At 69.6% G+C, this 55,682-nt stretch carries 56 protein-coding genes, 1 other RNA gene and 1 pseudogene (2 of these 58 only partly in view); 28 read left to right on the forward strand and 30 right to left on the reverse strand.

Annotated elements, in window-relative coordinates:
- Positions 1-765 carry the 3' portion of an AAA family ATPase gene (locus tag NJE57_RS10995; RefSeq protein WP_319028451.1) on the forward strand. Its footprint begins 1,707 nt before the window's first position, so 765 of the gene's 2,472 nt are visible here — the last part of the coding sequence; its start codon lies off the left edge, out of view; its stop codon occupies positions 763-765.
- On the opposite strand, the gene NJE57_RS11000 is transcribed toward NJE57_RS10995, so the two are convergent.
- Positions 741-2,309, reverse strand: a complete 1,569-nt coding sequence (locus NJE57_RS11000; RefSeq protein WP_319028452.1) for an FAD-binding protein — start codon at positions 2,307-2,309, stop codon at positions 741-743. The genes NJE57_RS10995 and NJE57_RS11000 overlap by 25 nt on opposite strands.
- Before the next feature lie 164 nt (positions 2,310-2,473).
- Here NJE57_RS11000 and NJE57_RS11005 point away from each other — a divergent pair, with 164 nt between their 5' ends.
- Together NJE57_RS11005 and NJE57_RS11010 are read left to right on the forward strand one after the other, a co-directional pair.
- Positions 2,474-2,980, forward strand: coding sequence for a DUF3253 domain-containing protein (locus NJE57_RS11005; RefSeq protein WP_319028453.1), 507 nt, complete (start codon positions 2,474-2,476; stop codon positions 2,978-2,980).
- A gap of 153 nt (positions 2,981-3,133) precedes the next feature.
- A complete protein-coding gene (locus tag NJE57_RS11010; protein WP_319028454.1) occupies positions 3,134-4,291 on the forward strand; it encodes an acyl-CoA dehydrogenase family protein in 1,158 nt (385 codons plus the stop codon).
- A 79-nt stretch (positions 4,292-4,370) separates the two neighbouring features.
- Here NJE57_RS11010 and NJE57_RS11015 read toward each other — a convergent pair whose 3' ends face one another.
- On the reverse strand, positions 4,371-4,787 hold the full coding sequence (locus NJE57_RS11015; protein ID WP_319028455.1) for a cytochrome c oxidase subunit 4: 417 nt from the start codon (positions 4,785-4,787) through the stop codon (positions 4,371-4,373).
- Positions 4,788-4,821: 34 nt separating this feature from the next.
- The gene (locus tag NJE57_RS11020) at positions 4,822-5,940 is read right to left on the reverse strand and encodes a cytochrome c oxidase subunit II (RefSeq protein WP_319028456.1); all 1,119 of its coding nucleotides are present in this window, start codon (positions 5,938-5,940) and stop codon (positions 4,822-4,824) included.
- A gap of 225 nt (positions 5,941-6,165) precedes the next feature.
- On the opposite strand from NJE57_RS11020, the gene asnB reads away from it, so the two are divergent.
- On the forward strand, positions 6,166-8,091 hold the full coding sequence (gene asnB / locus NJE57_RS11025) for an asparagine synthase (glutamine-hydrolyzing) (RefSeq protein WP_319028457.1): 1,926 nt from the start codon (positions 6,166-6,168) through the stop codon (positions 8,089-8,091).
- Positions 8,092-8,118: 27 nt separating this feature from the next.
- On the opposite strand, the gene NJE57_RS11030 is transcribed toward asnB, so the two are convergent.
- Both NJE57_RS11030 and NJE57_RS11035 read right to left on the reverse strand, forming a co-directional pair.
- Positions 8,119-9,096: a carbohydrate kinase family protein gene (locus NJE57_RS11030; protein ID WP_319028458.1), complete on the reverse strand. Its 978-nt coding sequence runs from the start codon at positions 9,094-9,096 to the stop codon at positions 8,119-8,121.
- A 64-nt stretch (positions 9,097-9,160) separates the two neighbouring features.
- Positions 9,161-9,523 carry an iron-sulfur cluster assembly accessory protein gene (locus NJE57_RS11035; protein ID WP_319028459.1) on the reverse strand — a complete coding sequence of 121 codons (363 nt, stop codon included), beginning with the start codon at positions 9,521-9,523 and terminating at the stop codon, positions 9,161-9,163.
- 166 nt (positions 9,524-9,689) lie between these two features.
- On the opposite strand from NJE57_RS11035, the gene NJE57_RS11040 reads away from it, so the two are divergent.
- The 3 genes from NJE57_RS11040 to NJE57_RS11050 are packed head-to-tail and all read left to right on the forward strand — an operon-like array spanning position 9,690 to position 12,978.
- Positions 9,690-10,385: a DUF3043 domain-containing protein gene (locus NJE57_RS11040; protein WP_319028460.1), complete on the forward strand. Its 696-nt coding sequence runs from the start codon at positions 9,690-9,692 to the stop codon at positions 10,383-10,385.
- A 34-nt stretch (positions 10,386-10,419) separates the two neighbouring features.
- Positions 10,420-12,186 carry a nicotinate-nucleotide--dimethylbenzimidazole phosphoribosyltransferase gene (gene cobT / locus NJE57_RS11045; protein ID WP_319028461.1) on the forward strand — a complete coding sequence of 589 codons (1,767 nt, stop codon included), beginning with the start codon at positions 10,420-10,422 and terminating at the stop codon, positions 12,184-12,186.
- 6 nt (positions 12,187-12,192) lie between these two features.
- On the forward strand, positions 12,193-12,978 hold the full coding sequence (locus NJE57_RS11050) for an adenosylcobinamide-GDP ribazoletransferase (RefSeq protein WP_319028462.1): 786 nt from the start codon (positions 12,193-12,195) through the stop codon (positions 12,976-12,978).
- A gap of 22 nt (positions 12,979-13,000) precedes the next feature.
- Here NJE57_RS11050 and NJE57_RS11055 read toward each other — a convergent pair whose 3' ends face one another.
- Both NJE57_RS11055 and gcvT read right to left on the reverse strand, forming a co-directional pair.
- Entirely contained in the window at positions 13,001-14,092 is a 1,092-nt protein-coding gene (locus NJE57_RS11055) for a branched-chain amino acid aminotransferase (protein ID WP_319028463.1), read from the reverse strand.
- A 29-nt stretch (positions 14,093-14,121) separates the two neighbouring features.
- Entirely contained in the window at positions 14,122-15,234 is a 1,113-nt protein-coding gene (gene gcvT / locus NJE57_RS11060) for a glycine cleavage system aminomethyltransferase GcvT (RefSeq protein ID WP_319028464.1), read from the reverse strand.
- Between the two features lie 143 nt (positions 15,235-15,377).
- Here gcvT and NJE57_RS11065 point away from each other — a divergent pair, with 143 nt between their 5' ends.
- Positions 15,378-16,886 (forward strand): leucyl aminopeptidase, encoded by a 1,509-nt coding sequence (locus NJE57_RS11065; RefSeq protein ID WP_319028465.1) that lies wholly within the window; start codon positions 15,378-15,380, stop codon positions 16,884-16,886.
- A 17-nt stretch (positions 16,887-16,903) separates the two neighbouring features.
- Here NJE57_RS11065 and NJE57_RS11070 read toward each other — a convergent pair whose 3' ends face one another.
- Positions 16,904-17,284 carry an oxidoreductase gene (locus NJE57_RS11070; RefSeq protein WP_319028466.1) on the reverse strand — a complete coding sequence of 127 codons (381 nt, stop codon included), beginning with the start codon at positions 17,282-17,284 and terminating at the stop codon, positions 16,904-16,906.
- 312 nt (positions 17,285-17,596) lie between these two features.
- Here NJE57_RS11070 and sucB point away from each other — a divergent pair, with 312 nt between their 5' ends.
- From sucB to NJE57_RS11090, 4 genes are all read left to right on the forward strand, one after another.
- A complete protein-coding gene (sucB, locus tag NJE57_RS11075) occupies positions 17,597-19,906 on the forward strand; it encodes a 2-oxoglutarate dehydrogenase, E2 component, dihydrolipoamide succinyltransferase (RefSeq protein WP_319028467.1) in 2,310 nt (769 codons plus the stop codon).
- 87 nt (positions 19,907-19,993) lie between these two features.
- Positions 19,994-20,671 carry a lipoyl(octanoyl) transferase LipB gene (gene lipB / locus NJE57_RS11080; RefSeq protein WP_319028468.1) on the forward strand — a complete coding sequence of 226 codons (678 nt, stop codon included), beginning with the start codon at positions 19,994-19,996 and terminating at the stop codon, positions 20,669-20,671.
- A 21-nt stretch (positions 20,672-20,692) separates the two neighbouring features.
- Positions 20,693-21,703: a lipoyl synthase gene (gene lipA / locus NJE57_RS11085; protein WP_319028469.1), complete on the forward strand. Its 1,011-nt coding sequence runs from the start codon at positions 20,693-20,695 to the stop codon at positions 21,701-21,703.
- A 102-nt stretch (positions 21,704-21,805) separates the two neighbouring features.
- Complete coding sequence (locus tag NJE57_RS11090; RefSeq protein WP_319028470.1) at positions 21,806-22,561, forward strand: DUF4191 domain-containing protein; 756 nt, start codon at positions 21,806-21,808, stop codon at positions 22,559-22,561.
- Positions 22,562-22,582: 21 nt separating this feature from the next.
- Here the strand turns inward: NJE57_RS11090 and NJE57_RS11095 are convergent, their stop codons facing one another.
- A complete protein-coding gene (locus NJE57_RS11095; protein ID WP_319028471.1) occupies positions 22,583-23,071 on the reverse strand; it encodes an RDD family protein in 489 nt (162 codons plus the stop codon).
- 219 nt (positions 23,072-23,290) lie between these two features.
- Between NJE57_RS11095 and glnA (NJE57_RS11100) the strand changes: the two genes are divergently transcribed.
- From glnA (NJE57_RS11100) to NJE57_RS11110, 3 genes are all read left to right on the forward strand, one after another.
- Positions 23,291-24,727: a type I glutamate--ammonia ligase gene (gene glnA / locus NJE57_RS11100; RefSeq protein ID WP_319028472.1), complete on the forward strand. Its 1,437-nt coding sequence runs from the start codon at positions 23,291-23,293 to the stop codon at positions 24,725-24,727.
- Positions 24,728-24,840: 113 nt separating this feature from the next.
- On the forward strand, positions 24,841-25,251 hold the full coding sequence (locus NJE57_RS11105) for a hypothetical protein (RefSeq protein ID WP_319028473.1): 411 nt from the start codon (positions 24,841-24,843) through the stop codon (positions 25,249-25,251).
- A gap of 28 nt (positions 25,252-25,279) precedes the next feature.
- Positions 25,280-26,089 (forward strand): DUF1206 domain-containing protein, encoded by an 810-nt coding sequence (locus tag NJE57_RS11110; protein WP_319028474.1) that lies wholly within the window; start codon positions 25,280-25,282, stop codon positions 26,087-26,089.
- 46 nt (positions 26,090-26,135) lie between these two features.
- Here the strand turns inward: NJE57_RS11110 and NJE57_RS11115 are convergent, their stop codons facing one another.
- The 5 genes from NJE57_RS11115 to glnA (NJE57_RS11135) form a co-directional block, all read right to left on the reverse strand.
- On the reverse strand, positions 26,136-26,666 hold the full coding sequence (locus NJE57_RS11115) for a DUF732 domain-containing protein (protein WP_319028475.1): 531 nt from the start codon (positions 26,664-26,666) through the stop codon (positions 26,136-26,138).
- Between the two features lie 15 nt (positions 26,667-26,681).
- Positions 26,682-27,647: an endonuclease/exonuclease/phosphatase family protein gene (locus tag NJE57_RS11120; protein ID WP_319028476.1), complete on the reverse strand. Its 966-nt coding sequence runs from the start codon at positions 27,645-27,647 to the stop codon at positions 26,682-26,684.
- Complete coding sequence (locus tag NJE57_RS11125) at positions 27,644-28,009, reverse strand: hypothetical protein (protein ID WP_319028477.1); 366 nt, start codon at positions 28,007-28,009, stop codon at positions 27,644-27,646. The genes NJE57_RS11120 and NJE57_RS11125 overlap by 4 nt, the downstream gene beginning before the upstream one ends.
- 70 nt (positions 28,010-28,079) lie before the next feature.
- Positions 28,080-31,166, reverse strand: a complete 3,087-nt coding sequence (locus NJE57_RS11130) for a bifunctional [glutamine synthetase] adenylyltransferase/[glutamine synthetase]-adenylyl-L-tyrosine phosphorylase (RefSeq protein ID WP_319028478.1) — start codon at positions 31,164-31,166, stop codon at positions 28,080-28,082.
- 10 nt (positions 31,167-31,176) lie between these two features.
- Entirely contained in the window at positions 31,177-32,517 is a 1,341-nt protein-coding gene (gene glnA, locus NJE57_RS11135) for a type I glutamate--ammonia ligase (protein WP_319028479.1), read from the reverse strand.
- Between the two features lie 223 nt (positions 32,518-32,740).
- On the opposite strand from glnA (NJE57_RS11135), the gene panB reads away from it, so the two are divergent.
- Both panB and pip read left to right on the forward strand, forming a co-directional pair.
- Positions 32,741-33,604 (forward strand): 3-methyl-2-oxobutanoate hydroxymethyltransferase, encoded by an 864-nt coding sequence (panB, locus tag NJE57_RS11140; protein WP_319028480.1) that lies wholly within the window; start codon positions 32,741-32,743, stop codon positions 33,602-33,604.
- Between the two features lie 17 nt (positions 33,605-33,621).
- Positions 33,622-34,620, forward strand: a complete 999-nt coding sequence (gene pip / locus NJE57_RS11145) for a prolyl aminopeptidase (protein ID WP_319028481.1) — start codon at positions 33,622-33,624, stop codon at positions 34,618-34,620.
- 102 nt (positions 34,621-34,722) lie between these two features.
- Here the strand turns inward: pip and NJE57_RS11150 are convergent, their stop codons facing one another.
- Complete coding sequence (locus NJE57_RS11150; RefSeq protein WP_319028527.1) at positions 34,723-35,541, reverse strand: SDR family NAD(P)-dependent oxidoreductase; 819 nt, start codon at positions 35,539-35,541, stop codon at positions 34,723-34,725.
- 65 nt (positions 35,542-35,606) lie between these two features.
- Positions 35,607-37,142 (reverse strand): NAD(P)/FAD-dependent oxidoreductase, encoded by a 1,536-nt coding sequence (locus tag NJE57_RS11155; protein WP_319028482.1) that lies wholly within the window; start codon positions 37,140-37,142, stop codon positions 35,607-35,609.
- A 113-nt stretch (positions 37,143-37,255) separates the two neighbouring features.
- Between NJE57_RS11155 and NJE57_RS11160 the strand changes: the two genes are divergently transcribed.
- Positions 37,256-38,953 carry a CYTH and CHAD domain-containing protein gene (locus tag NJE57_RS11160; protein ID WP_319028483.1) on the forward strand — a complete coding sequence of 566 codons (1,698 nt, stop codon included), beginning with the start codon at positions 37,256-37,258 and terminating at the stop codon, positions 38,951-38,953.
- A gap of 61 nt (positions 38,954-39,014) precedes the next feature.
- On the opposite strand, the gene NJE57_RS11165 is transcribed toward NJE57_RS11160, so the two are convergent.
- The 6 genes from NJE57_RS11165 to NJE57_RS11190 form a co-directional block, all read right to left on the reverse strand.
- Complete coding sequence (locus tag NJE57_RS11165; RefSeq protein ID WP_319028485.1) at positions 39,015-39,179, reverse strand: SPOR domain-containing protein; 165 nt, start codon at positions 39,177-39,179, stop codon at positions 39,015-39,017.
- 242 nt (positions 39,180-39,421) lie between these two features.
- Positions 39,422-40,195, reverse strand: coding sequence for a site-specific integrase (locus tag NJE57_RS11170; RefSeq protein WP_319028486.1), 774 nt, complete (start codon positions 40,193-40,195; stop codon positions 39,422-39,424).
- Positions 40,196-40,243: 48 nt separating this feature from the next.
- Positions 40,244-40,612, reverse strand: coding sequence for a hypothetical protein (locus tag NJE57_RS11175; RefSeq protein WP_319028487.1), 369 nt, complete (start codon positions 40,610-40,612; stop codon positions 40,244-40,246).
- Positions 40,613-40,622: 10 nt separating this feature from the next.
- The gene (locus tag NJE57_RS11180; protein WP_319028488.1) at positions 40,623-41,507 is read right to left on the reverse strand and encodes a hypothetical protein; all 885 of its coding nucleotides are present in this window, start codon (positions 41,505-41,507) and stop codon (positions 40,623-40,625) included.
- On the reverse strand, positions 41,504-42,013 hold the full coding sequence (locus NJE57_RS11185) for a DUF6932 family protein (RefSeq protein WP_319028489.1): 510 nt from the start codon (positions 42,011-42,013) through the stop codon (positions 41,504-41,506). Before NJE57_RS11185 ends, NJE57_RS11180 begins: the two co-directional genes overlap by 4 nt.
- The gene (locus NJE57_RS11190; protein ID WP_319028490.1) at positions 42,010-43,077 is read right to left on the reverse strand and encodes a helix-turn-helix transcriptional regulator; all 1,068 of its coding nucleotides are present in this window, start codon (positions 43,075-43,077) and stop codon (positions 42,010-42,012) included. The genes NJE57_RS11185 and NJE57_RS11190 overlap by 4 nt, the downstream gene beginning before the upstream one ends.
- Positions 43,078-43,234: 157 nt before the next feature.
- Between NJE57_RS11190 and NJE57_RS11195 the strand changes: the two genes are divergently transcribed.
- Together NJE57_RS11195 and NJE57_RS11200 are read left to right on the forward strand one after the other, a co-directional pair.
- The gene (locus tag NJE57_RS11195) at positions 43,235-43,537 is read left to right on the forward strand and encodes a helix-turn-helix transcriptional regulator (RefSeq protein WP_319028491.1); all 303 of its coding nucleotides are present in this window, start codon (positions 43,235-43,237) and stop codon (positions 43,535-43,537) included.
- Positions 43,538-43,595: 58 nt separating this feature from the next.
- Positions 43,596-44,387 carry a phage antirepressor gene (locus tag NJE57_RS11200; protein WP_319028492.1) on the forward strand — a complete coding sequence of 264 codons (792 nt, stop codon included), beginning with the start codon at positions 43,596-43,598 and terminating at the stop codon, positions 44,385-44,387.
- A gap of 71 nt (positions 44,388-44,458) precedes the next feature.
- Here NJE57_RS11200 and NJE57_RS11205 read toward each other — a convergent pair whose 3' ends face one another.
- Positions 44,459-44,875: a hypothetical protein gene (locus NJE57_RS11205; protein ID WP_319028494.1), complete on the reverse strand. Its 417-nt coding sequence runs from the start codon at positions 44,873-44,875 to the stop codon at positions 44,459-44,461.
- 1,049 nt (positions 44,876-45,924) lie between these two features.
- Between NJE57_RS11205 and NJE57_RS11210 the strand changes: the two genes are divergently transcribed.
- Positions 45,925-46,116, forward strand: coding sequence for a hypothetical protein (locus NJE57_RS11210; RefSeq protein ID WP_319028495.1), 192 nt, complete (start codon positions 45,925-45,927; stop codon positions 46,114-46,116).
- 262 nt (positions 46,117-46,378) lie between these two features.
- Here NJE57_RS11210 and NJE57_RS11215 read toward each other — a convergent pair whose 3' ends face one another.
- Entirely contained in the window at positions 46,379-46,624 is a 246-nt protein-coding gene (locus NJE57_RS11215) for a hypothetical protein (RefSeq protein ID WP_319028496.1), read from the reverse strand.
- A 103-nt stretch (positions 46,625-46,727) separates the two neighbouring features.
- Between NJE57_RS11215 and NJE57_RS11220 the strand changes: the two genes are divergently transcribed.
- The 6 genes from NJE57_RS11220 to NJE57_RS11245 all read left to right on the forward strand — a co-directional run bounded on the left by NJE57_RS11220 (position 46,728) and on the right by NJE57_RS11245 (position 50,354).
- Complete coding sequence (locus tag NJE57_RS11220) at positions 46,728-46,988, forward strand: hypothetical protein (RefSeq protein WP_319028497.1); 261 nt, start codon at positions 46,728-46,730, stop codon at positions 46,986-46,988.
- Between the two features lie 67 nt (positions 46,989-47,055).
- Positions 47,056-47,877 carry a hypothetical protein gene (locus tag NJE57_RS11225; protein ID WP_319028498.1) on the forward strand — a complete coding sequence of 274 codons (822 nt, stop codon included), beginning with the start codon at positions 47,056-47,058 and terminating at the stop codon, positions 47,875-47,877.
- 134 nt (positions 47,878-48,011) lie between these two features.
- Positions 48,012-49,160: a M23 family metallopeptidase gene (locus NJE57_RS11230; RefSeq protein ID WP_319028499.1), complete on the forward strand. Its 1,149-nt coding sequence runs from the start codon at positions 48,012-48,014 to the stop codon at positions 49,158-49,160.
- Positions 49,161-49,297: 137 nt separating this feature from the next.
- Positions 49,298-49,537 carry a holin gene (locus tag NJE57_RS11235; protein WP_319028500.1) on the forward strand — a complete coding sequence of 80 codons (240 nt, stop codon included), beginning with the start codon at positions 49,298-49,300 and terminating at the stop codon, positions 49,535-49,537.
- Positions 49,537-49,965 carry a hypothetical protein gene (locus tag NJE57_RS11240; RefSeq protein WP_319028501.1) on the forward strand — a complete coding sequence of 143 codons (429 nt, stop codon included), beginning with the start codon at positions 49,537-49,539 and terminating at the stop codon, positions 49,963-49,965. Before NJE57_RS11235 ends, NJE57_RS11240 begins: the two co-directional genes overlap by 1 nt.
- Positions 49,966-49,982: 17 nt before the next feature.
- Positions 49,983-50,354, forward strand: coding sequence for a hypothetical protein (locus NJE57_RS11245; protein ID WP_319028502.1), 372 nt, complete (start codon positions 49,983-49,985; stop codon positions 50,352-50,354).
- 69 nt (positions 50,355-50,423) lie between these two features.
- Here NJE57_RS11245 and NJE57_RS11250 read toward each other — a convergent pair whose 3' ends face one another.
- The 6 genes and pseudogenes from NJE57_RS11250 to cobC all read right to left on the reverse strand — a co-directional run bounded on the left by NJE57_RS11250 (position 50,424) and on the right by cobC (position 55,098).
- Entirely contained in the window at positions 50,424-50,582 is a 159-nt protein-coding gene (locus NJE57_RS11250; protein WP_319028503.1) for a hypothetical protein, read from the reverse strand.
- Positions 50,583-50,988: 406 nt separating this feature from the next.
- Positions 50,989-51,418, reverse strand: an RNA gene (gene rnpB / locus NJE57_RS11255) — RNase P RNA component class A.
- A gap of 14 nt (positions 51,419-51,432) precedes the next feature.
- Positions 51,433-52,068: pseudogene (locus NJE57_RS11260) on the reverse strand (histidine phosphatase family protein); the annotation flags it as partial.
- A gap of 8 nt (positions 52,069-52,076) precedes the next feature.
- The gene (locus tag NJE57_RS11265) at positions 52,077-52,808 is read right to left on the reverse strand and encodes a zinc ribbon domain-containing protein (RefSeq protein WP_319028504.1); all 732 of its coding nucleotides are present in this window, start codon (positions 52,806-52,808) and stop codon (positions 52,077-52,079) included.
- 11 nt (positions 52,809-52,819) lie between these two features.
- Positions 52,820-53,977 carry a Nif3-like dinuclear metal center hexameric protein gene (locus NJE57_RS11270; protein ID WP_319028505.1) on the reverse strand — a complete coding sequence of 386 codons (1,158 nt, stop codon included), beginning with the start codon at positions 53,975-53,977 and terminating at the stop codon, positions 52,820-52,822.
- Positions 53,974-55,098, reverse strand: coding sequence for an Rv2231c family pyridoxal phosphate-dependent protein CobC (gene cobC, locus NJE57_RS11275; protein ID WP_319028506.1), 1,125 nt, complete (start codon positions 55,096-55,098; stop codon positions 53,974-53,976). The genes NJE57_RS11270 and cobC overlap by 4 nt, the downstream gene beginning before the upstream one ends.
- Positions 55,099-55,180: 82 nt before the next feature.
- Between cobC and NJE57_RS11280 the strand changes: the two genes are divergently transcribed.
- Positions 55,181-55,682: the 5' portion of an HAD hydrolase-like protein gene (locus tag NJE57_RS11280; RefSeq protein ID WP_319028507.1), read on the forward strand. It continues 167 nt past the right edge of the window; the window shows 502 of its 669 coding nt (coding positions 1-502); its start codon is at positions 55,181-55,183; the stop codon falls past the right edge of the window.

Raw genomic sequence — 55,682 nt, forward strand, 5'->3', positions numbered from 1 at the left:
CCGAAGGAGAGGGCGCGGACCAGATCCGGTTCTGCGATCGAGCGTGCACGTGTAGCCCTCGAGGCGCGCGATCACCTGGGGACAGACGATCCCGCGGCCGGCGTGTTCGACGCGGTGCCGGGCGAGGACGCCGGGATCTGCTACCTCCTCGGCCGGGACACCGATCTCCACCCACCGACCTCCGAGGTCCTCCCCCAGCTCTCCGTGATGCTGGAGGTCAGTCGCGAGGTGGGCGCGGCGCTACTGGACCTGCCGGTCGACCCCCCGCGAACTGCTGGGGGCAGCCGAGGGATCCTCTTCCCCGGCGACCGCGATCTGCGACTCGGAGCACGGGCGCTGGTCGCCGAGCAGATCAGGGGTGCGGCGGAGCGGGTCAGCCTCGACTCCGGGACGATGGCGCGGCTCCGGAGAGTCGGGGATCTCCTGGGCGTCGACCTCACAGACGGACTGGAGGCCACCGACCCGGCGCTCACCCACGACGTGCTGGTCCCGGGGACCCGGGTGTGCTTCACCGGTAGCGCGCTCGACGGGTGCGGGAACCTGCTCTCCCGCGACGAGATGGAGGCGATGGCCACCAGACGTGGTCTCGTCCCCGTCGGGAACGTGACCAAGACCCGCTGCGACGCGGTGGTCGTGGCCGAGATCGGCAGTCAGTCGGCGAAGGCCCGGAGTGCCCGCAAATGGGGCACACCGCTCATCTCGGTCGCCGACTTCCTCGAATGGGTCGGCGACCCCGGCGGTCACGGGGTGATCGGGAGCGGTTGACCGGTCATGTCGGCGACCGCACGGAACGCCATCGTCATCCCGGACCCCAGCGGAACACCGGGACCCGGATACGCCTCTCCGGACACCGAAGCCGACGAGTTGCCGGCCGCGTAGAGGCCCGGGATCGGCGCGCCGTCGGTGTCGAGCACGGAACCGTTCGGATCGATCACGGCTCCGCCCTTGGTGCCCAGGTCCCCCAGGACCACACGGACGGCGTGCAGCCGCTCGCCGGCCAGCGGGCGCAGGCACTCCTCCGGTGTGGAGGCGCCGAGGAAGAACCGCCCGTACGGATCCACTCCTCTGCCGAAATCGCTGTCCCTGCCCTGCCCGGCGAGGGTGTTGAAGCGTGCGACGCTCTCTCCGAGGGTCTGCGGATCAAGCCCGATAGCCTCCGCGAGATCCGCGATCGATCCAGCGGTGTGCCACAGACCGGCCTCGCGCAGTTCTCCGGCATCCGGGGCGGGGACGCAGATGGCCGGGTACCCGCCCGCCTCGGCGTCGTCGAAGACGAACCAGAACTCCTCGCCGACCCCGGCGTCCATCCGCGCGTGCATCTTCCTACCCATCTGGTCGTACGGCAGGAGCTCGTTGGCGAATCGCCGGCCGGTGCCGTCGACGATGATTCCCGAACGGAAGCCGAGGGTGAACGCCGCGTGTCCGTTCGGGAAGAGGGTCGCGGGGCACCACCACGACTGGTCCAGCAGGTCGAGTCGTGCTCCGACCCGCTCGAACATGCGGACGGCATCGCCGGAACCGGTATCCGGGTGGGACGCCGACCAGTCGGCGGTCGGCATCCCCTGCCAGAGCCCGCGCAACTCGGTCGAGCGCTCGAAGCCACCGGCGGCGACGAGAACCCCACGCCGGGCGCCGAGGAGTCGCGAGCCCGCATCGTCTCGTACCCGTACCCCCACGACACGTCCGTCGTCGTCGCGCACGAGTTCCTCCGCCGCCGTCGAGAGCCGGAGCTCGGCGGTTTCCATCCCGTCCAACGCGAGGACGAGCCGGGCCACCCAGGCACGGCCACCCTCCAGCTTCGTCGTATCCTCGGGCGCCCCGAACTGGTCGACCGGCACGGACGAGCGGATGTCGCCGGTCCGCTCGCCGACCTCTTCTCCCCTGATCGGCTTCGGGTAGATGCTGCGACCCGCCTCCTGGCGACCCGGTGCGTCGAAGTAGTCGGGGAACGCCTGGAACCGGGTGGGGATGCCCAACTCGTCCTGGAGGAAGTCGACGACACCCGGCCCGGTGTTCAGGTAGGCGTCCTGCAGATCGTGGTCGGTCCGGTCGCCCACCACGGCACGGAAGTAGGTGCGACCCTTTTCCACGGAGTCCTCCAGCCCGTCGCGGGCGAGGACCGCGTTCCCCGGCAGCCACACCGCGCCGCCCGAATACGCGGAGGTGCCACCGAAACGCTCCGTCTTCTCGATGAGACACGTGGTGAGGCCCCGCGATGCCGCCACGGCCGCGCCGAAGAGCGCCGCGACGCCCGATCCCACGACGACCACATCGAACTCGGCGTCGAACGTGCTGCTCGCCTCAGTCACGGGCACTCTCCTCGTCTCATCTTCACCGGTGGATCCGGCAGGTGATACCGGCTGCCGGCCGGCGCGCACTAGAACACGTTCTACGATAGCTGCTGCCGGGGCACTCTCCGCCCGGGACGTCAGGATCACCCACACCCGAGCGCCGACGCGGGCATGATCACGGTGTGACGGGCAACGATGTCGAACGCACCGAGGACGGCCGCTACATCGTGGTCAGAGGAAGGCGTTGGCGGGCGAGCGATCCGTCGATACCCGAGAAACTCCGCTCCGAGCTCGTCTCCGCGCTCATGACAGGCCGACGACTGGTCAAGACGGAGGGCGACCCCGCACGCGTGATGGTGCACGACGCCAAGGTCGCACTGGGCGAGCGCGGCGACCCGTGGTGGCAGCCCACCGAGGAGGGCATCCGGGCGCGCCTGGCCGCGACGATCCGGACGCTCCTACGGTCCCGCGGCCGGGGTTCCATCTGCCCCTCGGATGCGGCACGGGTCGCAGGCGGGGAGCGGTGGCGCGACCTCATGGTCACCGCACGGTCGGTCGCCTTCGATCTCCGCGACGACGGCGTGGTGTCGGTGACGCAGCGCGGTGAGCGGGTCACGGGTCGCGAGGTCGCCGGACCGATCAGGCTGATCGCGGACGACGGTCTGGAGTTCACTCCAACGGAGGGGTGACCCCACACCCTCGGAGGAGATGGTGAGCGGATGAGAGGAAACGCATTCTTGTACGCTACTCACCAGTAGGAGTACACCCACCTGACGTCCCGCTCCCCCTCAGGCACGGTGTGCCCACCACCGGAGCGGGTCGACCAATGGAAAGGCACGCACTTGCGCCGCACTGTTTTCAACGAAGACCATGAGGCCTTCCGTCAGACCCTCCGCGACTTCATCGAGTCCGAGGTGACCCCACACTTCCAGGACTGGTTCGATGCCGGCATCGTGCCCCGCGAGTTCTACTACAAGCTCGCCGAACTCGGCGTGTTCGGCATCAACGTCGACGAGGAGTACGGCGGCGCGGGGATCGACTCGCACAAGTTCGAGGCCATCCAGTCCGAGGAGACCGCACGCGCCGGCGTGAACTTCGGTGGCTCCGGTGTCCACGTACTGCTCGGCCTGCCTTACATCAAGGCACTCGCCACCGAGGAGCAGAAGCAGCGCTACCTACCCAAGTTCGTCGCGGGTGAGGAGATGTGGGCGCTGGCCATGACAGAGCCCGGCACCGGGTCCGACCTGGCCGGAATGAAGAGCACGGCCAAGCTGTCCGAGGACGGCACCCACTACATCCTCAACGGAGCCAAGACCTTCATCACCGGCGGCGTCCACGCCGACCGGGTGATCGTGTGCGCCCGAACCGCTGCCCCGCGTGAAGACGACCGCCGCTTCGGGATCTCGTTGCTCGCGGTCGACACCAAGCTCGAGGGCTACGCGGTGGGCCGTAAGCTCGACAAGGTCGGACTCAAGACCTCCGACACCGCCGAGTTGTCCTTCACCGACGTCAAGGTTCCGGTCGAGGATCTGCTGGGCGAGGAGAACCGCGGCTTCTACTACCTCGGTCAGAACCTGCCGTCCGAGCGCTGGGGAATCGCCTACGGCGCCTACGCACAGGCCGCGGCCGCGGTGCGCTTCGCCAAGGAGTACACCCAGCAGCGCACCGTGTTCGGCAAGGAGGTCGCCTCCTTCCAGAACACCAAGTTCGAACTCGCCGCATGCCAGGCCAAGGTCGACGCCGCCCAGGCCGTCGCCGATCGCGCCCTCGAGGCGTTGGACGCAGGCGAGCTGACCGCGGCCGAGGCGGCCTCCGCCAAGCTCTTCTGCACAGAGGTCGCCGCCGAGGTCATCGATCGCTGCCTGCAGCTACACGGCGGCTACGGTTTCATGAACGAGTACCCGATCGCACGTCTGTACTCGGACAACCGGGTGAACCGCATCTACGGCGGCACCAACGAGGTCATGAAGACGATCATCGCCAAGAACATGGGGCTGTAGACCACTCACCCCGCGAACGAGACGAGGCCCCCACCGCCGATCGCGGTGGGGGCCTCGTCGTCGAGGGGGTTGCCGGGTGTCAGTGCTTCTCCCGGCCCCAGTGGTACTCGAACACCAGCGCGCAGGAGGTGATCACCAGAGCGACCGCGCCACCGAGCAGCACCCACCAGTTCCAGAACGCGGCACCGTAGGCGATGACGAAGATCGAGAAGGCCATGAAGAACGGCCAGTAGCTGTGCGGGCTGAAGAAGCCGAGCTCGCCGGCGCCGTCGGAGATCTCCGCCTCTTCGTAGTCCTCCGGAAGCGTGTGGATCCGTCGCGCCACGAACCGGAGGTAGCCACCGATCAGCAGACAGAGGCCGGCGGAGAGGACCAGGGAGGTGGCACCGACCCACTCGACGCCGGTACGCGACGTGCCTGTGAGGTAGGAGTACGCGATAGCCAGGACCGCGAGGAAGATCACCAGTCCGTCGAAGATTCTTACTGTTGCGTTCATCGTGCAGGAGCCCTTCGCGTGATACCGGGAGACGTCAGTTAGCGGATGCGTTCTCGATGATGTTGTTCTGGTCGCGGGTATCGCTGCGACCCGTCTTGAACGGTGCCGTGGACGTGGAGTAGGGCTCCTCGCCGATCGACTCCAGCGCCTCCGCGTTGGACGCGGTCGGGTTGTCCTCCCGGAACTGGATGTACTGCGCGAAGGCCTCGGGCGAGACCGCGCGGAGCTCGAAGTTCATCATCGCGTGGTAGGCACCGCACATCTCGGCACACCGCCCGACGAACGCACCCTCGCGCTCGATCTCCGCGATCTGGAACATGCTCAGCTGCTGGTTCTGGCCGGGGTGCGGCATGACGTCCAGCTTGTAGATGAACTCGGGGATCCAGAAGGAGTGGACCACGTCGGCCGCCGCGAGCCGGAACTCGATGCGGGTGTTGGTGGGCAGCACCAGTACCGGGACCTCCTCGGAGGTGCCCACCGTCTCGATGTCGTTGTAGTAGAGGTACGACTTGTCCTCGGCGAGACGGCCATGGATCGGACCGCCGGCGGCCGGCTCACCGTGATGTCCGAGCGCCTCCCGCTGCTCGTCCGAGAGCACGCCGGCCTCCTCGGCCGCACGCGTGGCCTCCTCGTTGGTGCCGTCCTCGATGGAGACGCCGGCCACGTCGACCTTGTTGTAGCCGAACTTCCAGTTCCACTGGAAGGCGGTGACGTCGACCTTGACGCCGACCTCCTCCTCCGGACGGAGATCGAGGACCTTGTTCTGGGTGATGACGGTGAAGTAGAAGAGCACCGAGATGATCACGAAGGGAACGGCCGTGTAGACCAGTTCCAGCGGCACGTTGTACGCCGTCTGACGCGGGAATTCCCCGTCGTCGTTCTTCCGCTTGCGGTGGAAGGCCATCGTCCAGAAGATCAGGCCCCACACGAAGAAGCCGACGATGAGCGAGGTGACCACGGTGAGCGTCCAGAACTCGCGGATGGCGATGCCCTCGGGGGTGATCCCGTTGGGGAACCCGAAGTTCATGGTCTGGTTCCACCATTTGTTGTCGGTGTGGAGGCTACAACCCGACAAAAGCAAGCCCAATGTGCCGAGCGACACCGCGAGTGCAGCCCTGCGCGTCCGACGACGCCCGTCACGCTGTTCCACCATCACGCCTTCCTGATCAGCGGCTCCGGCCACGTGGCCGGGACACTTAAGAAGAGTAGACCACGCCTCTCAGTTTGGACGTCGCGGGTCCCGCCATTTCGCCGATCTCACCCCTTCGCCGTCTGCTACGGCGGGCGCGACACCCGGGACCAGTAGTATTCGGTCCCATCGCGACCCGCGCACGCGGGTTCCCCCACCCCCGACGACGATCGACGAGGTACCCGACGCATGTGTGGCCTGCTTGGTCTGCTCACCACCGACGGCTCCGCCCGTTCCCACGAGTCGAGGGTCCTGGGCGCGATGGGGTGCCAGCGTCACCGCGGTCCGGACGAGGTGGGGACCTGGGTCGACGGCGACCTGGCGTTCGGCTTCAACCGCCTGTCGATCATCGACATCGCCCATTCCCATCAGCCGCTGCGCTGGGGCCCTCCCGAGCAGCCCGACCGCTACGCGTTGGTGTTCAACGGGGAGATCTACAACTACCTGGAGCTCCGTGCTGAGCTCACCGAGGAGTTCGGGGCGCGGTTCGCCACCGAGGGCGACGGCGAGCCGATCCTCGTCGCCTTTCACCACTGGGGCCCGACCGCGGTCCGCCGGCTCCGCGGCATGTTCGCCTTCGCGATCTGGGACACCGTCGAGCGGACCCTGTTCGTGGCCCGTGACCCGTTCGGCATCAAGCCGCTCTACATGGCCACCGGTCCCGGGGGCACCGCGTTCGCGAGCGAGAAGAAGTCGATCACGGAACTACTGGATCTCCTCGTCGTCGACACCTCTCTGGACACCCGTGCACTGCAGCACTACGTCACCCTCCAGTACGTCCCGGAGGACGAGACGCTGACCCGCGGTGTCCGCCGCCTCGAGTCCGGCTGCCACGCGACCCTCTCCCCCGGTACTCCCCCGGTGATCGAGCGCTACTTCGAACCGACCTTCCCGGTGGTCCCGGTGGCCGACGGCGAGTCCCAGCGCCGCTACGACGAGATCGCCGCCGCTCTCGAGGACTCCGTCGCCAAGCACATGCGCGCCGACGTGACCGTGGGTTCCTTCCTGTCCGGCGGGATCGACTCCACGGCGATCGCCGCGTTGGCCCGGCGGCACAACGAGAACCTGCTCACCTTCACCACCGGGTTCGAGCGGGAGGGTTACTCGGAGGTCGACGTGGCCGCCGAGTCGGCCGCCGCGATCGGTGTGGAGCACATCGTCAAGGTGGTCTCCCCGGAGGAGTTCGCCGCCGCCATCCCGGAGATCATCTGGCACCTCGACGAGCCCGTCGCGGACCCGGCGCTGGTCCCGCTGTACTTCGTGGCCCGGGAGGCCCGCAAGCACGTGAAGGTGGTGCTCTCCGGCGAGGGCGCGGACGAACTGTTCGGCGGATACACCATCTACAAGGAGCCGCTGTCGCTCGCGCCCTTCGAGAGGATCCCCGGGGGGATCCGACGCGCACTCGGTCGGGTCAGCACCCGGATCCCCGAGGGCACCCGCGGCAAGAGTCTGCTGCACCGCGGGTCCATGAGCCTGGAGGACCGCTACTACGGCAACGCCCGTTCGTTCTCCGAGGACCAGGTTCGTGCGGTCCTGCGCGACTACCGCCCCGAGTGGAGCCATCGGGACGTCACCGCGCCGATCTACGAGCGCTCGCGCGGATGGGATCCCGTCGCCCGCATGCAGCATCTCGATCTGTTCACCTGGTTGCGCGGGGACATCCTGGTCAAGGCGGACAAGGTCACCATGGCCAACTCGCTCGAACTGCGCGTCCCGTTCCTCGACCGCGAGGTCTACGAGGTCGCCTCCCGCCTGCCCCACACGGAGAAGATCGCACACGGCACCACCAAGTACGCGCTGCGCAGGGCGCTGGAGCAGATCGTCCCCGCACATGTCCTGCATCGGAAGAAGCTCGGCTTCCCCGTCCCGACCCGTCACTGGCTGGCGGGCCCGGAACTGCACGACTGGGCGCGCGAGAACGTCCTGGCCTCGGGTACCGACGAGTTCGTGGACAAGGCCGCCGTGCTCCGGATGCTCGACGAGCACCGTCGGGGCGAGTCCGACCACAGCCGCCGGATCTGGACGATGCTGTGCTTCATGATCTGGCACGGCATCTTCGTGGAGGGGCGCATCACCCCCGAGATCGAGCAGCGGGACTACCCGGTCCGCCTCTGAGCAGGCCGTGAGAGCCCCGGGTGTGACTCAGGCGGGCAGCAGCGCCGAGAGTTCCTCGGCGACCTCGTCCCCGTAGGCGTCTGCCAGGCGTCGACGCGCCGCGCCGGGATCGATGCTCCACTCCTGCGTGCCGGTGGTCTCGAGCACGTGGGTGGCGATGAGCGCGCCGAACTGGGCGGATCGCTCCAGGGAGAGGCCGTCGATGACGCCGGTGAGGAAGCCGGCGCGGAACGCGTCCCCGACGCCCGTGGGGTCGAGCAGGTTGTCCGACGGCACGATGCCCACCTCCAGGGGCTCGGCACCCTTCTCCACGATCACGACGCCCTTGCCGCCCCGGGTGGTGACGCGGGTGCCGACCCTGGCGTCCAGCTCCTCGGCCGTCCACCCGGTCTTGTTGAGCAGCAGCTCGTACTCGTACTCGTTGGTGAACAGGTATCGGGCACCGTCGACGATCGCCGCGACCGCCTCGCCGTCGAGGAACGCCAGCTGCTGGGACGGGTCTGCGGCGAAGTCCAGTCCGAGCTCTCGACACTCGGCGGTGTGGGAGTTCATCGCGGTGGGGTCGTTGGCGCCGATGAGGACGATCTCGGGCCGGCCGATGCGCTCGGTGAGGCGGGCCAGCGAGATGGTCGAGGCCTCCCCCATCGCGCCCGGGTAGAAGGAGGCGAGCTGGGCCATGTCCGAGTCGGTGGTGCACACGAACCGCGCCGTGTGCAGGGCGGAGCTGATGTGGACGGCGGAGCAGTCGACGCCGTGCTCCTCGAGCCACCGGCGGTACTCGGCGAAGTCCTCGCCGGCCGCGCCGACCAGGTGGGGCCGGCGGCCCAGCACACCCAGCGCGAACGCGATGTTCCCACCGACCCCGCCGCGCCGGATCTGGAGGGAGTCCACCAGGAAACTCAACGACACGTGGGCGAGCTGGTCCGGCAGGAGCTGCTCGGAGAACCGACCCGAGAAGGTCATGAGGTGGTCGGTGGCGATGGAACCTGTGATGACTACGGACATGCTCCAGACAGTAGACGACCCGGACTGATCAGTGATCAGCCCGGGTCGTCAGTGTGTGCGTGGCTCAGTTGAACGAGTCGCCACAGGCGCACGAGCCGGTGGCCTGGGGGTTGTCGATGGTGAACCCCTGCTTCTCGATGGTGTCGACGAAGTCGATCGATGCGCCCGTGAGGTACGGGACGCTCATGCGATCGACGGCGAGCTTGATGCCGCCGAAGTCGTCGACGACGTCGCCGTCGAGCGAGCGGTCGTCGAAGAAGAGCTGGTACCGCAGTCCGGCGCACCCACCGGGCTGGACGGCGATGCGGAGGGCGAGGTCGTCGCGTCCCTCCTGGTCGAGGAGGGCCTTGGCCTTCGCGGCGGCGGTGTCGGTGAGGAGCACGCCGGTGGCGGTGCTCTCCGTGGCGGTGTTCTCCGCAGTGGTCATGTCGGTTCTCCTTGCGATCCGAGAGGTCTTCGCTGGCGTCCTACAGGGGTCCAACGCCCACCGGGGCGCTCTCTATTCCCCGGACGCCCCTTCGCCTGACACGATACGCCTGGATCGACGTACGGGTGAATGTTCGCCGCGGGCATCGATCGCCTAGCCTGTGTGTGTGAAGTTGCGTGCATTCGGCTCCAGAAAAGGTGAACCCGACAACGGTTCCGCAGGTCCCGACACCGGGTCGGAGTCCGTGCCGGGCACCGGACCGGGGACGGCAGGCGACGCCCGCCGTCCCGCGGGCAAGGGCAAGCCCACCCCCAGGCGGCGGGACCAGGAGCGTGCCAGGGGGATGCGGACGGGCCCCGTGACCGCGCCGGTCACCCGCAAGGAGGCCAAGGAGCGTCGGAAGGCCGCCGAGGCCAGCATGAGCAAGGGCGAGCGCAAGGCCGCCCGGGCGGAGCAGCGTGCCGCCCGGGAGGAACGCCGTCAGCTCATGATGGACGGAGACGACCGCTACGTGCTCTCCCGCGACCGCGGTGAGGTCCGTCGCTTCGCCCGCGACTGGGTCGACACCCACCGGCGCCTGATCAACTTCTTCATGCCGCTCGCGCTGTTCGTGATCATCTTCCAGCTGATCCCCAACCCGGAACTGATGTTCTACAGCCAGAACCTGTTCCTGATCCTGATCGTCGTGGTGGTGGTCGACGGCATCCTCCTCGGGCGCACGGTCAACCGTGTCGTCCGCGAGCGCTTCCCGGACACCGAGGACACCGGCTTCGGTATGGGGTGGTACGCGGTGATGCGCGCCACGCAGCCGCGGATGCTCCGCACCCCGCGCCCCCGGGTCCGCCCCGGCGACGCCATCTGACCTCATCGACGATCCCCGGAAGGCCTTCAACGCCATGCGCCTGCTCGTCCTCGGCGGCACCCGCTCGGGCAAATCCGCCCACGCCGAGTCGGTGGCCGCGGCCAGCGGCGTCGACGTGGTGTACGTGGCCACCGCCAGGCGGGATCCCGACGACGACGAGATGGCCGTCCGGATCGCCGCGCACCGGGACCGCAGGCCCGAGGAGTGGGCGACGGAGGAGACAGACGAGATCGCGCGGGTGCTGGGAGAGCACCCGCGGTCGACCGTGCTCGTCGACGACCTCGGGGGATGGCTCACCCGTCGGATGGACGCCACCCTCGGGTGGACGGACGGCGGCGCGACCGTGGCAGGGGAGGTCGACGAGCTGGTCTCTGCGGTCGCCGACCACCCCGGTCCGCTCGTCCTGGTCTCCCCCGAGGTCGGTCTGGGGGTCGTGCCGGACACCCTGTCGGGGCGGCTGTTCTCGGATCTGATGGGCTCGCTGAACCGGCGGGTGGCCGAGGTGTGTGACTCGGCGGTCCTCGTCGTCGCCGGCCGGGCGCTGCCCCTGTCCTCCCCCGGCGACTCCGCCGCGACGGTCCCGCTCCCCGGAGAAACGGCCGTGCCCTCGCCGGCCCGGCCCGAGGACGCGACGTCCGCGCCCGCCGGGGGGGACACCCCCGTCGCCACGCCCGAGGGCTCGGAGGCGCCCACTCCGGGAACCACACCGTCGCCCCCGCACGAGTTCCCCGGTCTGGGCGACGTCGACCACTACGACGACCCGGTGGTGTTCCCCCCGGTCCACCCGCCCTCGCACGCCGTCGCGGACGAGGCGCGCGCCCGCCAACTCGTCCTGACCAAGCCGGCCGGGTCGCTCGGGCGTCTCGAGGAGCTCGGCGTGTGGATCTCGTCGTGTCAGGGGGCGTGCCCGCCGCGTCCGCTCGAGCGTGCCCGGGTCGTGGTGTTCGCGGGCGACCACGGCATCGCCGAGAACGGGGTCTCCGCCTACCCGCGCGAGGTCACCCTGCAGATGGCGGACAACATCGTGGGCGGCGGTGCGGCCGTGTCCGTGCTCGCCCGCGCCGCACGGGCGACGGTCCGCGTGGCGGACATGTCCATGTCGGCGGAACGACCCGGCGGGCTGGACGACCACAAGATCCGTCGATCCAGTGGGTCGATCGACCGCGAGGACGCGTTGACCCCCGACGAGGTCCGGGCGGCGATCGCCGCCGGCAGGCGGATCGCCGACGACGAGGTCGACTCGGGCGCGGATCTGCTCATCGCGGGCGACCTCGGCATCGGCAACACCACCCCGTCGACCGTGATCACCTGCCTCGTGACCGGCCGGGAGCCGGTCGAGTTGGTCGGACGGGGAACCGGGATCGACGACGAGGGATGGATGCGCAAGACCGCCGCGATCCGGGACGCCATGTTCCGGGCCTCCGGCGACCTACGGGACCCCGTGGCGATGCTGCGCAGGGTCGCGGGCGCCGATCTCGCGGCGATGGCCGGCTTCCTCGCACAGGCGGCGGTCCGCAGGACCCCCTGCATCCTCGACGGCGCGGTGGTCACCGCCGCGGCGCTCCTGGCCGAGTCCCTGGCACCCGGGGCCCGCCAGTGGTGGGTGGCCGGTCACCGCAGCGCCGAACCCGCCCATTCCGCGGCACTGACCTATCTCTCGCTCGAGCCGATCCTCGAACACTCCATGCGTCTGGGCGAGGGCAGCGGCGCGGTGGCCGCGCTGCCGACGGTCCACGCCGCCATCGCGATCCTCACGGAGATGGCGACCTTCGCCGACGCCGGGGTCAGCGGCAAGGACTGACCTCAGGTGCTCGATGCGGTCCGGCTGTCCCTGTCCTGGATGACGGTTCTGCCCGTGGGCCGACCCGGGATCCCCGACGCGGCCACGGCGGGCCGGGCGATGACGGCGTTGCCGGTCGTCGGGTTGGTCTGTGGCGCCGTCGCCACCACCACCGCCCACGGGGCGCACGCACTCGGGGCGGGGCCCGTCATCTCCGGTGTCGTGGGGATCGCGGCGGTCCTGGCGCTGACCCGCGCGATGCACGTGGACGCACTGGCCGACACGGCCGACGGACTGGGGTCGTACGCCGGCCCCGATCGTGCGCTGGAGATCATGCGTTCCGGGTCCGTGGGCCCGATGGGCGCGGCGGTCCTGGTCCTCGTGCTGCTCACCGAGGTCGCCGCGCTCGGCGCGCTGGTCGCCTCAGGCGCGTGGCTCGCCCCTGTCGCCGCCTTCGTCCTGTCACGTTGTCTACCGGTGGTCCAGTTGCGACGGGGATTGCCTCCGGCGTCCGCGACGGGCTTCGGCGCATCGGTCGCCGGATCGCAGTCCCGCCTCGCCGTCGCCGCCGTGGGTCTCGTCTGCGCGGCGGCGGGCGCGGGCCTGGCAGGGTTCGGATGGGCAGGGCTCGGATGGGAGCCCTGGTGGCCGCCCGCGGTCGGGGCGGTCGTCGGCCTCGCCTCCTACGCGGCCGCCGCGGGCTTCGCACGGCACGCCGTGCGCCGCCTGGGAGGTATCAACGGAGACGTCCTGGGGGCGGGAATCGAGGTGGGCACGGCCGTCGCCCTGGTCGCCGCAGTCCTCCTGCTCTGACCTGCCGCCGGAGGGCGCCCGGTCAGCCCAGCGTGGTCATCCAGCCGAACGTGTCCTCCACGGACCCGCGCTGGATCCCGGTGAGCGTCTCCCGCAGGCGCATGGTGATCTCGCCGGGTCCGCCGTCGCCGACCGTGTACCCGCCGCCTGAGTGCTGGACCGAGCCGACCGGGGTGATCACCGCGGCCGTGCCACAGGCGAACACCTCCGTGATCTCGCCCGAGGCCACTCCGGACTCCCACTCCTCCACCGAGACCTTCCGCTCCGTCACGGGGTACCCGAGGTGGCGGGACAGCTGGAGGAGGCTGTCCCGCGTCACGCCGGGCAGGAGTGAGCCGGACAGCTCCGGGGTGATGATCTCCGCGGAGTCGCCTGAGCCGAAGATGAAGAACAGGTTCATCCCGCCCATCTCCTCGACGTACCTGCGCTCGATGGCGTCCAGCCAGACCACCTGGTCGCAGCCCTTCTCGGCGGCCTGCTCCTGGGCGCGCAGCGAGGCCGCGTAGTTGCCGCCGAACTTGGCCGCGCCGGTCCCGCCCGGGCTGGCGCGCACGTACTCGGTGCTCAGCCACACGCTCACCGGAGCCACACCGCGGGAGAAGTAGGCGCCGGCGGGAGAGGCGATCACCGAGTAGAGGTACTCGTCGGCCGGGCGCACCCCCAGACCGGTTTCGGTCGCGATCATGAACGGCCGCAGGTAGAGGGCTTCTTCACCCCCGGCAGCGGGGACCCAGTCTCGGTCGATCGCCACGATCTGCCGGAGTGACTCCATGAAGAGCTCTTCCGGGAGCTGCGGCATGGCCAGTCGCTCCGCGGAGCGGTTGAACCGCGCCGCGTTCTGCTCCGGACGGAACGACGCGATGGAGTCGTCGGCCTGACGGTAGGCCTTGAGTCCCTCGAAGATCGTCTGCGCGTAGTGCAGGACCACGGCGGAGGGATCGATCGACAGCGGGGCGTAGGCCTCGACCGTCGGGGTACCCCAGGCGCCATCGGAGTACGGCAGGGTGACCATGTGGTCGGTGAAGTGCTTGCCGAATCCGGGCGCGGCGAGGACGGCCTCGCGCTCGGAGGCCGACTTCGGCGAAGCCGAGGGGCGGATGTCGAACTGGGACATGGCGTCTCGCTTTGATGAGAAGGGGCGGGCTAGCGGGTGTGGATCTCCACGAGCGGGGGTACCGCGAGTCGGCACGGGACGTCTCGCCCCCGTACGTCGACCACGACCTCGTCGCCCTTTTTCAGTCCCGCGTCCAACGCGATGAACGCGAGGGCGATCCCCGTCTTGAGCGTGGGCGAGAACGTGCCCGAACTGGTCACGCCCACGTCCCGACCACCGACCCGGACGGACTGTCCCGCGCGGGGGATGCCGCGGCCGGTGACCTCGAGCGCGTACAGGCGGCGGGCCGGTCCGGCCTCTTTCTGACGGAGGAGTTCCTCGCGGCCCCAGAATGACGGCTTGTCCCAGCCGATGGCCCAGGAGCACCGGGCCTCGAGCGGACTCAGATCGAGCGAGAGTTCGTTGCCGTGCAGCGGGTACCCGGCCTCGGTCCGCAGGGAGTCGCGGGCCCCCAGACCACACAGTGCACCCTCCCGCGCGAGAACCTGCTCGGCCAGCGCGTCCCAGACCGGGCCGGCCTGGTCCCATCCGGGGAGGACCTCGAAGCCGTACTCACCGGTGTATCCGGTACGGCAGACCCGGACGGGGCCACCACCCCATTCCGCGTCCGCGAAGGCCATGTAGTCCAGGTCGGTGGGCAACCCCAGCTCGGTGAGGACATCCCCGGCGAGCGGGCCCTGCACGGCGATCACGGCGCGGGAGCGGTGCTCGTCGGTGACGGTGACCTCCGGCGCCCGCTCGGCCGCGGCCGCCTGCAGGCGGCGGACCACCTCGGCGGTGTTGGCGGCGTTGGGGATCAGGAAGATCTCCTCGTCGGAGACCCGGTAGGTGATGAGGTCGTCGACCACCCCGCCCGACTCGTCACAACACAGGGTGTACTGCGCGCTGCCCGCGGAGATCCGGTCGATGTCGTTGGTCAGGCACGAGTTGACGAACCCGGCGGCCCCCGGGCCGGCGACGAGGGCCTTGCCCAGGTGGCTGACGTCGAACAGTCCGACGCCTGCGCGGGTGGCGTTGTGCTCGGCGACGGTTCCGGAGTACTGGACCGGCATCGACCAGCCACCGAAGGGGGCGAACGTGGCTCCGGCCTCCACGTGACGGGAGTGCAGTGGCCCCTCGATGAGGTCCCCGGTGTCTGACATTCGGCCACTCCTCGCGCTCTCCCGTACGGCTGTGCTCCTACGGTAGTCGATAGACTATGGTGCCCTCGCCGTGGCGGTGCCGCTGCGGCGCCCGAGCATTTCACCACGTCCCCGTCAATGCCAGCCGACCCCAGGAGCGCTCCATGCCGACCGCGCAGTCGATCCACTCCCACACCCCGGACCTAGCCCCGCTCGAGGCGGTCACGACGCCTGTCGAGTCCGATGTCGTGGTGATCGGGATCGCGGCGGACGCCGACGGCGGGAAGGATGCCGACCCCGTCGTCGTCGCCCCCGGTCTGTCCGACACGGCTGTTGCCGCGCTCTCCGCGGCCGGCCGCGCGGTCGGCGCCCCCACCGCGGTGGGTTCGATCACCCGTCTCCCCGCTCCCGAGGGCGTGCCCGGGGACTCGGTGGTCCTGGTGGGTCTCGGTACCGCGGGTGATGACCTCTCCGACGAGTCGCTGCGCCGCGCCGCCGGCGCCGCCGCCCGATCCTGCCGCGGGCGTGGTTCGGCGTTGGTCCTGCTCGACCGTGACCGTCCCGGGGCCGTCGCGCTCGGCGCCGGGCTCGGATCGTTCCGCCCCGCCAAGGTCACGGGGAAGGACGACGACGAGGCGGCGGACTCCCTCCGCATCCTCGTGTCCGAGGGGTCCGGGGACGCCGTCGCCCGCGCGACCGCCATCGCGGAGTGTGTCGGCCTGGCACGCGACCTCGTCAACACCCCGCCCAACCTGCTCTTCCCCGGCTCCTTCGCGGACCGGGCCGCCGGGCTCGCCCGCGAGGCCGGGCTGGAGGTCGAGGTCCTGGACGAGTCCGCCCTGGCCGACGGCGGCTACGGCGGCATCCTGGCCGTGGGCGGCGGTTCGTCCCGCGGACCGCGCCTGGTGCGCCTCACCCACCGCGGGGCCGACGGGCGCCCCCGGGTGGCCTTGGTGGGCAAGGGCGTCACGTTCGACACCGGCGGCATCTCGATCAAGCCGGCTGCCGGTATGGAGCAGATGACCATGGACATGGGCGGTGCGGCCGCGGTCGTCGCGACCGTCATCCTGGCCGCCCGGCTCGACCTCGACCTCACTGTGGTGGCCACCGTGCCGATGGCGGAGAACATGCCGTCGTCGACCGCCTACCGGCCCGGTGACGTGCTCACCATGTACGGCGGCACCACCGTCGAGGTGCAGAACACGGACGCGGAGGGGCGGCTCATCCTGGCGGACGCGATCGTCCGGGCCTGCGAGGACTCTCCCTCCCACCTGATCGACACCGCCACGCTCACCGGCGCGCAGATGGTCGCGCTGGGCAAGAAGTCACCGGGGGTCATGGGGACCGAGGACTTCCGCGACCGGGTGGCCGAGCTCAGTCGCGCGGTCGGCGAGGGCGGGTGGCCCATGCCGCTGCCCGAGGAGCTCCGCGACGGACTGGACTCGGAGGTGGCCGACCTGACCCACGTGACCCCGCACCGCTGGGGTGGCATGCTCTCGGCCGGTCTGTTCCTCTCCGAGTTCGTGGCCGAGGGCGTCGAGTGGGCCCACATCGACGTGGCCGGCCCGGCCTACAACGACGGCGGGCCGGAGGGGTACCTGCCCAAGGGCGGGACCGGCGTGCCCGTACGGACGATGCTCGCGGTGCTCGAGGACATCGCCTCGGCCGACTGAACCCGACCGACCCGGGGTCAGTCCTCGTCGGCTCGCCCCTCGTCGGCTCTGCGCATCTGCTCGCGGAGCCGGCGGGCCCTCTCCTTGCGTTCGCGCGCGATCCGGACCTCCTCGTAGAGCCTCATCCGGTCGGGATACCCGGTTTCCATCGCGTCGTACAGGGGGATCTTGAGCTCGTTCGTGAGCCTGCGCGCGGTGGCCACATCCCCCACCGCGCGACGCGTCCACTCACCGTCGAACGCGACCAGGCGCAGGCCGGGCACCGACACGAGTGTCTCGGGCTCCAGGTAGGCCTCTATCCCCACCCTGGTCCGGCACCAGGACCGCAAGTGGTCGAGGTCGGCGGGATCCGCCGGGATCCGCGTCTGCCGACGCCGGAACAGGTCGCGGATCGCCATCGTCGGTCTCCTCCCGTCGGCCCCCCGTCCGGGGTGGGCCGCCTACGGGAATCGACTGTACCGAGCATCTGCGGTGGTGATTGCGCGACCACCGGTCGGCGAAGGGGTCTGCCAGCACCCGGTTCGGTGCGTCAGCCGACACCGGCAGGTGGCAGAGGGCACAATGGTGAGCGATCGTCCGGGCGGGTCGCCACCGCGGACCCGCTCCCAGATCGCCACGAAGATCAGATAGCCCACAACCACGACGCCGCTCACGCGGGCGCAGATCGCGCCGGCGGGCAGCGCCCCGAACTCTTGAGGAGTCACGACACCATGGCCTTCTCCGTACAGATGCCGGCTCTCGGTGAATCCGTCAGCGAGGGCACCGTCACCCGCTGGCTCAAGAAGGAGGGGGACACGGTAGAGGTCGACGAACCGTTGCTCGAGGTCTCCACCGACAAGGTCGACACCGAGATCCCGTCCCCCGCCGCGGGCACGCTGTCCAAGATCGTCGCCGACGAGGACGAGACGGTCGAGATCGGTGGCGAACTCGCGATCATCGACGACGGGTCCGGTGGATCCGGAGACTCCGAGCAGGACGACTCCGAGCAGGACGACTCCGGCCAGGACGACGAGGGCGCGGACGACTCGGGTGCGGACGACTCAGCCGACGAGGCCGACGAGGCGCCCGCCGAGAAGCCGGCACCCAAGAAGTCCTCCGGCGGCTCGGGCGGCAAGGGCACCGAGATCACCATGCCCGAGCTCGGCGAATCCGTCACCGAGGGCACCATCACCAACTGGCTCAAGGCCGTCGGCGACACCGTCGAGATGGACGAACCGCTGCTCGAGGTCTCCACCGACAAGGTCGACACCGAGATCCCCTCCCCTGTCGCCGGCACCCTGCAGAAGATCGTCGCCGACGAGGACGAGACCGTCGAGGTCGGAGCCGTCCTCGCAGTCATCGGCGACGGCGAGGGTTCCGACGACGACGCCCCTGAGCAGGACGATTCCGCGCAGGACGACTCCGAGCAGGACGACTCCGGCCAGGACGACGAGGGCGCGGACGACTCGGGTGCGGACGACTCAGCCGACGAGGCCGACGAGGCCGACGAGGCGCCCGCCGAGAAGCCGGCGCCCAAGAAGTCCTCCGGCGGCTCGGGCGGCAAGGGCACCGAGGTCACCATGCCCGAGCTCGGCGAATCCGTCACCGAGGGCACCATCACCAACTGGCTCAAGGCCGTCGGCGACGCCGTCGAGATGGACGAGCCATTGCTCGAGGTCTCCACCGACAAGGTCGACACCGAGATCCCCTCCCCTGTCGCCGGCACCCTGCAGAAGATCGTCGCCGACGAGGACGAGACCGTCGAGGTCGGAGCCGTCCTCGCGGTCATCGGCGACGGTTCGGATGACTCGGATGAGTCGGACGAGCCGGAGGACGAGGGGACTCCCGAGTCCGCCGAGTCCGCGCGCCCCGAGGACGCGCCGAAGCAGGCCGAGGGCGACGCCACGGACACCTCCGGCGCGAAGAAGCAGGGCGACAAGGCCGGGGACACCCCGAAGCAGGAGAAGAAGGCCGCGGAGAAGGCGGCCTCGAAGGCCGAGACCTCCGAGGAGTCGACCTCTGACGACCGGGACGACTCGGACGGGGTCCAGAAGCGGGCCGAGCCCGCTGCCGCCGCCAAGTCCGGCACCTCGCCGTACGTCACACCGCTGGTGCGCAAACTCGCGCAGGAGAACGGGGTGGACCTCGACGCCGTCAAGGGCACCGGGATCGGCGGCCGCATCCGCAAGCAGGACGTCCTCGCAGCGGCCGAGGGCAGTGGCTCCGGCGGTGACTCCGCCGGCGACGCGGACGCTCCCACCGAGGAGAAGGCGCCCACCGGTGGGCCGTCCAGCGCCGGTGTCCGGCCCGAACTCGCGGAGCTGCGCGGCACCACCAAGAAGGCCAACCGGATCCGCAAGATCACAGCCAAGAAGACCCGCGAGTCGCTGCAGACGAGCGCTCAGCTCACCCAGGTCTTCGAGGTCGACATGACCCGCGTCGCGCAGCTGCGCGGCCGGGTCAAGGACCAGTTCGTCGACAAGCACGGCGTCAAACTCACCTACCTGCCGTTCTACGCCAAGGCCGTGGTCGAGGCCCTGGTCTCGCACCCGAACGTCAACGCGTCCTACGACGAGGACACCAACGAGATCACCTACCACGGCTCGGTGAACCTCGGCATCGCCGTGGATACCGAGGCGGGTCTGCTCTCCCCGGTGATCCAGAACGCCCAGGACCTGGACATCCCGGGATTGTCCAAGGCGATCCTCGACCTGGCTGAGCGGGCGCGCGCGTCCAAGCTCACCCCGGACGATCTCCAGGGCGGGACGTTCACCATCACCAATATCGGCAGCGAAGGGGCCCTGTTCGACACCCCGATCCTCGTCCCGCCGCAGGCGGCGATGCTGGGCACCGGTGCGATCGTGCGTCGTCCGGTGGTGGACGCCGACGCGGACGGCGAGTCGATCGCCATCCGGTCGATGGGCTTCATGCCACTGACCTACGATCACCGCCTCATCGACGGTGCGGACGCGGGCCGCTTCCTCACCACCGTCAAGGACCGACTGGAGAAGGCCGAGTTCGAAGGCGACCTCGGACTGTAGGTTCGGCGGACCACTCGAGACGGGCGCCCTCCCCCGGGAGGGCGCCCGTCGTCGTCATATCGCCCCCTTCCGCATAGTGTGGACGCCATGTCCCACACCGGTCAGTCCCTGCGCCGCGACCCGGCCGAGCCGGAGATCCGCCGGCTCGGCACCGTCGAGTACACCCCCACCTGGGAGCTGCAGCGCACGCTCGCGCAGGAGCGGGCCGACGGGGTCCGTGAGGACACGATCCTGCTCCTCGAACACCCGGCCACCTACACGGCGGGCAAGCGCACGGAGCCGTCGGACCTGCCCGTCGACGGCACCCCCGTCGTCGACGTGGACCGGGGTGGTCGGATCACCTGGCACGGGCCCGGCCAGCTGGTCGGCTACCCGATCGTCGCGCTCTCGGATCCCATCGACGTGGTGGAGTACGTCCGCCGCGTGGAGCAGGCCCTTATCGCCACCTGCGCCCGACTGGGGGTGGACGTCGACCGCGTGGAGGGCCGGTCCGGCGTGTGGTGCCCAGCCGGTGACGGTAAGCCGGAGCGCAAGATCGCGGCTATCGGGATCCGCGTCCAGCGCGGCGTGACGATGCACGGTTTCGCCCTCAACTGCGACTGCGATCTCGACGCGTACTCGCGGATCGTCCCCTGCGGGATCGTCGACGCCGGGGTCACCTCCCTCTCGGCCGAACTCGGCCGGGAGGTGCCGGTGTCGGAGGTGCTGGACCAGGTCACCTCCGACTTGGTGGAGGCGCTCGACGGCCGCCTACCCGTGGGGTGATTCGGGCGTAGGCTGGCGGCCGTGACTGTGACTCCTGAAGGCCGAAAGCTGCTCCGTATCGAGGCCCGCAACGCCGAGACGCCGATCGAGCGGAAGCCGTCGTGGATCCGGACCCGGGCCACCATGGGACCCGAGTACAAGGAACTCAAGAGCCTCGTCAAGAGCGGTGGCCTGCACACGGTGTGCGAGGAGGCCGGCTGTCCCAACATCTACGAGTGTTGGGAGGACCGCGAGGCCACCTTCCTCATCGGCGGCGAACAGTGCACCCGTCGTTGCGACTTCTGTCAGATCGCCACCGGTAAGCCCAGCGCCCTCGACCGCGACGAGCCGCGGCGCGTGGCGGAGTCCGTTCGCGAGATGGGTCTGCGGTACTCGACCATCACCGGCGTCGCCCGGGACGACCTCGACGACGGTGGGGCGTGGCTGTACGCGGAGACGGTCCGCAAGATCCACGAACTCAACCCCAACACCGGGGTGGAGAACCTGATCCCCGACTTCAACGGGGAGCCGGACCAGCTCGCGGAGGTCTTCGAGTCGCGCCCCGAGGTGCTGGCGCACAACGTCGAGACGGTGCCCCGGATCTTCAAGCGCATCCGCCCGGCCTTCCGCTTCGATCGTTCACTCGACGTGATCCGCTCGGCCAGGGACTTCGGTCTGGTCACCAAGTCCAACCTCATCCTGGGGATGGGTGAGACCACCGAGGAGATCGTCGAGGCGATGGGTGACCTGCACTCCGCGGGCTGCGACATCCTCACCATCACGCAGTACCTCCGGCCCAGCCCGCTGCACCATCCCATCGACCGCTGGGTCAAGCCGGAGGAGTTCGTGGAGCTGTCCGACCGGGCGCGCGAGATGGGGTTCGCCGGGGTCTTGGCCGGTCCGCTGGTGCGGTCCTCCTACCGGGCCGGCCGTCTGTACGTCCAGGCCCTCGAGCACCGCGGACAGGACGTGCCGGAGCACCTCGGTCAGCTGACCTCCGGGGGGTCGGCCTCCCAGGAGGCCTCCAGCGTGCTGGCCCGCGCCCGCGCCTGAGCGGCCGCACACCCGGTTCCGATCCCCGGGCGTTCGCCCGGCCCACCCCTGCGACGAACCGCGGTTCCCGACTCGTGGCGCCCGCCACGTATCCTGAACGGTATGGCGAAGAGCGAGGTCAGCAAGGCGGACAAGAAGGCGGCTAGGGCTGCCCGGCGGCAGGCGAGCAAGGCCCAGCGCGGCCAGATGTGGGAGGCGCTGAAGATCCAGTCGAAGCAGGACAAACTCCTGTGGCCGCTGATGATCGGCGCCGTGATCCTCTCCGCCGTCGTGTTCTTCCTCCTCGGATCCCTGTGGGGCGGCGAGTGGTGGATGCTCCCGCTCGGTGTGCTCACCGGCCTGATGGCGGCCATGGTGATCTTCTCCCGACGGGTCCAGAACACCGTGTTCGGCAAGGCGGAGGGCCAGCCCGGCGCGGCCGCATGGGCATTGGATCAGCTCCGATCGGGGTGGCGGGTCAACCAGGCGGTGGCCGCCACCACGAGCTTCGACGCCGTACACCGCGTCGTCGGGCGCTGCGGGATCGTCCTCGTGGGCGAGGGGCAGCCCCACCGGCTCAAGCCGCTCATGCTGCAGGAGAAGAAGAAGGTCGCCCGGGTCGTCGGCGACACGCCGATCTACGAGCTGATCGTCGGCGACGAGGAGGGCACCACGCCCGAGCAGGTGCCGCTGCGCAAGCTCAACCGTCGGCTGACGCGGTACCCGATGAACATCAACAAAGCGAAGGTCGACGCGCTCGACACGCGACTGCGCGCACTGGGCACCAAGACCGGCATCCAGAACCAGATGCCCAAGGGCCCGCTCCCCCAGGGCGCGAAGGTCCGCAACATGCAACGGAGCGCACGCCGCCGCGGCTGACCGTCACCGGTCACGGGCTACTCACCGCGTGCGGATCAACGCCGTTCCCGTAGCGCGGTCGTGCATGCCGCGGCCGTCCTCGTCCTGGATCAGTGGCGGCAGCAGGAAGAAGATGAAGACGACCCGTACGAGGGCCCGCAGCACGCCCACCCGGTCGTCGGCGTCGGTCCGGGCGGTCCCGATCCCGAAGAGTGCCTGACCCGGGGTCTGCGCGAACAACCAGACGCACACGATCCCGATCACGCCCCAGACCAGCGGCACCGCCCAGCTGGAGACCGCGGCCAACGAATCCCCGCCGAGCAGGCCGGGGCCCCAGAACGAGACCAGCAGACCGACGAACCCGTACGCCAGCAACCAGTCGACGACGAGCGCACCGCAGCGGACACCCAGCGGGGCCAGGGACCCCTCGCCGTGCTCGGGCAGTCCGAGCCGCTCCCCCTTGAAGGTCTGCTCCGACCCACTGCCCGACGACGTCGGCCCGGACAGCCACGACCCTGCTAGTTCACGCATGATCCCAGGGTAGCCGGGGACGAGCCGTTCCCCGAGTCAGCGGACCCCCACCCTGGTTGACTAAGCTGACCCCACTGGGAGGGACGTCACCCGGACCATCGCCGTAACACTGCCGAAACATTCGGTTGACGGCCGGGCAACACCTCGCCCATATCGTGAGGTCACCGCACGACGGGCGACACCGGTCGCCCGTCGCACAGAGAGACGAGGAGCGACATCGTGGCATTCTCCACTCCGGACGAGGTCATCAAGTTCATCAAGGACGAGGGCGTCGAGTACGTCGACATCAGGTTCACCGACCTGCCCGGTGCCGAGCAGCACTTCACGATCGCTGCTGCCGCCTTTGACGAGGACATGCTCGAGGACGGCCTGGCCTTCGACGGCTCGTCCATCCGGGGGTTCCAGTCGATCCACGAGTCCGACATGATGCTGCTGCCGGATGTGTCCACCGCGCGCCTCGACCAGTTCCGCAAGGCCAAGACGCTCAACATCAGCTGCTTCGTTCATGACCCCTTCACCCGTGAGGCCTACAGTCGCGACCCCCGCAACGTCGCGCGCAAGGCCGAGGAGTACTTGATCTCCACCGGCATCGCCGACACCTGCTTCTTTGGCGCCGAGGCCGAGTTCTTCGTCTTCGACTCCGTCCGTTACGGGTCCGGCACCAACCACGGCTTCTACGAGGTCGACTCGATCGCCGGCAACTGGAACACGGGCGCCGAGTCCGAGGCCGACGGTTCGCCCAACCTCGGCTACAAGGTGCGCCCGAAGGGCGGCTACTTCCCCGTCGCGCCGTACGACCACTTCGTGGACCTGCGCGACGAGATGTCGACCAACCTCTCCAACGCCGGCTTCGAGCTCGAGCGTTTCCACCACGAGGTGGGCTCCGGCGGCCAGCAGGAGATCAACTACAAGTTCAACACCCTCCTCCACGCCGCGGACGACATCCAGCTGTTCAAGTACATCGTCAAGAACACCGCGTGGAAGAACGGCAAGTCCGCCACCTTCATGCCCAAGCCCCTCTTCGGTGACAACGGCTCGGGCATGCACGCCCACCAGTCGCTGTGGAAGGACGGCAAGCCGCTGTTCCACGACGAGGCCGGGTACGCCGGGCTGTCGGACGTCGCCCGGTACTACATCGGCGGCATCCTGCACCACGCGCCCAGCCTGCTGGCGTTCACCAACCCCACGATCAACTCGTACCACCGGCTCGTCCCGGGCTACGAGGCGCCGATCAACCTGGTGTACTCGCAGCGCAACCGCTCCGCCTGTGTCCGTATCCCGATCACGGGCAACAACCCCAAGGCCAAGCGCATCGAGTTCCGCTGCCCCGACTCCTCCGGCAACCCCTACTTCGCGTTCGCCGCGATGATGATGGCCGGCCTGGACGGCGTGAAGAACAAGATCGAGCCGCACGCCCCGGTGGACAAGGACCTCTACGAGCTCCCGCCGGAGGAGGCCGCGGACATCCCGCAGGCGCCCACCTCCCTCAACGCGGTGCTCGACCGCCTCGAGGCCGATCACGAGTACCTCACCGCGGGCGGCGTGTTCACCGAGGACCTGATCGAGAACTGGATCGAGTACAAGCGGGAGAAGGAGATCGCCCCGGTCAACCTGCGCCCGCACCCGCACGAGTTCGACCTGTACTACGACTGCTGAGACCGCAGCCGCATAATCGTTCAAACGCCCCGGCCCCTGTGGCCGGGGCGTTTACGGTTGGGTCGACACCGGGACACGCCACCGGGCGGGAGAGCGGGAGGGATCGGCAGCGGATGGACGCAGAAGAAGTCGACTTCCGGAGCGCCTCCCCGAGGGCCCGTCCGCTCAAGGTGGTCGCCGCCGCACTGGACCCGGATCACGAGCCCGGGGTCAGCCGGGAGGGCGAGGGATACCCCGTCCTGCTCAAGCTGTCCCGGGTGCTCGACCCGGAGGAGGCGCGGTTGATCCTGGAGCGCAACCCCTTCCTCCACGCCACCGCGGGCTCCCGCAAGCTCATCGCCATGGACACTTCGGTGGAGACGCTCCGCGAACAGAGGGACCGTCTCCAGTTGCTCCTCGCCGAGGTCGAGGCGGATGCACTCGCGGAACAGGCCCGGCGGCGCTCGGAGGAGCACCGTGCGGCCGAGCAGCGTGTGGCCGAGCTCCGCCGACGCAATGACGTCCTCGGCGAGATCGAGTGGTGAACGACCGCGCCCGTGGGAGGGTTCTGTGATGAACACACCCCACCGCCCGCACTCCGTCGAGGGTGCCGCCCGTTCGGCCGCCGACCACCCGGCCCTCGAATGGCTGGCCCGCGCGGGCTACATCATGAACGGTGTCCTCCACCTGCTCATCGGATGGATCGCGATCCGGATCGCGACCGGCTCCGGTGGAGGTGAGGCCTCCAGCTCCGGCGCCCTCGCGCAGATCGCGTCGGCTCCGGGCGGACAGGTGGTGCTCTGGGCGGGCGCGGTGGGCTTCTTCGCACTGAGCCTCTGGCAGATCGTCGAGGCGATCCTGGGATCCGACAAGGCGTCCGACCGGCTCAAGGCGGCGGCGAAGGCCGCCGTGTACATCGCGCTCGGGGTCGCCACGGCGCGGTTCGCGTCCGGAGGGTCCAACTCGGACTCCCAGACGGCCTCCGGCGCCACCGCCGGGCTGCTGGGCTCCGGCCTGGGCAAGGTCGCACTCGTCGTGGCCGGTGTGGTGATCATCGGCGTGGGCGGGTACCACGTCTACACGGGCGTCACCAAGAGGTTCGTCGAGGACCTCAAGCGCACCGGAGGCGGCGACGTCGGCCGGGCCGTCATCGTCTCCGGCCAACTCGGGTACATCGCCAAGGGCATCGCGCTGCTCATCCTCGGTGGCCTCGTCATAGCCGCGGTCGTGACCGCCGATCCCGAGAAGGCGGGCGGTCTGGACGCCGCCCTGCGGACGGTCGGTCAGCAACCGTTCGGGCAGGTACTTCTCATCGCGACCGGAGTGGGCATCGCACTGTACGGGGTCTACTCCCTGGCGCGGTCGAAGTACGGCCGGATGTGAGGCGTCGCCCGACCACCGGCGAGCGGCCGGGCCGCCGCGCCGGGCGTCAGCCGAGCTTGGGGAAGTTCTCGGGGCAGTAGGTCGCCACGGCCGCGCCCAGGAAGAAGCCCTGCTGCTCGGACCCCAGCCGCCCGTACTCCCCGAGCCAGCCGGACACCTCGTCCATCTGCTGCCCACCATCGAAGCGGCCACACGCCTCCGTCGCGGTGGCGACCGGGTCCACCCCCTCGGGGAGCACGATGTCCTGCCTGGCGAGCAGTGCCCCGAAGTCGCCTCCCCCGGGCGCGACGGGCGCGGGCTCATCGGCGGGGGGCGGGTCCGCCCGGGGGGCCGGCTCGGGCTCCCCGGGCATCGGCTCCGGCTGCGGCTCGGGCGGCGGAGGCGGTGTGACGGGACCGGAGGGCTTCTCCGGCCTCTCCTCGGCGAACGGGGTAGTCGAGGACGCAGTCGCCGTGGAGGACTCCGCCGACACCTCCGGCGCCTCCCCCTCGACGGTCGTGCCACCACAGCCCGCGAGCACCGCGACCAGCGCGGCGACGGCGAGGCCGGGGGCGGTCGTCCGGATGCGTGAACTCATGGTGCGCATCGTAGGTCAAGGGGCACGCGCCGCGGGCAGACGCACCGTCGCGAGTACACCGCGATGGTCCGTCGCCCCCACCCGGACGGTGCTGGTCTCCCCCACCGCCACCGCGCCACGGGCGAGCACGTGATCGATGCCGATGACCGCCGGGATCCGTCCCCCGACCGGCCAGGTGGGCACCCAGCCGTCGCCCCCACCGGAGACCGAATCGGTGTACCCGAGCCCCCGTAGACCTCGGAACCGGACATGGTCCCAGGTGGCGTTGAAGTCCCCGCCCACCACGACGGGGGCCGGCCCGGGCAGCCCGCCGAGATACCAGCGCAGGCGGTCGGCCTCCTCGACGGCGGCGGAAGCGTCGAAGACCGGCGCGACCGGATGTGCGGCGACCACCGTCACCGGTCCCGCCGGGCCGGCCATGGTCGTGCGCAGCACCCCCAGGCTGAAACCCGGGACGCGCTCGGGCGCCGAGAGCGGGTACCGCGACCAGACCGCCACGCCGGCCGCCTGCGGTCCCGGGTCCGATGCCTCATGCGGGAGCACCTCGACGAGCCCCGCCGCGCGGAGGCCGTCCACCGCCTCCGGGGTGGTCTCCACCGTCAGTAGGAGGTCGACCCCGCCTTCCCGGACGGCGCGGACCACCTCCACCGGGTCTGCGCGTCCGAACTCCAGGTTCTGCGCGAGTACCCGGACGGCGATGCCCTCGTCGTCGTCGACACTCCTGTCCGGCACCACCAGCGGACCGTACTGGACGATCCCCGCACCGACCAGCGCGACGGCGATGACGGTCAGCACGACGGAGCGGGCGCGCAGCGCCGCGAGCAGGGCGACGAACGCGAAGGCCCACGCCCAGAGCGCGAAGGTCGCCAACACCAGGACAGCGGGGAGCTCGGAGGTCGAATGGTGCAGGGCGACACCCGCCGACGCCACGAGGGCCGACAGGATCGCCGACGCCCGCGCCACCGGGCGGCGGCGACTCACCGCAGGAACTTGCGCAGATCCCCCAGTGCGGCGATCACCCGGTCCAGGTCGTCACCGTTCCGGACCATCGACCGGACCGTCTCCGCGACCGAGGCGATCGACGGCGAGGTCGACACCACCGGGCCAGTGGCGGGCGCGACCGGCTCCCCCACGAGTGCGCCGGTGGCTGCTCGAGCCGCGCCCGCGCGACGACGCTCGGGTCCGACCTCCACCTCGAAGCGGTCGCCCTTGTCGTCGGAGCCGAGACAGCGCACCGGCTCGTCGGCGGGGACGCCGGCGGCACGGACCGCGTCGACGAACTCGTACAACTCGCCGTAGGTGACGCCATCGAGGGTGAGGGTGAGGTTCATCTTCACTGCCATGGTCCCAGGGTATCGGCGTCCGGGCCCGCTGCGCATCGGTGAAGACCCCGGTCCGACCCCGGACTTGTCGTCAGTCCTCGCCCCAGAACACGTGATCGACGGCCTTGCGGCCGTGGCGGGTCACGCGCAGGTACAGGTTGAGGAACTCCGCGCCGTCCGACGACCCGGTGCAGATGCCCGCCACGGCGGCCAGGATCTTGCCCTGCCCGGGCAGCTGGTCGACCGCCTTACCGCGCGCGAGCACCAACGCGTTGCGGGCGCGGGCGGCCATGAGCCACGACTGCACCAGGGCGTCCCGCTCGCCCTCGGAGAGCAACTCGGCCGCGGCCGCCGCCTCGAGCGCCTCCAGGGTCGAGGTGGTGTGGAGCCCCGGCACGCGCGCCGCGTGCTGCATGGTGAGCAGCTGCGCGCACCACTCGACGTCCGCCAGGCCCCCGCGGCCGAGCTTGGTGTGCGTGGCCGGGTCCGCGCCGCGCGGCAGCCGCTCCGTGTCGATCCGCGCCTTCATCCGCCGGATCTCCTGCACCACCTTGGGCGGCACCCCGTCCGCCGGGTACCGGAACTCGTCGATCATGTGCAGGAAGTCCAACCCCACCTCGCGGTCCCCGGCCGCGAACGACGCCCGCAGGAGCGCCTGCAACTCCCACGTGTCCGCCCACTTGGTGTAGTAGGCGCGGTAGGACGCGAGCGTGCGTACGAGAGGACCGTTGCGGCCCTCGGGCCGCAGGTCGGCGTCGAGGTCCAGGGGCGGATCCGACGACGGCGAGGACAGCAGCCGGCCCACGCGTTCGGCGACCTGGATCGCCCACCGGACGGCGGCGTCCTCGGCGACGCCCTCGACGGGGTCGCACACGATCATCACGTCCGCGTCCGACCCGTAGGACAGCTCGTCCCCACCGAGCCGTCCCATCCCGATGTACGCGAGCCGCGCCGGTGGCGGTTCACACTCGGGGGCCATGTCCCTGACCACCGCCGCCAGCGACGCCTCGAGTACCGCCCGCCACACGGCCGACAGTCGCCTGCCCACCTCGGGTACCGAGACCAGCCGCAGCACGTCGGCCGCGCCGATCCTGGCGAGTTCCGCCCGGCGCAGCGACCGCGCCGCGGCGATCACCTTCTCCGGTGTCCGGTGGCGGGTCACGGAGGCGGACAGGGCGGTGGCGATGTCGGAGACGCGGGAGGCCACCAGCACCGGCCCCTCGGCACCGTCGGTCAGGTCCGGGATCACCTCGGGGTTGCGCAGCAACAGGTCGGAGACGAACGCGGAGGTGCCCAGGATCGTCACCAGGCGGCGAGCGACGATGCTGTCATCCCGGAGGATGCGCAGGAACCACGTGACGTCCTGGTGCTCCTCGCACAACTTGCGGTAGGCCAGCAACCCGGCGTCCGGATCCGGGGTGTCCGCCAGCCACTCCATGAACGCCGGCAGGAGCAGCGCCTGGATCCGGCCGCGACGGTGGTTCTGTCCCGCGAGCGCCCGCAGGTGCCCGAGCGCGTGTCTCGGGGCACCGAAGCCCAGCGCGGAGAGCTGCCGTTCCATCGCCTCGGAACTGAGGGACAGGGCGTCCGCGTCGTACGCGGCGATCGAGTCCAGCAGTGGCCGGTAGAAGAGCTTGGAGTGGAGCCTGCGCACCCGGCTACGCACCTGGCGGAGCTGTTCGCGCAGGACCTCCGCCGCGTCGTGCCGACCGCCTGGTCGGATGTGGGCGGCGCGGGCGAGCCAGCGGTACGCCTCCTCGTCGTGGTCCTCGGGGAGGAGGTGGGTGCGCTTGTAGCGCTGGAGCTGGAGCCGGTGTTCGAGCAACCGGAGGAACTCGTAGGCGGCCACCAGGTTGGCGCCGTCCTCCCGCGCGATGTACCCACCCGCGCGGAGCGCACCGAGGGCGTCCACGGTGCTGGTGACCCGCAGCTCGTCGTCGGTGCGACCGTGCACCAGCTGCAGTAGCTGGACGGCGAACTCGACGTCGCGAAGTCCTCCGCGGCCGAGTTTGAGCTCGCGCTCGCGCAGGGGTTCGGGCACGTTCTCCTCGACCCTGCGACGCATGGCCTGGACGTCCTGCACGAAATCGTCCCGCTCGGAGGCGGTCCACACCAGCGGGTGGACGGTGTCGTAGTACTCGGTGGCCAGGGCCAGGTCACCGGTCATCGGCCGGGCCTTGAGCTGGGCCTGGAACTCCCAGGTCTTCGCCCACCGCCTGTAGTAGGCGTCGTGCGATTCCAGGGTCCGCACCAGTTCGCCGGATTTGCCCTCGGGGCGCAGCGCGGCGTCCACCTCGAAGAAGGCCATCGACCCGATGCGCATCATCTCCCCGGCCACGCGACCGGTCTTGGCGTCGGCGGGTTCGGAGACGAAGATGACGTCGACGTCGGAGATGTAGTTGAGCTCGCGGGCCCCGCCCTTACCCATCGCCACCACGCCCAGCCGGGCGGGCATCGGTGAGTCCGGGTGGACCGTGGCCACGGCCACCGCGAGCGCGGCGGTCAGCGCCGCGTCCGCCAGATCCGCCAGCCGCCGGCCCACCTCGGCGAACGGCAGCACCGGCTCGTCCTCGACCGTGGACGCCACGTCGTGCGCGGCCAGGAGCGCCACCTGGTCGCGGTATGCGGACCGCAACACGTTGACGGCGGCACCTCCGGTGACGCCCGCCCGGTAGGTACCCGGGCTGCGCAGGTCCGCTGTCTGCGAGGGGGCGGGGGCACCCTCCACGGGTTCCTCGGGGACCGCCTCGACCGCGCCGAGCATGCCCGCCAGGACGTCCTCGCGGGTCGGCAGGGGCGATCGGAGCAGTGCCCAGCGGGAGGGCTTCGCCACCAGATGGTCGCCGAGCGCGCTGGACGAACCGAGCAGTCCCAGGAGGCGTCCCCGGAGCCGGAGGTCCGAGCGTAGCGCCGTGTCCAACGCGTCCACACCGTGGTCGGCGCCGTCACGGGCGGTCGAGCCCGTGCCGTGCGACTCGGCGGTCAGCGCCTCCCGGAGCCGGACCAGGGCTCCCAGGGCGAGGTCCGGATCGGGCGCTCGGGAGAGCGCCCACAGCAGTGGGATCGCGTCCTCGCCGGACCACCCCAGGTAGTCCAACCACTCCCCGGCGCGGTCGTCGAGCAGCCCGAGCCGGCCGGGGCTGGGCATCCTCGACCTCGACGAGTCCCTGGTCACCACGACCGTCCGGTCACAGGGCGAGGTAGTTGCGGAGCTCGTACGGGGTCACCTCGTTGCGGTACTCCCGCCACTCCCGCCGCTTGTTGCGCAGGAAGAACTCGAACACGTGCTCACCGAGTGCCTCGGCGACCAGTTCCGATTCCTCCATCGCGTCCAGAGCCTGCTCGAGGCTCCCCGGCAGATCGGTGTACCCCATCGCCCGCCGCTCGCGCCGACTCATGGTCCACACGTCGTCCTCCGACTCCGGCGGCAGCTCGTACCCCTCCTGGACACCCTTGATCCCGGCCGCGATCATCACCGCGTACGCGAGGTATGGATTGCAGGCCGAGTCCGGGCTGCGGACCTCGATGCGGCGCGAGGAGGCCTTGTTGGGCGTGTACATCGGGACCCGCACGAGCGCCGAGCGGTTGGCCCGGCCCCAGGTGGCGGCGGTGGGCGCCTCGCCACCGCCGATGAGCCGCTTGTAGGAGTTGACCCACTGGTTGGTGACGGCCGAGAACTCCGGGGCGTGGCGCAGGATGCCCGCGACGAAGGACTTGGCCGTGGTCGACATCTGGTACTCGTCGTCGGCGTCGTGGAACGCGTTGGAGTCGCCCTCGAACAGGCTCATGTGCGTGTGCATGGCCGAACCCGGGTGGTCCCGCAGGGGCTTGGGCATGAACGACGCCCACACCCCGTTGTTCATCGCCACCTCCTTGACGATGTAGCGGAACGTCATGATGTTGTCCGCCATGCTCAACGCGTCGGCGTAGCGCAGGTCGATCTCCTGCTGCCCCGGCGCTCCCTCGTGGTGGGAGAACTCCACCGAGATGCCCATCGCCTCCAGCGCCTCGATCGCGTGACGCCGGAAGTGCGGCGCGGAGTCGTGGACGGCCTGGTCGAAGTACCCGCCGTTGTCGGTGGGGACCGGCTCGGCCCCGTCGGTGTCGAGGTCCTTGAACAGGAAGAACTCGATCTCCGGGTGCACGTAGCAGGAGAACCCGAGGTCCGCGGCCTTGTTGAGCTGGCGGCGCAGCACGTGGCGCGGATCCGCCCAGCTCGGGCTGCCGTCCGGGTTGAAGACGTCGCAGAAGATGCGCGCCGAGTGCTGGCCGCCGTCCGCGTGGGCCCACGGCAGCACCTGGAAGGTCGACGGGTCGGGTTTGGCAACGGTGTCCGCCTCCGAGACCCGCGAGAACCCCTCGATGGCGGAACCGTCGAAGCCGATCCCCTCCCCGAAGGCACCCTCGAGCTCTGCCGGGGCGACGGCCACCGACTTCAATGTCCCGAGGACGTCGGTGAACCAGAGCCGGACGAACCGGATGTCGCGCTCTTCCAAGGTCCTGAGAACGTACTCCTGCTGGCGGTTCATGCCGTCCAACCTAGTGCCTGTCGTGTTACGGGCGTGTGACATCCGGCCCACGCGGCGCTCATCGACCCCCCGCCCCCGGGCCCGCGACCTCAGGGCCCGGAGACCCGGCGCCCCGGGCCGTGGCAGACTCGTCGGCGACGGGCGAGCCCGTCCCGCCCCCTGTCCACCCGGGGACCGGCTCCCGCTGCCGGCCTCGAGGTCACCGTAGGAAGGCCCCACCGCCATGAGCGACAACTCCGACACCCCGGTCTACGGTTCCGGTGGCTCGCCGGACGACGGACCGCAGGGCCTGACGAGGGTGACCCGCATCCATCACCTGGCCGAGCTGAAGGCCGAGGGGCGACCCTGGCCGATGCTGACCGCCTACGACTACGTCTCGGCCCGGTTGTTCCAGGAGGCCGGGATCCCCGTCCTGCTGGTGGGCGACTCGGCGGCCAACGTCGTCTACGGGTACGACACCACGGTGCCGGTCACCGAGGACGAGATGATCCCGCTGGTGCGGGCCGTCACGCGCGGCGCCCCCAGGGCCCTGGTGGTGGCCGACCTGGTGTTCGGGAGCTACGAGTCCTCACCGACTCAGGCCGTCGCCGCCGCCACGCGGATGATGAAGGAGGGCGGCGCCCAGGCCGTCAAGCTCGAGGGCGGGGTCCGGATGGCCCCGCAGATCCGGGCCATCGTGGACGCCGGCATCCCCGTCATGGCCCACATCGGTTTCACCCCCCAGTCGGTCAACGGACTCGGGGGCTTCCGTGTCCAGGGACGCGGGGACGCAGCGGACGACCTGAGGGCCGACGCCCGTGCCGTGCAGGAGGCCGGCGCCTTCTCCGTGGTCATGGAGATGGTGCCCGCCGACCTCGCGCGGGAGGTCACCGCCGAGCTCGAGATCGCGACGGTCGGCATCGGCGCCGGCAACGGATGCGACGCACAGGTGCTGGTGTGGCAGGACATGGCCGGCCACAGCACAGGACGGACGGCGAAGTTCGTCAAGCGCTACGCGCAGCTCGCCGACACCCTGCGTGACGCCGCCCGGGAATACGGCGACGAGGTCCGCTCACGTGCGTTCCCCGGCCCGGACCACTCCTTCTGATCTCCCCTGGATCGACGATGAACCAGCAGACCACGCGCCGCACCCCGTACCCCGGGATCGAGCCGTACGAGAGCGGCATGCTCGACGTGGGCGACGGTCAGCGCCTGTACTGGGAGTGCTCCGGGAACCCCGCCGGAGTCCCCGTGCTGTTCGTCCACGGTGGGCCCGGCGGCGGGACCACTCCCGCGCACCGCCGGATGTTCGACCCGACCGCCTACCGGATCATCCTGGTCGACCAGCGCGGATGTGGCCGGAGTACGCCCCACGTCGCCGATGGGGCCGACCTCGCCGTCAACACCACCTGGCTTCTGGTGGCCGACCTCGAACGGCTCCGCGCGGCGCTGGGGGTCGAGAGGTGGCTCGTGTTCGGCGGATCGTGGGGCACCACGTTGGCGCTGGCCTACGCCCAGGAACACCCCGAGCACGTCCGCGGGTTGGTGCTGCGCGGGATCTTCCTGTGCCGGCCGTCGGAGATCGACTGGTTCTACCGCGGCGGCGCCGCCCACCTGTTCCCCGACGCGTGGGAGGGCTACCTCGCACCGCTGCTGGTCTCCGACGGTGCCGGGGCGGTCCACCGCCCGGGCTATGACCACGTGGCGGCCTACCACCGCCTCCTGCACTGTGGGGATCACGCGATCGAGCTCGCGGCCGCCCGCGCGTGGACGACGTGGGAGACCTCCACGTCCACGCTGCTCCCACGACCGGACACCGGGCGCGACGACGACGAGGCGGACAGGTTCGCCCTGGCATTCGCCCGGATCGAGAACCACTACTTCACCCACGACGCGTTCCTCGACGGCCGGGCGATCCTGGACCGGATGGACAGGATCTCCCATCTGCCCGCGGTGATCGTCCACGGGCGCTACGACGTGGTGTGTCCGGTCGCCAACGCCTGGCAGCTGCACGCGGTGTGGCCGGGGTCGGACCTCCACATCGTCCCGGACGCCGGGCACGCCATGGCCGAACCCGGCACCACGCATCACCTGCTCGAGGCGACTGACCGCTTCCGCCCCTGAACCCCGTACCCGCCCCGGCGAGTGGTCGCTCCGGTCCGCATCGGCCCAGGGCGGGCGCCGGTGAACCTGTACAGACGCGACCACTCGTCGAGGGCGGGCTGGTCAGACGAGCCCGTACCGACGCGAGAACGCGACCGTGGCCTTCTGGTACCCGGTCGGGAACACCCGGACCAGCGCGTCGAGCAGATGGGCGTCCACGCCGACCAGCACGCGGGCCCGGCGACGTTCGACACCGTCGAGGATCACCCGCGCGGCCGTCCACGCCTCGGTGCGGGCGAACGCGCTGTCGAAGGTGGTGGCGAACGTCGCGCTGTCGAGCCCCTCGGCCGCTCCGGCGTTCCGGGCGACCGCGGTCTTGATACCACCGGGGTGGACGCAGGTGACGTCCACCGGGTGGCCTGCGGCGAGCATCTCCATCCGGAGCGACTCGGTGAACTGCTGCACCGCCGCCTTGGCCGCGTTGTAGGCGTTCTGGGTGGGCACGGACAGGAACGCGAAGATGCTCGAGACGTTGACCAGGTGGCCGTCGCCGGAGGCGATCAGGTGCGGCAGGAACTCCTTGGTGCCGTGCACGACCCCCCAGTAGTCCACGTCCATCACCCGGGCGATGTCCTTGTACCCTGATTGCTCGACCGATCCGGTGAACGCGATACCGGCGTTGTTGACCACGAGGTTGACCACGCCGAAACGCTCGACGACGCGGCCCGCGTACTCCGCGACCGCGGCCTGTTCGGTGACGTCGAGCCGGTCGGAGTGCACCTCGCTCTCCCCCTCACCGCGCACCAGCCGGACCGTCTCGGCGAGCCCGTCGGCGTCGATGTCGCTCAGTGCCAGGCGGGCGCCCCGGCGTGCGGCCTCGCGCGCGAGCTCGCGCCCGATGCCGGAACCGGCACCGGTGATGACGACGACCTTGCCGTCCATCCGCCAGCGGGGTCGGCGTGCGGTCGCCCCGCCCAGTGCGTTGACGAGTCTGCCGACCGGCGCGCTCACCGCTGTGCCCCCTGCCCCGCCGCCGCGACCGGCGACCCGGCAGTGGCTTCGTGGGGGGTGGGATCCCCGGCGGACGTGCGGCGGTATGCGCTCAAGTCGAACTCCCTGGTCTGGTTGCGGAAAGCGAATGTGAAGTCGGGCCACACGGCCGGGGCGTTTCCCTTGGCATCGAGATACCAGCTCTCACAGCCCGTCACCCAGACGGTCTCACCGGTGTCCTGCCGAAGCTCACGGTTGTAGGCGTCCTGGACGGCCTCGCGGACCTCCACCGTCTGCAGGTTCCGGTCGCGCATCGTGCGCATCGCGTCCACCAGGTAGTTCAGCTGGGACTCGATCATGTAGATCATCGAGGAGTGGCCGAGGCCGGTCGCCGGACCCACCAGGACGAACAGGTTGGGGTACCCGGCGACGGTGGTGCCCTTGTACGCCTCCATCCCCTCGGCCGCCCACTTGTCCGCCAGGGTGCGCCCGGAGGAGTCCCGGACGCGCTCGAAGAACGGCGAGTCCGTGACGTGGAATCCGGTGGCCACCACCAGCACGTCCGCCGGGTGCTCGACCCCGTCGGCGGTGACGATCCCGTTCTCGACCACCCGGCTGATGGGCGTGGTCACCACGTCGACGTTCCGGCGGGCCAGCGCCCGGTACCACCCGTTGGACAGCAGGATCCGCTTGCAACCGATCTCGAAGTTCGGCGTCAACCTGGCCCGCAATCCGGCATCGCGTACCGACAGTGCGAGGTGAGCGCGCCCGATCGCCTTGATCGGCGCGAGCGCCGCCCGGTTGCGGGTCAGCCCCACGACCTGGAGCTCCCGGCTGGCGTACTGGAGGGCACGGACGGCTCGCTGCAGCCCGGGCACCCTGCGGTAGAGAGCCCGCTCTGCTCTCGGGTACTCGCGGTCGATGCGGGGCAGCACCCAGGGCGCGGTGCGCTGGTAGACGTCGAGGTGCTCCACCGTCGGCGCGATCGACGGCACCACCTGGATCGCCGAGGCGCCGGTCCCGATCACCGCGACCCGTCGGCCGGCGAGCGGGACGGAGTGGTCCCAGCGGGCGGTGTGGAACACCGGGCCGGTGAACCCGGAGATACCCTCGATCTCGGGCAGCTTGGGCTCGCACAGGGCGCCGACGCCCAGCACCACCACGCGTGCGTCGTACTCCCCTGCCGTCGTGTGGACGGTCCACCGGCCGCGGTCGTCGTCGAACCGGGCGGAGGTGACCTCGACGCCGAACCTGATCTTGTCCCGCACGCCCGCCTCGTGGGTGACGCGACGCATGTAGTCGTAGATCTCACCCTGCGGGGAGAACGCGCGGGACCACCCCGGGTTGAGCGCGAACGAGTACGAGTACAGGTGGGACGGCACGTCGCAGGCCGCCCCCGGGTAGGAGTTGTCGCGCCACGTGCCCCCCACGTCGGAGCCCCGCTCGACCACGATGAGGTCGTCGAAACCCTCCTCGGTGAGCTTGATGGCCGCCCCGAGGCCGGAGAACCCGGCCCCGACTACCAGGACGTCGACAATCGTCGGCTGATCCACTTCTTCTCCCTACGGCGAGCATGTGATCGGAACCACTGGGATCTTACCCGCCGGTAAGTCCGTTTAGGGGAGAGCGGGCCGCCGAGTTCATCCGGGCCTGATACAACCAGTCCATGACGATCAGCGAGACCGTTGAGGTCGAGAGCAAATTCGAGGTCGACCCCGACACCCCGATTCCCACCGCGGACGCCTTCGCCCCGCTCGTGGCGGACGAGCCCGTGGTCCACGACCTCTCCGCGACGTACTACGACACCGTCGATCTCGCCCTCACCCGCCACAAGGTCACACTCAGGCGGCGCACCGGTGGCGACGACGCCGGCTGGCACCTCAAACTGCCGTCCGAGGCCGGCCGGGTGGAACTCCAGGCGCCCCTCGATCACGGGGAGGACGACCGGGGCGGGGTCCCGGCCGAATTCGTCGACGCGGTGGCCGGACTGGTCCGCCGCCGGCCGCTCGCACCCGTGGCCCGCGTGGACAACCGGCGGCACGTCATGGTCCTGCGCGAGCCCGACGGAACGGCGGTGGTGGAGTTCTGCGACGACCACGTGTCCACCGAATCGTTCGCCCCGGACCCGGCGGGAGCCGTCCGCGAGTGGCGGGAGTGGGAAGCCGAACTCGTCGATCCGTCGCGGCCCGGCGCACCGGGCCACCTCGCGACCGTCGCGGCTGCGTGCACCGCCGCCGGGGCGACGACCTCGTCGTCGTCGTCCAAACTCGCCCGCGCCCTCGGCCCCCTCCCCGGCCCGGCCGACAAGGGCGTCTCCGCCGTGAAGGACGCGCTGCGTGAGGACCTCCACCGGGTGCTCGATCACGACCCGGCCGCCCGGCGCGTCACGATGGTGGGCGTCCATCAGATGCGGGTCGCCGTCCGCGGGCTACGCAGCACCATCAGCTCCTTCGCCAAGGAGCTCGAGGCGGACACCGCGCACGCCGACCTCGACCTGGCGGCGTTGCTCGAGGAGCTCAAGGTCCTGGCAGCGGTACTGGGCAAGGTGCGCGACATCCAGGTGGTCGACGAGCGACTCGGGGCGCTGGCGGCCGGCTATCCCGAGGACGTCGTCTCCCCGCAGACGCGGCAGCGGTTGCGCACGGAACTCGCGGCGGAGGAGCGGCGGGCCGGCGTGCGCGTGACCGCGGCGTTGGGCTCGGACCGCTACCTCGACCTGCTCGACAGGCTCCACCTGCTCGTCGAGATCGCCGGCACCGATCCCGACCCAGGTGGCCAGCGGGACGGAACGCCCGAGGGCGCGACACCGGCGCCGGCCAAGGAGAAGCGGCGCGAGACCGAGGACATGGTGCTGCGAGGGGTGGACCGGCAGTTCGCCAAGTTCACCAAGGCCCGCACCCGCACCGAACGGGACCTCGAGGCGCTCGACCTGACCCTGGCCCAGCGCGAGGAACTGACCCACGTCGTGCGCAAGCGCGCCAAGGCCCTGAGACGCAACGTCGGCGCCCTGCGGGAGTCGGACGGCCTGTCCGTCGCCCCGCTGCGTACCGCGTGTCAACGACTTCACACCGTGCTCGGCGACGTCCAGGACAGTGTGACCGCCCGGATGTGGATCCGTCGGATCGCCAAGCGCGCGGAGTCCGCCGGCGAGTCGACGTTCGGGTTCGGGGTGCTCTTCGAGCACGAACGCGGGTCCTCCGAGCGCGCCCTGGCCGGGTTCGAGAACGACGCCGCCACCGTCACCGCGGCCTACCGCGAGTTGTCCGAATCCCGCCGCGCGGCGCGACGGCGGCGCGGGAAGAAGCACAGTGGCGGATCGAGCGGCAAGAACCGGGGCGGGAAGAGGTCGGGGGCGAAACGCTGAGGGGCGGCCCGTCCGACGTGGCCCCTCCCCGCCCGGCTCGGTCCCGGTCGTCGCGGAACTCCTAGTCCTCCGCGTCCCACGCCTCGTTGCGGGCCTTGGCCTTGGCCAGCGCCGCCTCGGCCTCACCGCGGGAGGCGTAGGGGCCCATGCGGTTGTCCCAGTTGGTCACCTTGCCCTGGACCGCCTTACCCAGCGCGATGTCGTAGTACCACTGCTCTTCCGCCACGACGGACCTCCTCGGATCTCGGTGATCTGGTGCTCCGTCCGACCCTACCCGCGGCGATGCCCCGATTTGCGCAGCTTGCGCGGCCTCTCTGCCCGCCCCCCTCCGACTCGCGATGGCGGAATGGACCAGAGAGGGCGCGTAACCCGGGCGACCCCGGACAGAGAGCACGCGCACGTCGCGCGGGAGGGAGGGATGGGGCGAACGAGTCGGCCTGTAAGCCGGAGACAGAATCGACCCCCTGGTCAGACCGATTTCAGGGCCCGTGGTCCCGCATCGGTCCCGCGAGCGAGCGCGGTGTCCATGATCCCGCGGGTCGATTCCTCCCGATCCGGCCACAGACGGAAGTACCTGGCGATGGTCTCTTCGGCCGAGGTGTGCCCCATTCGCTCCATGACCTCCCGGACGGACGCTCCGCCGGCGATGAGGGTCGACGCGTAGAAGTGCCGCAGCTCGTGCCAGCGGAGCGAGTCGCGGGCCCCGGCATCGCGACGGGCGAGCCGCCACAGGTCGCCGAATGCGGATCGGCGGTGGAGCCTGCCCATGCGATTGCGGAAGATCGCCTCGTCCGGCTCGCACGGGTACTGCTCAAGGTGTCTGGCGATCGCGTCGATCACCACGTCACCGACCGGAAGCCGCCGTAGTGCCTGCCGCGTCTTGGGCGGCCGGAACTCAGCTCCCCCGCGGGTCATAGTGACGGCCTGCTCGACGACCACGATCTCCTTGCGGAGGAAGTCGACGCTTCGGCGCCGCAGCCCGAGGAGCTCTCCTTGTCGTAACCCGGTGCCGGCGGCGACGATGATCGCCTCCGCGATGAGGCTCGATGCCGCGTCGCGGAGCGCCCACAGCTCAGCGCCGGTCGGCAGAACGTCCGGATCGACGGCGGAGGTCTCGACGGCACGCTTAGGGGGCTTAACCCCGTTCATGGGCGACCGGACGAGGACGCCCTCCTGGACGGCCTCCTTGAGGATTGACGCCAGCACATGGGCGCGGGTCGACGCGGTGGAGACCGCGAGCACGTCGGGTCGTGCGGTCTTCTTGCCGTCGACCTCCGCGGCGATGGGCGCTCAGCACGGCCTCGTCTCGGTGAGGTCGCGCACCCACTGCCGACACCGCGAGGTCGTCAGCGCGCGGATCGGGATCTGCCCTAGCGCCGGAACGATATCGGTGTCGATGATCGTGCGGTACTGCTCGAGGGTGGCCGGCGCGATGCCGGTTCGTCCCGCGTACCAGGTCTCACACCAGGTGGAGAGAGTCATCGACGCAACGTCTGGCGACACCCAGGTGCCGTCCCGGACTTCCTTCTCCCGGTCGGCAACCCACGTCTTGGCGGCCTTTTCGCGATCGAACGTCTTCGAGTGTTCCTTGCCGACTGCGTCTCGGTACCGGCCGACCCAGCGCACCTTCCCGGCACGCTCTCTGCGCTGTACGGCCACTGACGCGCTCCTAGTCGAATAGCCCTGCATCTGGAGTGATCGAGGTCAAGCGATAGGTCGTCTTGCCTCGCGATCCAGATGCGCGGATCGGTGTTATTTCTTCCAGGGTCACCTGGACCGGCTTACCGAGGTGCCGGCCCAGTTCGGGAAGCACGTCATCGGCGACTGACCCATGGATGTCGCCGGTGTCCCTCTCCAAGTAGAACAGCCGACGTCGGGTCCGCACGCCGTCAAGGACCCCTCGGTCTGTAACGAGCCGTTTCTGGACTTTGGTCTCGGACAGGGCGTCCTTGAGTACGACAGCTTGGGGGCGAGAGAGCATCGCGGTCGATGATTGGCCGCTAGCCACGGAAACCGTCATTGCTAGGCCGTGATCGATGTCCTTGACCGCTTTCGCGAGCGTTTCAATCCCTTTGCGTTGCGCTACAGGCAGCGAGAGGACCGAGTCGAGGGCACCGTCATCGTCGGTTCCACCGGGTAGTACCTCGGCCATGTCCAAAGCCGCCTTTTCGGCGAGAGACACACTTCGGTCGCCGAAGAGGGGGGCGAACTCTGCGTCGCGCTCCACGTCAGGAAAGCCGAACTCGAGATGGTTGCCCGCAGATCCGAGCGGACGCAGACTGAGTTGCTTGCGGTGATCCGCAAGCACATTCACCGCATCCTCGCCGGGGTGTAGCACATAACGACTGAAGAGCGCGGTCGCGTCCACGACCGCCATGGTCAACTTCGCTGACTCGTAGGCACTCACGGCACCACCATCGATGCTTACGGTCAGTCGCGGCGCGTTCACTCCGTAGAACTTCGACTCAGCGGCCAGCAAAGAACTGCGGGCGAGCTCCCCGAAAAACCCCTGATCTCGGTTCTGTAGGTACTCATCGCGGAAAGGGTTACTCACAGTCGGACCTCCGCAAATCCCTTGCGTTCCCCCGGGACCACTGCCCCGTTTCGCTTAACGGTAGACCACGTGTCTAGCCACGGATCGAGAGCGTCAGGCGCCGCAACGAAGCCATCGAGGGCACCGCCTACTGGCTGCACTCGATCCATCCAGCAGGGGCCGGGCGAGCCGATGATGACGTCCTGCAGGGTGAGTAAGCCCATGAAATCTACGCGCTGCTCGGGGGTAAACGAATCGATCACTGCCGGATCATCCGGGATGACTACGACATCCACGTCATGGGGCTCGTCCGGCTTGCGCATCGAGAAGCCCCCGTCGATCCAGAGCCTCCCACTTTGGACGAAGCGGCTGACTTGCGCCATGTAGGAAGCGAGCGCGTGGAAGAGCATCTCGCGGTGCTCTCGGTGCGGAGCATCCAGCACCATTCTGTCGTACACGTCCGCCATCGTGGCCGCGTGGACTCCTTCGTCCAGCACGTCGCGACTATTCCATAGGGGCAGACTCACGACTTCTCCTCGTGCTGGTGCTCCACACTGCGCTTCGATCGCGCTAGATCGAGACTGGAAGCCATGATGTCACCGGAGCCGGGCAAGCCCTCGGCCTTCATGGGGGTTCGGCGAGTCCCAGCTTCTTCATCAGCCAGCGAATCGCCCTGCGGGTCCTGCGGGTCCTGGTCTTCACTGGGGCCTCCCTCTCGTCTCTGGCGGAGTTCCTCTAGAACTGATCGCGTTGTGTCCTGTGCGTTTAGATGTGCCATTACGCGCGCCGCAGTTCCCGTGGCTTCTTCGACCGCTTTCGCCGCAGCATCAAGCTGGGCAAGCAGGTCGCTATTGCTCGGGAGTCCCAGGTCGCCGAGCAGGTCCTCTTGCTCAGCCCGAGCCTTTCGTCGCCTCTCCCCGAGCTCGGGGTAAAGCCAGTCTTCGTATGCATCACGATTCTGTGGCGTCCACCAGGACGAGACCCACGGCGTAGTCCCTGGTGGGTACGTGCTCGGATCCCACGGCGGGGTCCACTTGCGCCCGTCTTTGCTCCCGAGCGCCATATCGAATACCTCGTCAAGCTCGCGGGCAGCCGCTTCGAGCGGTAGGCCGCGAGAGCGCGCGTACTCCATTCGAAGTCGGAATACCGCAGTCGAGTGGTCGGCCCACTCGTTGAAGATCCTCTCTGCGTCCAGGTTTTTTTCCCCGCCGTCTACCACGGCACCTGCCTTCGGTGCGTTTGGTGACGGTTGCCGGCGAACTGGCGGGTCAGCCTCGAAGTCGGGGTCTACTCCCCGAAGCCTTGCCATGAGGTCTGCCGATGTCAGCCTCCCCATTGGATAGCTAAGGGGTGTGGGGTCACCGCCGTCTAGTACGCGCGCGGCGGACCCGGCCTCCCATTCAAGAGCCCGGTCCAGCTTATTGACGGTCGCGGCCGCGAAGTTCTTCCCAGTCTGGTTCTCGATCTTGCTGACGGTGGTGTCGGACGGCCCGCCAGCGTGCGCGACGTCCAGTTGAGACATCCGTAGGGCGAGGCGGCGATTCCGTACCGCCTCGGCCAGTCGGGGCCAGTCGTTGGTCATGGAACTCATCGTGCCCCGCAAAGTCTGGCAAACCAACCCAACACACGGCAAACAACAACGTGGGGATTTACCTGGCCATCGAATGACACACCTGGGATTCCGCAGATTCGACAAGTTTGCCAGCAGTTGGGCTTTATCTGGCGCCTGTTTGCCATATGATTGCTGCGTGAGCAATCGAGGGGTGGCCCAGCGCCGGTACGAAGCAAACCGGAGCAAGACCGCGGTTCCACATGTCCCGATTCGCGCACTGCGTGTGGTCGCTGGGATCACCCTCGACGAACTCGCTCGACGCATCGAAGAAGAGACCGGGCACCGATACACGCGCGGCGCGCTCTCCGGCATCGAAGGCGGTCACCGAGGAGCGTCCGCAGAACTCCTTCGAGCACTCGAGATCGTCTACGGCCTCGCGCCCGGCGACATCGACACCCAGTACAAGCCGCGCAAGTCCACCGCAAGCCTTGCGGCATGAGAACGGCCCCCAGGTGAGGCAACACCTGAGGGCCAACGACAAGAAAGGAAGTTCTGTCGTGGCAGATCATACCGGGGCTCTTGTCCCGTTCCAGTATGGCGACGCGCAGGTGCGTGTCGTCACCATCGAGAGCGAGCCGTGGTTCGTGCTCGCCGATCTCTGCCGGGTCCTCGAGATCCGCAACGCCCGCGATGTGTCCGGTCGTCTCGACGAGGACATGAAGGGCGTCGATCAGATCGACACCCCTGGAGGCCGACAGTCGGTGACCGTCGTGTCCGAGGCGGGCATGTACGAGGTCGTCATCCGGTCCGACAATCCGGAGGCCGCCGCGTTCCGACGGTGGATCACCTCCGAGGTCCTCCCATCAATCCGTAAGCACGGTGGCTACCTCACCGAGGCGAAGGTCGAGGCGGTCCTCTCCAACCCGGACACGATCATCCGACTCGCCACCGACCTCAAAGCCGAGCGCGCCCGCCGCGCCGAGCTTGAGGCGCAACGGGAGTTCGACGCGCCGAAGGTCCTCTTCGCCGACGCGGTTTCCGCTTCAAAGTCGAACATCCTCGTCGGAGAGCTGGCGAAGGTCCTCAAGGGCAACGGCATCGACATCGGCGCCAACCGACTGTTCGAGGTCCTCCGCTCGCGCGGCTACCTGATCTCCCGTAAGGGCACCGACTGGAACATGCCCACCCAGAAGTCGATGGAGCTGGGCCTGTTCCGCATCAAGGAGACGACGGTCGTCCACTCGGACGGGCACACGTCACTGAACAAAACCCCGAAGGTGACGGGCAAGGGTCAGCAGTACTTCGTCGAGCGGTTCCTCGATGGCCGGCTCGTGGCGGTGGCGTCATGAAAACCAGCGGCTCGTACCCACTCGATGCGGCGGAGGCGGCCGTCGAACACGCCCGCCTCCGCCGGGATCGGTCAGTCCTCAAGCTCGCTGACGCTGAGGCCCGCCTGGCGAAGCTCCGAGATCAGAAGGGCAAGGTCACGTCTGTTCTGACTGATCCCCATCTCCAAAGTGGAGATGACACCGATCAGGCCCGACAGAACGTCAGCGACGGACACGCTGTCGAGGCTGATCTCGAAGTAGTCATTCAGATTCGCCTGGACCTCATTCGCGATCGGGAAGTGCTCGGCGGAAATTGGATTCTCACACTGCGCCTTGATCAAGGCCAAGGATGTGCGGTCGTCGAGGGCGTCGATAGCTTCGGCAAGCGCTTCGAACGAAGCTGCGACGTCTCCGGACCGGTACGCGTCGCCGAGCGCAGCTTTCAACTGTGCCGTGATGGGGAGCCTGTCGGGCTCTGCTGTCGATCCGAGGAATCCGTCAAGGGACACGAATCATCTCCTGTCGTCGTGGGTGGCACTTCGACGGTAGGAGACAGCCGCGTGCCGGGGATCCGTATCGAGATCTCCGGCACGTGCGGCAAGGCGGTGCAGAAGTGAGTCAAGTACGAGTGACTTCGCCACTTTCGTGGCCCCCAGCCAAATCAGGCTCTGTCAGCCGTCCGTTCGGCGTCGAAGCTGGCGCTGGACCCGTTGCCTTAAGGAAACCGGGGGAAACGGTGCGGATCCCGTGGGGCCGTGGCCTTGGAGAAGAGGCACATCGCCGACCCTCTTCCAGTAGCCCCGGTAGCGGAAGCGACCGTGGCCTCGCAAGTCTGTCTCAGGATCTTCACCGACCCAGAATTCAAGCACTTCGGCTCGTTGCTCTTCGGATAGAAAGCGATGCCGAATTCGTGCCCACAGGCGGGCTGAAGTGCTCCACTTCCAACGGTAAAGGTCGCCGCCCGTCAGCGATCTGCGGACGGCTCTCGTGAACACGCCCTCGCCGTGTTTGACATTCCAGAGCACCCCTGCGGAGGCTCCCGCAAACTCCGTTTCCCTAATGAAGAAGGTCCAATCTTGGGGTTCGGAACTGCTCGTGACTGGACCTGGAACTGCGACTACAGATTCTCTTTCCACAATCTCGTCGCGAACGTCGTCGAATACTTCGGCATCCCACACCTTCAACCTCACGTCGTGCAAGACGGCCGGCCCCGCTGCGGTCACTCTCAGCTGGCAGCGGCGGTACCAGACGTCTCCAACCTTTACGGGTAGGCGCATGTCGCTCAGGCCAACACGGACCCCTGAGCCGGGTGCGGAGGTTCGGCCCACATGTAGCTGTGCGCGCGCGACGACCAACGTCACCGCAGACACGCCCAGTGCTGCAGCGGAGACCCACGTAGCTGCGTCCATTACGCACCGTCCCAACAAGAAGCCCGCCGCGAGGTCTAGTCGCGGCGGGCGTGACACCAACTCGTAGGAGAAATCATGTCAGACCATCATTCTAACCGGACCTCAGCGGGTCGCTGACTGTAGACGCGTCCGGCGCGGGGGTCCTCTTTGTGCGGGCCACGGCGAACGCGGCGAAGCAGGCGTATGCGGCGATTGGCTACCAGGTGACCGCAGGGCAGAACCGGACGGTCGACATCGAGACGTGGCGAGTGGCGGACCTGACCTCGCTGTTCGACGAGACTCCCGGCCTGCTCGGAATCTCTACACCGGACCTCGCTGATCTGATCGTCGGCATTCCGTAGCCACCGACTAGGCGCGTCCCGAGAAGGGGTGAGATCCCGGGGCAACCGCCGCGCCGGGATCTCACCAAAGTGCCTGGAGGGACTTGAACCCCCGACCGAACTCTTCGTAACGGAGCTGCTCTATCCAGCTGAGCTACAGGCAGAGGCCCCCGGAGGGGCGTGCCAAGAGTAGCCAACTTCCGGACCTTGTGTCCCAACAAACACCGATTATGGGCGATGGATATGCGCCGCCTCCGGCCCGTGGTGCCGTTGTCGACCAGCGCTATTTCGGGTTGAAGTAGAGAAAGCCGCCGAGGTCTCTCACCTGTTCTGGGCTCAGAAAGGCATCCGCTCGGATGGTCTCTGGGCCTGAAGCTCCGGGCTCCCCGGTTTGCGTGACAAGCACGGCCGACCCGTCGGGATTGATTCTTACAGTCAGCGACCCCACGACAACCGTCGCTTCTCCCTGCATCGTTTCTGTCGGCCCCTCGAACGGCCATTCCTTCTCGGTGGCTTCGCTCTCACTCATCAGTGCCCCCTTCAAGTCGTGCTGCTTGCACAGCTGGTTAATCTGCCAGCGCTTATCGTCGCGCCTCGTCCTCCATGAGGTGCCGTCATCTCAGGAGGTCGCCGTGCCCCAGACGTTCCACAAGCGCCGCCCTGTGTACGAGGCGGTCCAGTACCTCCCCGGCACCAACTGTTCGGAGGTCGCCGAGTTCATCGGCGCTCCGGTCCACGCCCCGGGCGAGTGCGACTCGACCGCCGTCCTGGAGATCCCGCCGTGGGGCGGCACTACCACCGCCAGCCCCGGCGACTGGCTCATCCGAGGGGACGGCGGGTCGCTAGCCATCTGCCCCGCCGAGCTGTTCGGGCTGAGCTACGAACCCACCTGACCCCACCGCCCCGCACGACCCGGCCCCCGCCATCCCGACGGGGGTTTCGTCATTTCAGGGAGGCCCCATGTCCCAGCGAGAGCGCGATCATCATGGTGATCAGCCAGCACCTCCACGCCAACCCCTCACCCTCCTCGTATTTGACGGCGCCGGCACCGCCGGCCGCACCAGCAAGGTCGTCGACGCAGTCGCCGAGCGGATCCGATGGAAAACCGGCTGCCACGTCGTGTGGGTGCCGTGGGCCGCGAGCCTCATAGGGGTCGGCGGCAAGACCCCGTGGCCCGTGGCCACCGCCGAAGCGATCCGGTGGGCTGTCGACTACATGTGGCGACACGAAGGCCAGTACGTCCTCGTCGGCTACTCGGCAGGCTGCAGGCCCGCCCGCGAGCTGCTGCAGCGACACCCCGGACTCAAGGACCAGGTCGCGGCGATCGCGCACCTGGCCGATCCGTGGCAGCCCGCGAACCGGCAACAGGACGGTGTCCCCAACGGCCCGGGCCACGGGATCATGGGCCAGGAGTGGGGACCGGTCCCCAACCGGACGTTCTGGTGCGGAGCACCGTGGGACCCGATCTGCCGCGCCGCCCCCGACTCCCTGCTGCGGTACCTCACCGCCTCGACGGACGCGGTCCCTGGCGGCCTGTTCCACGCGTTCGTGGACAAGGCCCACCGCGGCCGGTTGCAGCTGATCCCTTTCCTCGGACTGCCGCTGCACCTGTGGTTCGGCGGTCTCGGTGGCCGCATTCAACGCTCGATCGGCGAAGCGCAGTCCTACCTCGGCGACGGCCACGATGTCGCCTACAAGCGCTACTTCCCCACTCCGGGCGACACTCGATCTCTCGCGCATCGGCTCGCCGATTCGGTGGCGTGGCGGGTGAGGGACCTGTGAGACGCCTCGCCTGGGCCGTCTGGCACGTCGCCCGATTCCACCGACTCTCGCTCGGCCGCCCCTACGACGCACCCATGGGCACCGTCGCCCGATGCCGCTGCGGCGCCCGCCGCCAGATCCTCTAGGAGGACCCCATGGCACCGATCTACTGGCCGCTCGAGCGTGGCCACATCATCACCTCCGGCTACGGGCCCCGCTGGGGCACCGTCCACTACGGCACCGACTTCGGATGGCCCGGCGGATCCGCGGGCAAACCCGTCTACGCCTGCCAGGGCGGCACCGTCGTCGCCCGGGCCTACGACCCGGGCGGGTTCGGCTGGTACCTCGACATCGACTCCCCCACCGCCGACGCCGCGGACCTCTACCTCTACGGCCACATCACTCCCGAAGTGAACGTGGGCCAGCGGGTCGAGGCCGGCCAACGCATCGGGCACATCAACGGCAACCGCTCCACGAACGGCGGCGTGGATCCGCACGTGCACGTCGAGCGTCACAACTACGTGCGCCGCCCGCCCGGCCCGGGACGTAAGGACCCCATGCCGTACTGGCGGGGCGCACTGTTTCCGCCCCGCGGCGCGCCCGTGCCCACCCCGACCCCGTCGAAGGGACCGCCCGTGCAACCGTCCACCACCTACACCCAGCTCACCTCCATCGACCGCGGCCCGCGCGATCCGCAGACCGTCCCGCTGATCGCGCTTCACACCTACGAGTGCCCGCGTGAGAGTGGCGAGCGTGCCCTGCGTAACCGCGCCGACTACCAGGAGACCAGCGGCACCGGTTCGTACACCGTCCTCGTGGCGGCCGACGGCGAGAGCCTGCGCGCCAACGACGACAACTACACCCCTTGTGCGTCCCTGCACACAGGGGACCGGCTGGGCTTCCACCTGTCGTTCCTGGCGTACGCCTCCGACTCCCGCGAGACGTGGTTGAAGCACGACGACCAGCTGCGCGAGGCGGCGCGGATCTGCGCGCAGTGGTGCCGCAACCACGGGCACGAGGTGCGGCGCCTGTCCGTGCCCGAGGTCCAGGGCCGGCGGGTTCGCGGCTTCTGCTCCCACGGAGACATCAGCGCCGCGTTCCGCGAGTCCACCCACACCGACCCCGGCCCCCATTTCCCGTGGGACGTGTTCCTGCGCTACGTGACCGAAGAACTCAACCCGGCGTCCGCGCCAGAGGAGGACGACATGTTCACCGACGAAGACCGCAAGAAGCTCGACCGCGTACACCACGAGCTCACGTACCTGTTCGAGTCTCGCTACGAGGACCCGGACACCGGCGAGTAGTCGACCTTCAAGGAGACCCTCGTCGGCTTCGTGCTCGAGCTCGACAAGAAGCTCGAGTCGATCAACGTCGTGCGCCTACCGGGGCTCCAGAAGGCGATCGAGTCCGTGACCAACCTGTTCAGCAAGGAGAAGTGACCATGTGGACTCTCAGCTTCTGGAAGGACGCGTCCGAGCGGGCCGTCAAGACCGCCGCCCAGACCGCCGGCGGCGTACTCATCATCGGCACCCCGATCTGGGAGATCGACTGGGCCGCGGGCCTGGGCATCACAGCGACGGCGACGGTGCTGTCGCTGCTGACCTCGATCGCCTCGTCTGGTCGAGGTGATCACGAGTCGGCGTCCGCGTTGGACTACGTCGGCCAGCACCGCGCCGGCTGATGCGGGCGTTCGAGCCCCACCACCCGAAGTTGCGGATCGCCGCCCTCGTCATCGTCGCGGGCGGGGCGGTGGCCCGCGGGGTGGCGTACCTCAACCAGCCCAGCACCGGCGGACTCACACACTTCATCGATGCGCTCGTGCCGCTGCACGTGTGGGCCATCGTGTGGATCGCCGCCGGGGTGACAGTCCTCGCCGGAATCTGGCATCGAGTGGTCGGCCGCTACGCGCTCGCGTTCGTGTCTATGATGTGGGCGATCTGGGGACTGTCGTACATGACCGCCACCGTCTTCGGGGACGCCTCGCGCGGTTGGGTGACTGGCGCGCTGATCCTGAACCTGGCTGGCCTGACGATCATCGTCGCCGCCCTCGCCGATACGGTGGGCCCCTCTCGGGAGCCGGTGAAGCTCGACCTCAGGGGCGACGGGTGACGTGGCGAGAGGCGGTCGTGACGTTGCTCGGCGCCGGCGTCCTGGTGGTAGGCACCTGGATCACCGCCCGCTTCTCCCGCAAGACTGGAGAGGAGGCCAACGAGACCGTATCGTCTCAGGCGAAGACCGCCGATTGGGACACGTTCGTCGCTCGGGTGTCGGCCGATAACGAGGCCCTCCGCAAGCGCCTCGACGCAGTGGAGATCATCGTCGGCGAGCTCCGGAAGGAGTTGCAGGTACGCGACCGGCGCATCGACGACCTCTCCGACGAGGTGGAAGATTTCCGCAACTACTCGATCGACCTGCGAAACGAGCTGCAGCGCCAGGACCCAAGCCTGCGACTGCCCCAGCCGCCGGCCCGGATCGCCCGGCACTTCCAGCCGCCATGAGGCCCTGCGACCTCACACCGCACGAATGAGCCGCCCCCGCCTAATCGGTGGGGGCGGCTTGTCGTCGTTCTACAGGGAACCACCGGAAGCGATGATCGACAGGAACGGCACCGCGAGGCTGAACGTCACGGATAGCTGCTCCTGGAAGGTGCCCGGAAGACCGGGGTAGATCTGGTCGATGCCGAGCCAGTCCTGGATCGGGGCGCGGGGGAAGGGGATACCGAACATGAGAGTCCTTTCATCGGGTGGTCGGGAGTCTATGCCGACGCCGTGGCGGTGTCTTCGATTCGGCGCACGGCGGTTACGCCCATCGGCAGGTGGGCGTCCATCGCATCACGGCCCCGCACTCGCGGCATTCATGGACCCGTGTGCCGCCCTCAAGGGTGCCGGCGAGGGGCGCTTGCCAGCCGACGAGGACGCGGTCCGCGCCGAGGAGGTGGCCGTTCGGGCAGTGCGTCGGGGCGTCCTCGGTCCACTTCACGGTCGAAGGCTAGCGGCCGGGTCGGACATAGCGCCCGTCCCGCACCGGTCCCGCATCAGCTGCTCCAGCCGTCCATTCCGACCGAATCTAGCGACTAGAGCCACTCGGCCAACCAGCGACAACGCGCAGGTCAGACAGCTTCCTGGGGTTGGGCGAACGAGTCGGCCTGTAAGCCGGATCCTGTGCCCTCCGCGTGCGGGGGGCGACGACCATCCATCTGGGCACACCGTCACCGGGTGCCTCGAGCGGTCCACCCGCGGACTCGGGCGAGCAGCCCTTCCGTGCATCACTGCACACCATCCGCGCAACCGCACCCTCGCGGGTGCGGCCTTCGACCTTGCTCCGGGCGGGGTTTACCTAGCCGCCCCGGTCGCCCGGGGCGCTGGTGCGCTCTTACCGCACCGTTTCACCCTTACCGCACCGCGAGGGTACGGCGGTCTGTTTTCTGTGGCACTGATCCCGCGGGTCACCCCGGGTTGCCGTTAACAACCACCCTGCTCTGTGGAGTCCGGACTTTCCTCGGACCGGGGCCTTCTCGCCTGGTGGCGCCGGTTCCCCTGTCCGCGGCCGTCCGGCCGACTCGTTCGCCCTGGCAGTCTAGTCGAGGTGCGAGGTGTCGTTGACGAGGTGCACCGAGGTCGGCCCGTCCGGGTAGAAACGCACGTCGGAGACCGAGGCCAGATCCAGGTGGAGCCGGAACAGGAGCTCGTCGCCGGCGTCCAGGGCCGCCCGGATCGCGAGCTTGATGGGGGTGACGTGGCTGACCACGGCCACCACCCCGCCCGGGCTCTCGGCGACGATCCGACGCAGTCCCCGCTCGACCCGGGCGCGGACCACGGCGAAGCTCTCGCCACCGGGGGGCGGCACGGCTGTGTCCGACATCCAGCGTGAATGGAGCTCGGGGTCCTGCTCGGCGGCTTCGGAGAAGGTCAGGCCCTCCCACTGACCGAAGTCCGTCTCGATCAGGTCGTCCGCGACCACCAGGGGGACCCCCGCCGCGTCTGCGACCCGCTCGGCGGTGCCCAGGCACCTGCGCAGGGGCGAGGTGACCACGGCGGAGAGCCCCGGGATGCGGGCCAGGCGCTCGGCGGTCTGCTCCGCCTGACGCACGCCGAGATCCGTGAGCTCGGGGTCGCCCTGCCCGGAGTAGCGCCTGTCCACCGAGAGCGGGGTCTGCCCGTGGCGGGCGAGCACGATCCGGGTGGGCGCGCCCGCCGCACCGGTCCAGCCCGGGCCGCCGCTCACGTGTTGTCCGTGCGGACCACGATCACGCCACACTCCGGGCAGGTCAGCACCTCGTCGACGGGAGCGGAGCGGAACGCTGAGACTGTGCTGCGGTCGAGATCCATCGCGCACCCCGAACACCGGCCGCCGTTGAGGATGGCGGCCCCTACACCTGCTTCCACTGCACTACGGGAGTAGAGGTCGAGCAGCTCGGGGGGAAGGTCCTCGGCCTCGCGCGCCCGCTCGGCGGTCGTGGCGGTGACGGCGTCCTCGAGATCGGCGAGGGCGGTGTCCCGGACGGTCCTGGCCATGCCCAGTCGCGCGTCCAGGTCGGTGATGGTCGCACCGGAGTGCCTCACATCGGCCTCCACGGCCTCGTGGCGCTCGGTCAGTTCCGCGAGCTCGGACGCCAGGGCCTCCTCGCGGCGGTGGAGGGACCCGAGCTCGTACTCGAGCTCGGTCGCCTGCCTGTCGGACAACCCACCGGCGGCCACGAGTCCGGAGTCGTTCTCGCGTCGCCTGCGCACGGCCTCGAGATCCGAACGCAACTTGGCGATGGCGCGGTCAAGGTCCTCGACGTGGATGCCGGCCCGTGCCGCGGATTCCACGGCCGCCCGCCGTTCGGCCTCGAGCGCGTCCACGACCGCCTGCTCGGGGAGCGATCTGCGCCGGTGCGCGAGGGAACCCAGGCGTAGGTCTAGCTCGGCGATGTCGACGAGTCGACGCTGGACGGTGGGATCGGCCTTCATGGGGGCCAAGACTACCGCCCGTCGCCCACTCCCCCCGACGCCACCGTCCACGGGTCGGTACGCAGGTCGCACACGGTCGCCGTCACCCCGACCCCCTCCTCCAGCAGTGCCGCGGCCTGCGCACACCACGGGAACTCGAGAGCCCAGTGCGCGGCGTCCACGAGCGCCGGTCCGCCCCCGCGGAGGTGCTCGTCCACCACATGGTGACGCAGGTCGCCGGTCAGATAGACGTCCGCTCCCGCGGCCCGTGCCGCGCCCAGCAGCGAGTCGCCGGCCCCACCGCACAACGCGACCCGCCTGATCTCCGTGTCCGGGTCACCGGCCGCACGGACGCCCCACCGTGTCCGCGGCAACCGGTCGGCCACCAACCCGGTGAAGTCCGCGAGCGTCATCGGCTCGGCCAGTTCGCAGATCCTGCCGAGCCCGGTGTCATCGGGGCCGGGACCGGGTCCGGCGTGGTTGACCAGCACGTCCATGGCCGGGACCTCGTACGGGTGGGCCGCTGTCACCGCCCGGCGGACCGCGGACCTGAGCTCGGGAGGCGCGACGAATTCCACGCGGGTCTCGGAGACCTGTTCCGGTTCGCCGACCCGGCCTATCGCCGGATCCGTACCGTCGCCGGGGCGGAACCGTCCGGTGCCAGGCACGGAGAACGAGCACTCCGTGTACCCGCTCATCCGGCCGGCCCCCGCGGCGAACACCGCGTGGAGGAGGTCCTCGACGTCGTCGTGGGGCACCGTCACCACCCATCTGTCCACGGTGCCGTCGCCCGTCGGTGCCAGTGGCCGCCCCGGGGTCAGCCCCAGGGTCTCGGCGAGGGCGTCGTTGACCCCGGGCCGAGCGGAGTCGGCGTTGGTGTGTGCGGAGTACAGCGCGCATCCCCCCACCACCAGGCGGTGCAGCAGGCGACCCTTGGGGGTGTCGGCGGCGATCGAGTGCACCCCCCGCAGCAGGGGCGGGTGGTGGACCAGCAGGAGATCGGCGCCCACGGCGAGCGCGTGGTCGACCACGGCGTCGGTGGCGTCGACGGCCACCACGACGGTGTCGATCCGCACCGCGGGGTCGCCGGCGACCAGTCCGACGCGGTCCCAGGACTCGGCCAGCCGCGGTGGGTACGCGTGCTCCAGGAGGTCGATCACGTCGGCCAGGGTGGGCCCACCTGTGGTCATCGTCGATCCCCTTCCCGTTGCGCCCGCCACGCGCGGACGAGGTCGGCCACCATCCTGCCGTCACGCACGGCCAGGCGCAGGTGGGTGGCGTCGAGTCCGGGGAACGTGTCCCCGCGGCGGGTCGCGATGCCCCGGCGCGCCAGCCCGGCACGGAACCGCACCGGATCCGCCCCTGCCGGGGTGCGCACCAGCACGAACGGTGCGGCGGGGGGTACCACCACCGAGATCCCCGCGGCCTCGAGCGCGACCACCATCGCCTCCCGTTCTGTGAGCACCCGCGCGCGCACCGCCTCCAGTTCCCTGTCCGCCGACCGGCTCAGACAGGCCCGGACGGCCTCGAGCTGCAGGGTGCCCAGTGGCCAGTGCGGGCGGTCCGCGGCGAGGTCGGCGAGCACCTCCGGGTCGCCCACGGCGTACCCCACCCGGAGCCCGGCGAGGGCCCACGTCTTGGTGAGCGACCGCAGCACCACCAGTCCGGGCAGGTCGGCCCCGGCGAGGGTGTGCCCGGCCTCGTCGGCCACCACGTCGCAGAAGGCCTCGTCCACCACCGTGACCCGGCCGGGGCGGCACAGCGCCACGAGGGTCGCCCTGGGATGGAGGACGGAGGTGGGGTTGGTGGGGTTGCCGACGACGACGAGGTCGGCCTCAGCAGGCACGAGTGCCGGGTCGAGTCGATACGGCGGGGGCAGGATCACGCGGTCGACCCGGACACCGGCCCGCCGCAGTTCCACCTCCGGTTCCGTGAAGGACGGATGCACCACGGCCGCGTGCAGGCCTCGCCGGGCCGCATGGTCGGCGAGCAGGTGGAATCCCTCGGAGGCGCCACCCAACAGCAGGACGCGTCGCGGGTCCACCCCGTGACGGGCGGCGACCGCGGACACCGCCGTCTCGTCGTCGTCGGCCGTCGGGTACCCACCCAGGTCGCCGAGGCGGGCCGCGAGCCGGTCCCGCAGCCACCCCGGAGGGCCGTCACCACGCACGTTCACGGCGAAGTCCACTCCGCCGGGCACCAGGTCGGCGTCACCGTGATGGCGTAGTGGATCCCACGGTGCCCCGCCGTGCGCGGGTCCGGGCGCTGCTCCGGGCGCGGGTCCGGGCGCTGCTCCGGGCGCTGGGGTCATGCCCCGCAGCCTAGGTGGGGCACACGGGGGCGGTGGCGACGGGTGGCCGCACCCACGGGCCGGGTTCTGGGAGGATGGCGCCATGCCCGACCGCCCGATCCTCCTCGTCGATCTCGACGGCACCATCACCGACTCGTTGGACGGCATCGCCCGGTCGCTCCACCACGCGCTGGGCACCGTCGGCGCCAGGTGGGACGACTCCCGGGACATCCGGTCGATCGCCGGTCCGCCCATGCCCGACACGCTCGCCTCGTTGGGGCTGGAGGGCACGGACCTGGACCGCGCGATGAGCGCGTACCGCGAGCGCTACACCGACGTGGGCTGGCTCGAGAACTCCGTCTACGAGGGCATGGACGGTCTCCTGGCCAGACTGGCGGGCCAGGACTACCGGATGGCGGTGGCCACGAGCAAGGACCAACGCTCCGCGCGACGGATCCTGGACCACTTCGGGCTCGCCGACCGGTTCGAGTTCATCGGCGGGGCGGACCTGCGGGTGGGTCGTGCGGCCAAGGCCGAGGTGATCGCCCATTCGCTCGCCGCGCTCGGGGTGCAGCCGGTGCCGGCACCCGAAGGGGGTACCGGTC

Source organism: Dietzia sp. PP-33 (genome assembly GCF_033790845.1).
Lineage (GTDB): Bacteria > Actinomycetota > Actinomycetes > Mycobacteriales > Mycobacteriaceae > Dietzia.

What these genes read in the sequence shown, in the direction of transcription:
- NJE57_RS11015 (WP_319028455.1), bottom strand. Translation starts at nt 4,787, where the DNA reads ATGAACGCAACAGTAAGAATCTTCGACGGACTGGTGATCTTCCTCGCG.
- NJE57_RS11020 (WP_319028456.1), bottom strand. Translation starts at nt 5,940, where the DNA reads ATGGTGGAACAGCGTGACGGGCGTCGTCGGACGCGCAGGGCTGCACTC.
- asnB (WP_319028457.1), top strand. Translation starts at nt 6,166, where the DNA reads ATGTGTGGCCTGCTTGGTCTGCTCACCACCGACGGCTCCGCCCGTTCC.
- NJE57_RS11030 (WP_319028458.1), bottom strand. Translation starts at nt 9,096, where the DNA reads ATGTCCGTAGTCATCACAGGTTCCATCGCCACCGACCACCTCATGACC.
- NJE57_RS11035 (WP_319028459.1), bottom strand. Translation starts at nt 9,523, where the DNA reads ATGACCACTGCGGAGAACACCGCCACGGAGAGCACCGCCACCGGCGTG.
- cobT (WP_319028461.1), top strand. Translation starts at nt 10,420, where the DNA reads ATGCGCCTGCTCGTCCTCGGCGGCACCCGCTCGGGCAAATCCGCCCAC.
- NJE57_RS11055 (WP_319028463.1), bottom strand. Translation starts at nt 14,092, where the DNA reads ATGTCCCAGTTCGACATCCGCCCCTCGGCTTCGCCGAAGTCGGCCTCC.
- gcvT (WP_319028464.1), bottom strand. Translation starts at nt 15,234, where the DNA reads ATGTCAGACACCGGGGACCTCATCGAGGGGCCACTGCACTCCCGTCAC.
- NJE57_RS11065 (WP_319028465.1), top strand. Translation starts at nt 15,378, where the DNA reads ATGCCGACCGCGCAGTCGATCCACTCCCACACCCCGGACCTAGCCCCG.
- NJE57_RS11070 (WP_319028466.1), bottom strand. Translation starts at nt 17,284, where the DNA reads ATGGCGATCCGCGACCTGTTCCGGCGTCGGCAGACGCGGATCCCGGCG.
- sucB (WP_319028467.1), top strand. Translation starts at nt 17,597, where the DNA reads ATGGCCTTCTCCGTACAGATGCCGGCTCTCGGTGAATCCGTCAGCGAG.
- lipB (WP_319028468.1), top strand. Translation starts at nt 19,994, where the DNA reads ATGTCCCACACCGGTCAGTCCCTGCGCCGCGACCCGGCCGAGCCGGAG.
- NJE57_RS11090 (WP_319028470.1), top strand. Translation starts at nt 21,806, where the DNA reads ATGGCGAAGAGCGAGGTCAGCAAGGCGGACAAGAAGGCGGCTAGGGCT.
- NJE57_RS11095 (WP_319028471.1), bottom strand. Translation starts at nt 23,071, where the DNA reads ATGCGTGAACTAGCAGGGTCGTGGCTGTCCGGGCCGACGTCGTCGGGC.
- NJE57_RS11105 (WP_319028473.1), top strand. Translation starts at nt 24,841, where the DNA reads ATGGACGCAGAAGAAGTCGACTTCCGGAGCGCCTCCCCGAGGGCCCGT.
- NJE57_RS11110 (WP_319028474.1), top strand. Translation starts at nt 25,280, where the DNA reads ATGAACACACCCCACCGCCCGCACTCCGTCGAGGGTGCCGCCCGTTCG.
- NJE57_RS11115 (WP_319028475.1), bottom strand. Translation starts at nt 26,666, where the DNA reads ATGAGTTCACGCATCCGGACGACCGCCCCCGGCCTCGCCGTCGCCGCG.
- NJE57_RS11125 (WP_319028477.1), bottom strand. Translation starts at nt 28,009, where the DNA reads ATGGCAGTGAAGATGAACCTCACCCTCACCCTCGATGGCGTCACCTAC.
- glnA (WP_319028479.1), bottom strand. Translation starts at nt 32,517, where the DNA reads ATGAACCGCCAGCAGGAGTACGTTCTCAGGACCTTGGAAGAGCGCGAC.
- panB (WP_319028480.1), top strand. Translation starts at nt 32,741, where the DNA reads ATGAGCGACAACTCCGACACCCCGGTCTACGGTTCCGGTGGCTCGCCG.
- pip (WP_319028481.1), top strand. Translation starts at nt 33,622, where the DNA reads ATGAACCAGCAGACCACGCGCCGCACCCCGTACCCCGGGATCGAGCCG.
- NJE57_RS11150 (WP_319028527.1), bottom strand. Translation starts at nt 35,541, where the DNA reads ATGGACGGCAAGGTCGTCGTCATCACCGGTGCCGGTTCCGGCATCGGG.
- NJE57_RS11160 (WP_319028483.1), top strand. Translation starts at nt 37,256, where the DNA reads ATGACGATCAGCGAGACCGTTGAGGTCGAGAGCAAATTCGAGGTCGAC.
- NJE57_RS11190 (WP_319028490.1), bottom strand. Translation starts at nt 43,077, where the DNA reads ATGAGTTCCATGACCAACGACTGGCCCCGACTGGCCGAGGCGGTACGG.
- NJE57_RS11215 (WP_319028496.1), bottom strand. Translation starts at nt 46,624, where the DNA reads ATGAGTGAGAGCGAAGCCACCGAGAAGGAATGGCCGTTCGAGGGGCCG.
- NJE57_RS11225 (WP_319028498.1), top strand. Translation starts at nt 47,056, where the DNA reads ATGTCCCAGCGAGAGCGCGATCATCATGGTGATCAGCCAGCACCTCCA.
- NJE57_RS11230 (WP_319028499.1), top strand. Translation starts at nt 48,012, where the DNA reads ATGGCACCGATCTACTGGCCGCTCGAGCGTGGCCACATCATCACCTCC.
- NJE57_RS11235 (WP_319028500.1), top strand. Translation starts at nt 49,298, where the DNA reads ATGTGGACTCTCAGCTTCTGGAAGGACGCGTCCGAGCGGGCCGTCAAG.
- NJE57_RS11240 (WP_319028501.1), top strand. Translation starts at nt 49,537, where the DNA reads ATGCGGGCGTTCGAGCCCCACCACCCGAAGTTGCGGATCGCCGCCCTC.
- NJE57_RS11250 (WP_319028503.1), bottom strand. Translation starts at nt 50,582, where the DNA reads ATGTTCGGTATCCCCTTCCCCCGCGCCCCGATCCAGGACTGGCTCGGC.
- NJE57_RS11265 (WP_319028504.1), bottom strand. Translation starts at nt 52,808, where the DNA reads ATGAAGGCCGATCCCACCGTCCAGCGTCGACTCGTCGACATCGCCGAG.
- NJE57_RS11270 (WP_319028505.1), bottom strand. Translation starts at nt 53,977, where the DNA reads ATGACCACAGGTGGGCCCACCCTGGCCGACGTGATCGACCTCCTGGAG.
- cobC (WP_319028506.1), bottom strand. Translation starts at nt 55,098, where the DNA reads ATGACCCCAGCGCCCGGAGCAGCGCCCGGACCCGCGCCCGGAGCAGCG.